The 57,671-nt window shown below is 39.8% G+C and carries 55 protein-coding genes (1 of these 55 running past the window's edge); 32 read left to right on the top strand and 23 right to left on the bottom strand.

All coding sequences use genetic code 11. The features are described from left to right. Positions 1-3: the 5' end (the start) of a DinB family protein gene (locus LU635_RS16395; RefSeq protein ID WP_240100634.1), read on the bottom strand. Its footprint begins 477 nt before the window's first position; 3 of the gene's 480 nt are visible here — the first part of the coding sequence; it begins with the start codon at positions 1-3; the stop codon falls past the left edge of the window. 12 nt (positions 4-15) lie between these two features. Next, complete coding sequence (locus LU635_RS16390) at positions 16-195, bottom strand: CAL67264 family membrane protein (protein ID WP_240100632.1); 180 nt, start codon at positions 193-195, stop codon at positions 16-18. A 189-nt stretch (positions 196-384) separates the two neighbouring features. Here LU635_RS16390 and LU635_RS16385 point away from each other — a divergent pair, with 189 nt between their 5' ends. The 4 genes from LU635_RS16385 to LU635_RS16370 all read left to right on the top strand — a co-directional run bounded on the left by LU635_RS16385 (position 385) and on the right by LU635_RS16370 (position 5,959). After that, entirely contained in the window at positions 385-2,013 is a 1,629-nt protein-coding gene (locus LU635_RS16385) for an acyl-CoA carboxylase subunit beta (RefSeq protein WP_240100630.1), read from the top strand. A gap of 8 nt (positions 2,014-2,021) precedes the next feature. Beyond that, entirely contained in the window at positions 2,022-3,662 is a 1,641-nt protein-coding gene (locus LU635_RS16380; protein WP_240100629.1) for a M1 family metallopeptidase, read from the top strand. 59 nt (positions 3,663-3,721) lie between these two features. Continuing rightward, the gene (locus LU635_RS16375) at positions 3,722-5,470 is read left to right on the top strand and encodes a glycoside hydrolase family 13 protein (protein WP_240100628.1); all 1,749 of its coding nucleotides are present in this window, start codon (positions 3,722-3,724) and stop codon (positions 5,468-5,470) included. A 66-nt stretch (positions 5,471-5,536) separates the two neighbouring features. Next, on the top strand, positions 5,537-5,959 hold the full coding sequence (locus LU635_RS16370) for a DoxX family protein (protein ID WP_240100626.1): 423 nt from the start codon (positions 5,537-5,539) through the stop codon (positions 5,957-5,959). A gap of 22 nt (positions 5,960-5,981) precedes the next feature. On the opposite strand, the gene LU635_RS16365 is transcribed toward LU635_RS16370, so the two are convergent. The 8 genes from LU635_RS16365 to holA form a co-directional block, all read right to left on the bottom strand. After that, positions 5,982-7,307: a M24 family metallopeptidase gene (locus LU635_RS16365; RefSeq protein WP_240100624.1), complete on the bottom strand. Its 1,326-nt coding sequence runs from the start codon at positions 7,305-7,307 to the stop codon at positions 5,982-5,984. A 16-nt stretch (positions 7,308-7,323) separates the two neighbouring features. Beyond that, on the bottom strand, positions 7,324-8,421 hold the full coding sequence (locus LU635_RS16360) for an AMP-binding protein (protein ID WP_240100622.1): 1,098 nt from the start codon (positions 8,419-8,421) through the stop codon (positions 7,324-7,326). 60 nt (positions 8,422-8,481) lie between these two features. After that, the gene (locus tag LU635_RS16355) at positions 8,482-9,423 is read right to left on the bottom strand and encodes a CPBP family intramembrane glutamic endopeptidase (RefSeq protein WP_240100620.1); all 942 of its coding nucleotides are present in this window, start codon (positions 9,421-9,423) and stop codon (positions 8,482-8,484) included. A gap of 5 nt (positions 9,424-9,428) precedes the next feature. After that, on the bottom strand, positions 9,429-10,463 hold the full coding sequence (locus LU635_RS16350; protein ID WP_240100619.1) for an o-succinylbenzoate synthase: 1,035 nt from the start codon (positions 10,461-10,463) through the stop codon (positions 9,429-9,431). A gap of 218 nt (positions 10,464-10,681) precedes the next feature. Then, positions 10,682-10,906, bottom strand: a complete 225-nt coding sequence (locus LU635_RS16345) for a four helix bundle protein (protein ID WP_240100618.1) — start codon at positions 10,904-10,906, stop codon at positions 10,682-10,684. Between the two features lie 20 nt (positions 10,907-10,926). Then, positions 10,927-11,607, bottom strand: a complete 681-nt coding sequence (locus LU635_RS16340; protein ID WP_240100617.1) for a metal-dependent hydrolase — start codon at positions 11,605-11,607, stop codon at positions 10,927-10,929. Between the two features lie 91 nt (positions 11,608-11,698). Then, a complete protein-coding gene (menA, locus tag LU635_RS16335) occupies positions 11,699-12,601 on the bottom strand; it encodes a 1,4-dihydroxy-2-naphthoate octaprenyltransferase (protein WP_240100615.1) in 903 nt (300 codons plus the stop codon). A 3-nt stretch (positions 12,602-12,604) separates the two neighbouring features. After that, complete coding sequence (gene holA, locus LU635_RS16330) at positions 12,605-13,609, bottom strand: DNA polymerase III subunit delta (RefSeq protein WP_240100614.1); 1,005 nt, start codon at positions 13,607-13,609, stop codon at positions 12,605-12,607. Positions 13,610-13,693: 84 nt separating this feature from the next. Between holA and LU635_RS16325 the strand changes: the two genes are divergently transcribed. The 4 genes from LU635_RS16325 to LU635_RS16310 all read left to right on the top strand — a co-directional run bounded on the left by LU635_RS16325 (position 13,694) and on the right by LU635_RS16310 (position 17,301). After that, on the top strand, positions 13,694-14,140 hold the full coding sequence (locus LU635_RS16325; RefSeq protein WP_240100612.1) for a type I restriction enzyme HsdR N-terminal domain-containing protein: 447 nt from the start codon (positions 13,694-13,696) through the stop codon (positions 14,138-14,140). Continuing rightward, complete coding sequence (locus LU635_RS16320; RefSeq protein ID WP_240100611.1) at positions 14,141-15,133, top strand: glycosyltransferase family 2 protein; 993 nt, start codon at positions 14,141-14,143, stop codon at positions 15,131-15,133. Between the two features lie 98 nt (positions 15,134-15,231). After that, complete coding sequence (locus LU635_RS16315) at positions 15,232-16,077, top strand: OmpA/MotB family protein (RefSeq protein WP_240100610.1); 846 nt, start codon at positions 15,232-15,234, stop codon at positions 16,075-16,077. A gap of 135 nt (positions 16,078-16,212) precedes the next feature. Then, the gene (locus tag LU635_RS16310) at positions 16,213-17,301 is read left to right on the top strand and encodes a neutral zinc metallopeptidase (protein WP_240100609.1); all 1,089 of its coding nucleotides are present in this window, start codon (positions 16,213-16,215) and stop codon (positions 17,299-17,301) included. 1 nt (position 17,302) lies between these two features. Here the strand turns inward: LU635_RS16310 and LU635_RS16305 are convergent, their stop codons facing one another. From LU635_RS16305 to LU635_RS16295, 3 genes are all read right to left on the bottom strand, one after another. Continuing rightward, positions 17,303-17,926: an L-threonylcarbamoyladenylate synthase gene (locus LU635_RS16305; protein WP_240100608.1), complete on the bottom strand. Its 624-nt coding sequence runs from the start codon at positions 17,924-17,926 to the stop codon at positions 17,303-17,305. Between the two features lie 36 nt (positions 17,927-17,962). After that, on the bottom strand, positions 17,963-18,124 hold the full coding sequence (locus tag LU635_RS16300; RefSeq protein WP_240100607.1) for a hypothetical protein: 162 nt from the start codon (positions 18,122-18,124) through the stop codon (positions 17,963-17,965). A gap of 152 nt (positions 18,125-18,276) precedes the next feature. After that, positions 18,277-20,598 carry an ATP-dependent helicase gene (locus LU635_RS16295; protein WP_240100606.1) on the bottom strand — a complete coding sequence of 774 codons (2,322 nt, stop codon included), beginning with the start codon at positions 20,596-20,598 and terminating at the stop codon, positions 18,277-18,279. Positions 20,599-20,737: 139 nt separating this feature from the next. Here LU635_RS16295 and LU635_RS16290 point away from each other — a divergent pair, with 139 nt between their 5' ends. From LU635_RS16290 to LU635_RS16275, 4 genes are read left to right on the top strand one after another with little or no spacing between them, the layout of a single operon-like run. Beyond that, positions 20,738-21,274: a DsrE family protein gene (locus tag LU635_RS16290; protein ID WP_240100605.1), complete on the top strand. Its 537-nt coding sequence runs from the start codon at positions 20,738-20,740 to the stop codon at positions 21,272-21,274. A 3-nt stretch (positions 21,275-21,277) separates the two neighbouring features. Then, on the top strand, positions 21,278-22,549 hold the full coding sequence (locus LU635_RS16285; RefSeq protein WP_240100604.1) for an amidohydrolase: 1,272 nt from the start codon (positions 21,278-21,280) through the stop codon (positions 22,547-22,549). Between the two features lie 4 nt (positions 22,550-22,553). Continuing rightward, positions 22,554-23,837 (top strand): amidohydrolase, encoded by a 1,284-nt coding sequence (locus tag LU635_RS16280; protein WP_255749921.1) that lies wholly within the window; start codon positions 22,554-22,556, stop codon positions 23,835-23,837. A 44-nt stretch (positions 23,838-23,881) separates the two neighbouring features. Beyond that, a complete protein-coding gene (locus tag LU635_RS16275) occupies positions 23,882-24,403 on the top strand; it encodes a DUF7935 family protein (RefSeq protein WP_240100602.1) in 522 nt (173 codons plus the stop codon). On the opposite strand, the gene LU635_RS16270 is transcribed toward LU635_RS16275, so the two are convergent. The 3 genes from LU635_RS16270 to LU635_RS16260 are packed head-to-tail and all read right to left on the bottom strand — an operon-like array spanning position 24,387 to position 28,328. Further along, the gene (locus tag LU635_RS16270) at positions 24,387-25,310 is read right to left on the bottom strand and encodes a patatin-like phospholipase family protein (protein WP_240100601.1); all 924 of its coding nucleotides are present in this window, start codon (positions 25,308-25,310) and stop codon (positions 24,387-24,389) included. The genes LU635_RS16275 and LU635_RS16270 overlap by 17 nt on opposite strands. Next, complete coding sequence (locus LU635_RS16265) at positions 25,310-26,212, bottom strand: patatin-like phospholipase family protein (protein WP_240100600.1); 903 nt, start codon at positions 26,210-26,212, stop codon at positions 25,310-25,312. The genes LU635_RS16270 and LU635_RS16265 overlap by 1 nt, the downstream gene beginning before the upstream one ends. Position 26,213: 1 nt before the next feature. After that, on the bottom strand, positions 26,214-28,328 hold the full coding sequence (locus LU635_RS16260; RefSeq protein ID WP_240100599.1) for a M1 family metallopeptidase: 2,115 nt from the start codon (positions 28,326-28,328) through the stop codon (positions 26,214-26,216). 126 nt (positions 28,329-28,454) lie between these two features. Between LU635_RS16260 and recG the strand changes: the two genes are divergently transcribed. The 4 genes from recG (at position 28,455) to pheT (ending at position 35,109) form a co-directional block, all read left to right on the top strand. Continuing rightward, positions 28,455-30,554: an ATP-dependent DNA helicase RecG gene (gene recG, locus LU635_RS16255; RefSeq protein ID WP_240100598.1), complete on the top strand. Its 2,100-nt coding sequence runs from the start codon at positions 28,455-28,457 to the stop codon at positions 30,552-30,554. A 138-nt stretch (positions 30,555-30,692) separates the two neighbouring features. After that, positions 30,693-31,430: a hypothetical protein gene (locus LU635_RS16250; protein ID WP_240100596.1), complete on the top strand. Its 738-nt coding sequence runs from the start codon at positions 30,693-30,695 to the stop codon at positions 31,428-31,430. A gap of 215 nt (positions 31,431-31,645) precedes the next feature. Then, a complete protein-coding gene (locus LU635_RS16245) occupies positions 31,646-32,551 on the top strand; it encodes a tetratricopeptide repeat protein (RefSeq protein WP_240100595.1) in 906 nt (301 codons plus the stop codon). 131 nt (positions 32,552-32,682) lie between these two features. Continuing rightward, positions 32,683-35,109 (top strand): phenylalanine--tRNA ligase subunit beta, encoded by a 2,427-nt coding sequence (gene pheT / locus LU635_RS16240; protein ID WP_240100594.1) that lies wholly within the window; start codon positions 32,683-32,685, stop codon positions 35,107-35,109. Between the two features lie 55 nt (positions 35,110-35,164). Here pheT and LU635_RS16235 read toward each other — a convergent pair whose 3' ends face one another. Next, complete coding sequence (locus LU635_RS16235; protein WP_240100592.1) at positions 35,165-35,746, bottom strand: DUF4136 domain-containing protein; 582 nt, start codon at positions 35,744-35,746, stop codon at positions 35,165-35,167. A gap of 123 nt (positions 35,747-35,869) precedes the next feature. After that, positions 35,870-36,148: a fasciclin domain-containing protein gene (locus tag LU635_RS16230; protein WP_240100591.1), complete on the bottom strand. Its 279-nt coding sequence runs from the start codon at positions 36,146-36,148 to the stop codon at positions 35,870-35,872. A gap of 235 nt (positions 36,149-36,383) precedes the next feature. Between LU635_RS16230 and LU635_RS16225 the strand changes: the two genes are divergently transcribed. The 3 genes from LU635_RS16225 (at position 36,384) to LU635_RS16215 (ending at position 37,630) form a co-directional block, all read left to right on the top strand. Beyond that, complete coding sequence (locus tag LU635_RS16225) at positions 36,384-37,109, top strand: hypothetical protein (RefSeq protein ID WP_240100590.1); 726 nt, start codon at positions 36,384-36,386, stop codon at positions 37,107-37,109. Between the two features lie 73 nt (positions 37,110-37,182). After that, entirely contained in the window at positions 37,183-37,428 is a 246-nt protein-coding gene (locus tag LU635_RS16220; protein ID WP_240100589.1) for a DUF2007 domain-containing protein, read from the top strand. Next, positions 37,421-37,630, top strand: a complete 210-nt coding sequence (locus tag LU635_RS16215) for a hypothetical protein (protein ID WP_240100588.1) — start codon at positions 37,421-37,423, stop codon at positions 37,628-37,630. Before LU635_RS16220 ends, LU635_RS16215 begins: the two co-directional genes overlap by 8 nt. Positions 37,631-37,657: 27 nt before the next feature. On the opposite strand, the gene LU635_RS16210 is transcribed toward LU635_RS16215, so the two are convergent. Then, a complete protein-coding gene (locus tag LU635_RS16210) occupies positions 37,658-38,668 on the bottom strand; it encodes a 3-oxoacyl-ACP synthase III family protein (protein WP_240100587.1) in 1,011 nt (336 codons plus the stop codon). Between the two features lie 135 nt (positions 38,669-38,803). Between LU635_RS16210 and LU635_RS16205 the strand changes: the two genes are divergently transcribed. Next, positions 38,804-41,263, top strand: a complete 2,460-nt coding sequence (locus LU635_RS16205; protein ID WP_240100585.1) for a S9 family peptidase — start codon at positions 38,804-38,806, stop codon at positions 41,261-41,263. Positions 41,264-41,381: 118 nt separating this feature from the next. On the opposite strand, the gene LU635_RS16200 is transcribed toward LU635_RS16205, so the two are convergent. After that, a complete protein-coding gene (locus LU635_RS16200) occupies positions 41,382-42,689 on the bottom strand; it encodes an ABC1 kinase family protein (protein WP_240100584.1) in 1,308 nt (435 codons plus the stop codon). Between the two features lie 13 nt (positions 42,690-42,702). After that, positions 42,703-43,374, bottom strand: a complete 672-nt coding sequence (locus tag LU635_RS16195; RefSeq protein ID WP_240100583.1) for a TetR family transcriptional regulator C-terminal domain-containing protein — start codon at positions 43,372-43,374, stop codon at positions 42,703-42,705. A gap of 214 nt (positions 43,375-43,588) precedes the next feature. Here LU635_RS16195 and htpG point away from each other — a divergent pair, with 214 nt between their 5' ends. Continuing rightward, complete coding sequence (gene htpG, locus LU635_RS16190) at positions 43,589-45,475, top strand: molecular chaperone HtpG (protein ID WP_240100582.1); 1,887 nt, start codon at positions 43,589-43,591, stop codon at positions 45,473-45,475. 96 nt (positions 45,476-45,571) lie between these two features. Further along, positions 45,572-46,387 carry a DUF6503 family protein gene (locus tag LU635_RS16185; protein WP_240100581.1) on the top strand — a complete coding sequence of 272 codons (816 nt, stop codon included), beginning with the start codon at positions 45,572-45,574 and terminating at the stop codon, positions 46,385-46,387. A 3-nt stretch (positions 46,388-46,390) separates the two neighbouring features. On the opposite strand, the gene LU635_RS16180 is transcribed toward LU635_RS16185, so the two are convergent. Beyond that, complete coding sequence (locus LU635_RS16180; protein ID WP_240100579.1) at positions 46,391-48,520, bottom strand: tetratricopeptide repeat-containing hybrid sensor histidine kinase/response regulator; 2,130 nt, start codon at positions 48,518-48,520, stop codon at positions 46,391-46,393. A 252-nt stretch (positions 48,521-48,772) separates the two neighbouring features. Between LU635_RS16180 and LU635_RS16175 the strand changes: the two genes are divergently transcribed. Then, positions 48,773-49,132 (top strand): DoxX family protein, encoded by a 360-nt coding sequence (locus LU635_RS16175; protein ID WP_240100578.1) that lies wholly within the window; start codon positions 48,773-48,775, stop codon positions 49,130-49,132. A 3-nt stretch (positions 49,133-49,135) separates the two neighbouring features. Beyond that, positions 49,136-49,720 carry an alpha-ketoglutarate-dependent dioxygenase AlkB family protein gene (locus tag LU635_RS16170; protein WP_240100576.1) on the top strand — a complete coding sequence of 195 codons (585 nt, stop codon included), beginning with the start codon at positions 49,136-49,138 and terminating at the stop codon, positions 49,718-49,720. Here LU635_RS16170 and LU635_RS16165 read toward each other — a convergent pair. Continuing rightward, on the bottom strand, positions 49,717-50,499 hold the full coding sequence (locus LU635_RS16165; RefSeq protein ID WP_240100574.1) for a S1/P1 nuclease: 783 nt from the start codon (positions 50,497-50,499) through the stop codon (positions 49,717-49,719). The two genes, LU635_RS16170 and LU635_RS16165, sit on opposite strands and share 4 nt — an antisense overlap. A gap of 122 nt (positions 50,500-50,621) precedes the next feature. Here LU635_RS16165 and LU635_RS16160 point away from each other — a divergent pair, with 122 nt between their 5' ends. The 8 genes from LU635_RS16160 (at position 50,622) to LU635_RS16125 (ending at position 57,474) form a co-directional block, all read left to right on the top strand. Further along, positions 50,622-51,482, top strand: a complete 861-nt coding sequence (locus LU635_RS16160; protein WP_240100573.1) for an SPFH domain-containing protein — start codon at positions 50,622-50,624, stop codon at positions 51,480-51,482. 2 nt (positions 51,483-51,484) lie between these two features. Continuing rightward, positions 51,485-51,967, top strand: coding sequence for a hypothetical protein (locus LU635_RS16155; RefSeq protein ID WP_240100572.1), 483 nt, complete (start codon positions 51,485-51,487; stop codon positions 51,965-51,967). Next, the gene (locus tag LU635_RS16150; RefSeq protein ID WP_240100570.1) at positions 51,964-52,902 is read left to right on the top strand and encodes an alpha/beta hydrolase family protein; all 939 of its coding nucleotides are present in this window, start codon (positions 51,964-51,966) and stop codon (positions 52,900-52,902) included. The genes LU635_RS16155 and LU635_RS16150 overlap by 4 nt, the downstream gene beginning before the upstream one ends. 3 nt (positions 52,903-52,905) lie before the next feature. Then, positions 52,906-53,076, top strand: coding sequence for a type II toxin-antitoxin system antitoxin (locus tag LU635_RS16145; RefSeq protein WP_240100569.1), 171 nt, complete (start codon positions 52,906-52,908; stop codon positions 53,074-53,076). Beyond that, positions 53,076-53,882, top strand: a complete 807-nt coding sequence (locus LU635_RS16140) for an HAD family hydrolase (RefSeq protein WP_240100568.1) — start codon at positions 53,076-53,078, stop codon at positions 53,880-53,882. Before LU635_RS16145 ends, LU635_RS16140 begins: the two co-directional genes overlap by 1 nt. 67 nt (positions 53,883-53,949) lie before the next feature. Then, complete coding sequence (locus LU635_RS16135; protein ID WP_240100567.1) at positions 53,950-55,215, top strand: DUF819 family protein; 1,266 nt, start codon at positions 53,950-53,952, stop codon at positions 55,213-55,215. A 53-nt stretch (positions 55,216-55,268) separates the two neighbouring features. After that, positions 55,269-56,021: a DUF4369 domain-containing protein gene (locus LU635_RS16130; RefSeq protein ID WP_240100565.1), complete on the top strand. Its 753-nt coding sequence runs from the start codon at positions 55,269-55,271 to the stop codon at positions 56,019-56,021. 172 nt (positions 56,022-56,193) lie between these two features. Then, on the top strand, positions 56,194-57,474 hold the full coding sequence (locus tag LU635_RS16125; protein ID WP_240100563.1) for an L-lactate MFS transporter: 1,281 nt from the start codon (positions 56,194-56,196) through the stop codon (positions 57,472-57,474). Positions 57,475-57,671: the final 197 nt, after the last annotated feature.

Genomic DNA, 57,671 nt, shown 5'->3' with positions numbered 1-57,671 from the left:
CATTGTCAATAAATTTTAAACTCTTCCTTTAAGAGCATTGAATACCCAGGAAATAAAAAAGAATCCAATACCTGCGGTTGAAAAACCAATAGCATAATCAATGTATTTCAAAACCCCTAAAAGCACAAGGGCTGTTCCCACAAGAAAGGTTAAAAAAGATGCCCAGCCAAAAATGGTATTTTTATTCATTTTCATTAGATATAGTTTAATAGCAAATATCGGGTATTTTTAATGATCAGTTTAATTAAGAAAGAGTTCTTGTGTTTTTGTATTTTAGCCGAAAGCCTTTTCTGAATTAAGATCCATAAAAATTCTTCAGAAAACAGCTTAATTTAAAATATATCACATTAAAATATTCAATTTAATGTAAAAAACTCAAAAATAATGGATATCAACTTCAATAAAAATGAAGACCATAATAAGCTTTTAGCCTCTTCCATGAGACAAAGGCTCGCAAAAATAAAATTAGGAGGCGGGGAAAAAAGAATAGAAAAACATCACTCTAAAGGTAAGATGACTGCCCGGGAAAGAATAGATTTCCTGCTGGACGATTCAGAAAAATCGATTGAGATAGGTGCCTTTGCCGGAGATGGAATGTACAAAGAGCATGGAGGCTGCCCAAGCGGTGGTGTGGTTGTGAAGATCGGCTATATTTCAGGAAAACAATGCATTGTGGTTGCGAACGATGCTACCGTAAAAGCCGGTGCCTGGTTTCCTATCACAGGAAAAAAGAATCTGCGAGCACAGGAAATCGCAATAGAAAACAGGTTACCCATAATTTATCTGGTAGACAGTGCCGGAGTATATTTACCTATGCAGGATGAGATATTTCCTGATAAGGAACATTTTGGAAGGATCTTTAGAAATAATGCTGTGATGAGCAGCATGGGGATCACCCAGATTGCCGCGGTAATGGGAAGCTGTGTTGCCGGAGGTGCTTACCTCCCAATAATGAGTGATGAAGCTCTCATCGTAGAAAAGACCGGAAGTATCTTTTTAGCTGGAAGCTATCTTGTAAAAGCTGCTATTGGCGAATCTATCGACAATGAAACTCTTGGAGGTGCCACTACTCATAGTGAGATTAGCGGAGTAACTGATTATAAAGCCAAAGACGATAAGGATGCACTTACCCGTATTAAAAACATCATGGATAAGATCGGTGAGTTTGATAAGGCAGGCTTTAATCATTCAAAACCCAGAGAGCCGAAGCAAAAACAGGAAGATATCTATGGTATTCTCCCTAAAAAGCGCAGTGACCAGTATGATATGCATGAAATCATATATCGCCTGGTAGATGGCTCGGAATTTGAAGAATATAAAGAAGGATATGGCCAGACCATAATTACGGGATATGCGAGAATTGACGGCTGGGCAGTTGGAATTGTGGCGAATCAACGTAAGATCGTAAAAACCAAAAAAGGAGAAATGCAGTTTGGCGGAGTGATCTATTCAGATTCAGCAGATAAAGCCACGAGGTTTATTGCCAATTGCAACCAGAAGAAGATCCCTCTGGTTTTCCTTCAGGATGTTACCGGTTTTATGGTAGGTAGCAAAAGTGAACATGGAGGAATTATTAAGGATGGTGCCAAGATGGTGAGTGCCGTAAGTAACTCCGTAGTTCCTAAATTTACCATAATCATTGGTAATTCCTATGGTGCCGGGAACTATGCTATGTGCGGAAAGGCTTATGATCCAAGACTTATCGTTGCCTGGCCAAGTGCAGAACTGGCGGTTATGGGAGGAACCCAGGCAGCCAAGGTACTTGCACAAATAGAAACTGCTGCCATGGAGAAAAAAGGCGAAAAAGTAGACAAGGAAAAGGAAAAAGAAGTATTTGATAAATTAAAGGCCCGCTATGATGAACAAACTTCTGCATATTATGCTGCAGCAAGGTTATGGACAGATGCCATCATCGATCCTATGGATACGAGAAAATGGATCTCCATGGGAATTGAAGCGGCCAACCATGCACCAATTGAAAAAGATTTCAACCTGGGTGTAATCCAAACCTGAAAATTTAAATGAAGAAGATATTTTTAAGTCTGGCGGCATTGATGATCGCCACTGCAATGAGCGCCCAGATTGTAGGCTCCAATCATACAGAATATACTGAAGCTGATACCCTGAGAGGTTCGCTACGACCTGAAAGGACAAATTTTGACGTTCAAAAATATCATCTGAAACTTAAGATAGAACCCAACAAAAAATTTATTTCAGGGTCCAATATCATCACTTTCAAAGTGAAGAATGAATTACCTGTGATGCAAATTGATCTCTTTGAGAATATGGAGATCGACTCTATCGTTCATCAGGGGAGAAATCTGGAATATAAAAGAAAGTTCAACGCTGTTTTTATAGAATTCCAGGAAGCGCTTAAAAAAGGGACTAAAGATTCAATTCAGTTCTTTTATCATGGAAAACCAATTGTTGCGGAAAATGCTCCCTGGGATGGTGGATTCGTATGGACAGAGGACAAAGATGGAAATCCATGGATCACTCTGGCAGTGCAGGGAACCGGAGCCAGCCTGTGGTATCCAAACAAAGACCATCAAAGTGATGAGCCTGAAGAAGCCAGGATGGATATCGCTGTTCCCAACGGACTGATGAATGTATCCAATGGCCGTTTTGTAGGTAAAACCGATCTGGGAGATGGATATACCGAGTGGAGCTGGAAAGTTGTGAATCCAATCAACAATTACAACATTATGATCAATGTGGCAAACTATGTCCATTTTTCTGATAAGTATAAGAATCTTGATCTGGATTACTATGTTCTGCCTTACAACCTTGAAAAGGCCAAAAAACAATTTGAGCAGGTAAAAGGGATGATGGAATGCTTTTATGAAAAAATGGGCCCCTACCCTTTCGAGGAAGATGGCTTCAAACTGGTGGAAACACCCTACCTGGGAATGGAACATCAAAGCGCCGTAGCTTATGGAAACAAATATGGAAATGGATACTTAGGTAGTGACCTTTCAGGCACAGGTTATGGTCTGAAATGGGATTATATCATCATACACGAGTCAGGTCACGAGTGGTATGGAAACAGCATCACGGCCGCCGACATCGCTGATATGTGGATACAGGAAGGCTTTACAAGTTATACTGAAGCTATTTATGTGGAATGCAATTGGGGAAAGGAAGCAGCTCTGGAATATCTTAAAGGAACCCGCAGGGGTGTTAGCAATTACAGTACGATCATTGGAGATTATGGCGTGAATGCAGAAGGTTCGCCAGATATGTATTTCAAAGGAGCCAATCTTCTGAACACTATCAGAAGCATCTACAATAATGATGAGTTATGGTGGAAAACTTTCAGGGATTATACAGAAACATTTAAACATCAAACCATTTCAACCAGGGATACTGAAGCCTTTTTTGACCAGGCTATCGATGTTGACCTTTCGACAGTATTTGATCAGTATCTAAGGAATTCATCCTTACCAGTACTTCAGTTAAAAGAAGAGGATGATATAATTTATTACCGGTGGAAAGCAGATGTGGAGGATTTCAAAATGCCGGTAGATATTATTATTGATGAGGAAGAAACAAGACTCAATGCAACTTCACAATGGCAGATCCTGAATAGGGAGGAGGCTGAGCTTGATGAGATCGAAGTAAATGACCTTGAATTCTATATAGATACGGAGATCCTGGATTAGGAGTATTTGATTATATTAATTTCAGTATTTTGCGCTGTAAATCAATATCCTAAATATCCATGAAACGTATATTACTTCTCCTTGCCCTTCTAATTCTCACCCTTTCCTGTGAAAATGAAAAGAAAAAATCCACTGAAAATGAGGAACTGAACGATGAAGTTCAGCGAACCTGGTGGAAGGAGGCGGTTATTTATCAGATCTATCCACGAAGTTTCAAGGATTCTAATGGTGATGGGATTGGAGACCTTAAAGGCATCATAGAAAAGCTTGACTATATCGAAAGCCTCGGGGTAAACATGGTCTGGCTCAACCCAATTTATAGTTCCCCTAATGCCGATAACGGTTATGATATCAGTAATTATCGGGAGATAATGGATGAATTCGGTACCATGGAAGATTTTGACCTGATGCTCCGGGAAATGCATAAAAGGGATATAAAATTCGTCATGGATGTTGTGGTGAATCACAGTAGTGATGAGCACAGATGGTTCCAGGAATCGAGAAAATCCCGGGACAATCCTTACCGCGATTATTATCACTGGTGGCCAGCCGAAAAAGGAAAACCTAATTACCGCTACAGCCTTTTCGATCCCAAAGGAGAAGCCTGGAAATATGATTCCATTACAGATGCTTACTATCTCCATTATTTCTCCCGAAAACAACCGGATCTTAACTGGGAGAATCCAAAAGTACGCCAGGAAGTATATGATATCATGAAATTCTGGGCAGAGAAAGGCGTGGACGGATTTCGTTTAGATGCTTTTCAGTTCGTTTCTAAAGACACCAGTTTCCCTCCCCTTCCCGAAGGTTACGAAAAAGAGGTGATCAAATACTACGGAATGGGGCCCAACCTTCATAAATACCTGAAGGAACTCAACAAAGAAGTTCTAAGCCAGTATGATGTTTTTGCAGTTTCAGAAGGTGCCGGGAGCACTTTTGAAGATGCACATTCGTTAGTGGATGCTGATCGGAATGAACTGCAAATGGCCTATCATTTCGAGGGCATGGATGTAGGCAATAGCCTGGATGGCTACAAGTTATCTGAATTCAAAGAGGTTTATACCAGGTGGGACAGTGCATTTGCTGAAAAGGGGTGGCTGTCAATTTTCCTCGCCAATCACGATGTTCCAAGAATGGTGTCTAAGTTTGGGAATGACAGTCCTGAATACCGAAAAGCTTCCTCGAAGATGCTGAACACATTTATCCTTAGCATGAGAGGAACGCCCTATTGCTATTATGGCGATGAACTTGGGATGACCAATATTGGTTTTGAAAACATTGAACAGTATCAGGACATTGTCGCTAAAAATGGTTATCAGAAAACCCTGAACGAAGGTGGGGATATTTCAGAATATATGGCCCGGTTAAAATTCCTTTCCCGTGACAACGGCCGAACGCCAATGCAATGGAACGATACTGAACATGCCGGATTCACAGATGGCACTCCCTGGTTACCTGTTAACGATAATTATAAGGCTGTGAATGTTGAGGCAGAAGAAAAAGACCCGAACAGCTGCCTCAATTACTTCAGAAAAATGGTGGAGCTTCGAATGAAAAATCCCGTGCTGGTCTATGGAGATTATAAACTTCTCTTTCCTGATCATGAACAGGTCTACGCTTATAGCAGAGAACTGGAAGGGCAAAAGATGCTGGTACTGCTTAATTTTTCAAAGCATTCTGCAAATATTGAACTCCCTGAGAATTTTTCCTTAAACAATTTACTAATAAACAACCTGGAAGAGCTGGATCGGGAAGGTTCACAAATTAAGCTTAAGGCATATCAGGCAGTGATCTTTGATCTTAAGTAATACAAAAAGCAGAGAAAAATATTCTTATAAGACTGTTTTTTAGTAACTTAAGGTAAATTTTCCATTATGTTAAGTATTAAATCACTTAATAAGTGGGCCAATGCGCACACTTACTACTGGTTAGACATTCTGAGAATCGCCCTGGGTGTTTTCTTCTTTATTAAGGGAATCCAGTTTATTTCCCAAACCGAAAAACTCGTTGAACTCATCGAGCCTCTCAGAGGTTTTGGCGGAATAATGCTGGTTGTTCATTATGTTGCACCCGCACATCTTGTGGGCGGACTGTTAATTGCTTTCGGCTTACTTACGCGGTGGGCTTTGATCGCCCAGTTACCAATTTTAGTGGGGGCTATCCTAATCAATTTCGTAGGTGTCATGAACCCCGGCGGTTTGATAGAGGCCGCAGTAGTACTTGTGTTTACCATTTTCTTCATTTTCTACGGATCCGGAAAACATTCGGCCGATTATAAGATGAAAATGGGTTATTAAGACTGGCCCTTTCTCAGCTTTTTTAATCTTGTTCCGAAGGAATAAGAATAAGTTCGTTTTGCCTTTTGTTTACATACCTAAAACCTTCCTCACCCCAGAAACCTGCTTCCTCAAGCATAATTCTGATTCTTTTTTCCCATTCAGGGATCTCTACTTCGGTATTTAATTCAATAGCATAAACCGTATTTTCATATAATGGATAATCACCAGTGCCCGGAACTCCACCCTGCTGATCCCACATGCCTATAGTGGGGCCTGCTGAATGTCCATAAAGACCTAATGGATGAGTATAAATAGAAGCCTTTAAGCCTTGTTCTTTAGCTTCCTGAAGACTTTCTTTCAGGATCTCATTTCCTGTATCGCCGGTTTCAAAATTTGAAGTGAGGATATCCTGCAACTGATTTCCTTTATTGAATGCCTCCTGAAGAAATTCGGGTGCATTTTCCTCTCCTTCTTTTAATACATATGCCATTTGCTGACAGTCTGTATTCAACCGAAGATAAGTAATACCAAAATCACAATGCAAAAGATCACCAGGAAGGATCAGCATACTCCCGTTCTCATCTGAAAAAGCAGTGATGTGATCTACAAGTCTCTCTTTGCTTCGCTGAACATCAACCGTTGGATGAAACCAGGTCTCCAGTCCCATTTCCGTCACTTTCTGCCTCATCCACCATACCACATCATCGGTGGTGGTTATGCCGGGCTGAATAACATTCGTACTGAAAGCCTCCGCAATTATATCATGAGTAATCTCTACAAGACTGCTGTAAAGCACCATCTCCCTGAGGGTTCTTGTCTCTATCCAGCCCACCGCAAGATCTTCAGCAGAAACGATCCTCTCTCTATATGTTTCAGGTAAGGCCTCCGTGAATTCATCGAAATCGGTTTTTACAAGTCCGTCGGCTATCCCAAAATTTTCAGAAATATTTAGTCCAATCTTTTCCGGGTCTCTTTTCTCAATTATGTCCACCAACGCCTGCCATTGATCTGGCTGTTCTTCCTTATTCCAGGCCGATTCAATATTATCTCCAATATTGTAGCGTGCGATTGCCAAATTTTCGATAGTATCATTTTCTTTATCCCTGAAAAAAACCATTATAGTCCTTCTACGGGCATTCAGCCAGGTAGCGGGAAGCATAGTTTTTAAAACAGGATCTTCGTTATACTCGCGGGATATGATCACCCACATATCAATTTCTGCCCGGTCCATTAGTTCCGGCAGTACCTTATTAAACCTTTCTCCCAGGATCTGGTCTACAACTTTCGACCTTTCTCTTTCTGCCAGAATCTGGCTTTGAGCAATAAAATTTAATAGCAGTGCACTTAGCAGCAGTAATTTTTTCATAAATAGATTGGGATTATTAACTCACCTTGCTTTTAACGGTATTCTCGCGGTGAATTTTGCCATTTGGTGTTTCTTCGAACTTTTCAATAAGATAGATCTTTTTTGGCTTTTCATATTTGCTTAGGGATTTCATCTCTCTAACTGTCTTTTCCAGTTCAGCCAGGGTTTCTTCGGAAAAATCATCTTCCACAAAGAGAACAAGCTTTTCTCCGAGTGAATCATCTGGCATGGAAGTAACAAAAAACCTATGATCGATTTCCTCATTCAATTTTCTTTCTATCTCTTCGGGATATAGTTTTATCCCTCCCGAATTTATTACATTATCATACCTGCCTTTCCACAGGAACTTTTTATAGGTAATAATATCCACCACATCATTTGTGACTATCTCTTCATCCAGGATATTTGGAGCCTTAATTACCAGGCAACCTCTTTCATCCTGTGAAATACTAATATTCGGAAGTAATTTAAAAGGTCTTGGAGACTTTTTCTTTTTTCGTGGATTCAATCGTTTTGCGGCAATATGACTACAGGTTTCGGTCATTCCATAAGTCTCATATATCTTGGCGTCTATATCAACCAACATTTTCTTTATTCGTGGAGATACAACACCTCCTCCAATGATAAGTTTCCTTACCAAATGAAGCCTTGCGATTGAATTATCAAGCTGAAAAGGAGTCATTGCCGTAAAATCATAGACCTTGAAAACCTGATCCAAAGGATTGGATGATGGAGGTACAGTATCAAGTTGCCATCCCAGATACATAGCTCTTACAAGCATCATCTTCCCGGCGATATATTCAGCGGGAAGACATAATAATGCGGTGGTGCCTGCAGGGAGATCAAAGAACTTTGAGGTGGCTATGGCCGAATTGATCATGTGTTGTTTCTTCAGCCGTAGTTTTTTTGGTTTGCCGGTGGAACCGGAGGTGTGAACTTCTACGTATTCCATAGGTTTCAGCCAGTCCAGAATGAAAGCACCTATTTTTTCTTCATAGGGCTCGCCTTCTTTAATAAAACTATAAGCCACCTGCCGAAGTTCAGAGTTGGTGAAATGTTGTTTATTAAGTCTGAACTCAGGATGAGTTTCAGGGATTTTATACTTATTTGCCATATTTTAAGCTAAGTTGGAAAAACGCTTATTACTTAAAGTTAACAAATTGCTGTGAAACTCTTAATTATCTTCAGAAACATTTAATAATTGAGGCTTATGCACTTTCCCAAACAATTTTTCCTTCCAATTGCTCCATTTATATTTTCTAGCCATGATATACAGAAAAGCAGGATATATTATAAGAACAGGAATTAGTATATCCCATCCAACAGAAGGATCTGAAATATCCTTAAAAATTGAATTGGTCTGGAACGCTGTCCAGTCTGCAGTGACGATAAGTGCTGTTAAAAGATTGTTTGCGGCATGGAAACCAAGTGCCAGCTCAATACCTTCATCCATAAGAGTCATGATTCCCAGCAAGAAACCTGTTGCTATATAATGAATCATAATAATATTACCCAGTTTGGTCACTTCAGGATTAAAGAAGTGTAATCCGCCGAATACCACAGAGGTGATTATTAGCGGGACCCATCGGTTTCTTACAAAAACCCCTATCCCCTGCATAAGGTAGGCCCTGAAGAAATATTCCTCGAAACTGGTTTGCAGCGGAACAAATATGACCGCTATAACCAGCAAAATCAAAAAGGGCATTAGTTGAAAGTTCAACACATAATCATCAGGATTGGTAAAATAGTCACCAATAGTACTGATCAGGATAAAAATGGAGACTAGTCCGAAAGCAAACCAGAAACGACTCCAGTCGATCTTAGATCTCGAGGTTGTCAAGGTTTTCAAGGGTTGTTCATGCAATCTCTTAACTATAAAAAGTAAAAATAACAGCGCAACAGCATACGTGAGTAACATTAAGAAAAGAAAATAATTGGAATCTAATGCCGTCATCATTTCCGATTCTGCCATACCCATAATTTCGTAGCCTTTTTCTGCAACTAGCGCGATCAGCAGGGGGATTTGCCCTACAATGATTCCAGTTACCACGACCACAACTCCAATTATATATCTCCAAAAATCATGTTTGTACTTAAAAACCTGGTTTATAAACATTTGCTTCAATAATTAATTTCCCACTCTTTTTCAGGGTTATAATGAATATTTCCGTTTTTAACTTCCAGCGGACTCGCAAAATTATTGGTATACAAACTTCCCGTCCCCAGTCCCTGAGGCAAGTCTGGTTCTAATGTATATGTCCACTGTGCAATTGCATTAAGACCGATATTACTTTCCAACGCACTTGTAATCCACCAGTCTACCTGATTGGTTTCACAGGTATCCTTCCATTCAGTGGTGCCTTTAAAACCTCCTATCAAACTGGGTTTAAAGATCGCAAATTGCGGCCTTATTGTTTGTATAAGCTTTCTCTTTTCTGTTGCATCGGTCACCCCAATCAGTTCTTCATCCAGTGCGATTGGAAGGGGAGTTTTTTCACAAAGTCCGGCCATTGCCTGTATCTGGCCCTGCCTGATTGGTTGCTCGATACTGTGAAGGTCGTATTTTGATAACTTCTGAAGTTTTTCAAGCGCAGTCTCAGGTGAAAATGCGCCATTGGCATCCACCCTGAGTTCGATTTCATTAGCCGAAAAGTTCTCTCTAATGGATTTTAATAGGTCTAGCTCGGTCTCAAAATCAATAGCTCCTATCTTCAGTTTTATACAATTGAAACCTGCTTCGATCTTTTCAGAGATCTGTTTCTTCATAAAATCCTTATCCCCCATCCAGATAAGACCATTAATAGGAATAGATTTTTCACCCCTGGTGAATTCTGAAGGAAAAAGCAGAAAGGGATCTTCAGCCCGTAAACTTCTGAAAGCCATTTCAACTCCAAATTGAATGCTGGGGAAATCCCTGAGCTCTTCCCAGAGCTTTTCTTCTCCCAGTTGAATGTTCTCGCAAACCCATTTTAATTTGTCTTCATAGTCAGGCCGGTCGTCATAACTCAGACTTCTTAAAATACCACATTCGCCAATTCCATATCTGTTACCATCAGAGATCTTTAAAAACCAGGTCTCTTTTTCAGTAAGAACGCCCCGCGAAGTTCCGCTGGGGCGTTTGAAATTGAGTATGTACTTTCTATAACTGGCGATCATTGCTAATGGATTGTTGGATTGTTGGATTGTTGGATTGTTGGATTGTTCGAATTAAGATAAAATTAGAGCTTCAGGTTAGTTCAATTATGGCTGTTTTTAAGAGTTGATCTGAATTTGGAAATCATTTTGATGATTGATATTGGTTTCAATTGTAAAACATTGAGTTTTTCATCATTTAGAAATCCCAGGTCATTAGAAATTAATAACTGTGTCTCCATTTAATAGCAGGAACCTATAGCTATTTCAAGAAATCTGTCAAAATCCCTAGAAGATTTTCTTGAGGCACCTTCGGCAATATATGAAGGTAATGAAACACTACTTCTTCTAAGTTGATTTATCAGACCAAACTTTTCAGCATCAGGAAAGTAAACAGTCACTTCATAAACATCTTTACACAATTGTCTACTCAATTTCCATATCTCTAATTCCTTAAATCTGTGCATCTAAAAATCCAAAAATCTAATTATAGTTCAATTGATTCTCCAATCTCAAGCAGCATAAGATCCTTACCTTTTTCGTAGAACTTTCTTTTTGCTTCCTCATGGTCTATTTCAATATAACCAAAGGTATCATAATGGCATCCGAGGATCTTATCACATTGAATAAAATCGCTTGCTACAATGGCATCATTCACACCCATGGTAAAATTATCACCTATAGGTAAGACAGCCAGGTCCAGCTTGGTTTGCATTGGAATAAGTTTCATGTCCATCGTCAGTGCCGTATCTCCGGCTATATAAACGTTCTTATGCTCCCCTTCTATCACAAAACCTCCTGGTTGTCCACCATAACTTCCGTCGGGAAAAGAACTGGTATGTATGGCGTTCACATATTTGACATTTCCGAATTCGAAATCCCAGCTTCCCCCATGATTCATAGGATGGACCTCAAAGCCTTTAGCCTCATAATGGTTTACGATCTCAAAATTACTCACGATAATAGCACCGGTATTTTTTGCGATCGCTTCAGCATCCAGGGTATGATCCTGATGCGCATGAGTTAAAAGGATATAATCTGCCTTTAAGTCATTTATATCTACCTTATCTTTTGCCAGATCATTGCCAGTAATAAAAGGATCCACAAGTACATTGATTTCGCCTATTTTCAATGCCAGGGTGTTCTGGCCGTAAAAAGTGATTTTCATAATTCCAGTTTTTCGGTTTTTATAAAAATAGAAATTAGTCTAAAAACCATGATGACACACAGCATATAATTTTGTTAAAGCCACAATGAATCTACCAGATAAGCCCTAAAGCGAACAGAAAGGATATCCCGAAAGTTGAAAGTGCCACAATTTTTAATTCCGGATCCAGCAGCGTAGGGTCTTCATTATTAACCACCCTCTGAAGATGAAAAATAAGTGGAATAAACGCAAAAAGATAAATAAAATCATTGAGGTCCCGGGAGGTGATCACAGAATAAATGACCAGACAAAACAAAGCTCCTATTATCAAGGCATAATGATAATCCTTGGCTCTGTTCTCACCTAGTTTAACCACCATAGTAATCTTTCCCGCTTTTTTATCGGAAATACGGTCTCTTAAATTATTCAAGTTAAGTACGGCTACGCTGAGTAGTCCTATGGAGATAGCCGGAAACAGACTAACAAGATTATGATCATGGCTATAAAGGTAATAGGAGCCGTAAACAGCTACCAGCCCAAAGAAAATAAAGACAAAAAGATCTCCGAAACCCCGGTAACCATAGGCAGAATCCCCCATGGTATATTTTATGGCAGCAATAATAGCCCCCACACCCAGGATGAAAAAAATAAGCGAGGTAAGTATCATCTGGCTTCCGAATGCCGCATAAATTAAAAGAACTGCCAATAATAAAGTAGTAACCGCGGTAATAATAATGGCCAGCACCATATCCTTTTGGGTGATAAGTCCACTCTGTATGGCCCTCATCGGACCTATTCTTTCCTCGTTATCTGTCCCCTTAATTCCATCACCATAATCATTAGCAAAATTGGACAATATCTGTAAACCTAAGGTAGTTCCAAGAGCAAGACTAAAAATGGCGATATCAAAATCACCCTCATAGCCTGCAATACTACTCCCAACTATGATACCCGAAATTGATAATGGCAAAGTTCTAAGCCGTGCGGCACCAATCCAGGATGATAATTTCCCCATTCTTTAATTCATTATTTTTACCAGTAGTTCCTTTAAAAGATCTCCATGCGAAACATTCGCCGCGCCTACCCCTTTACTTTTCACATCAGTTTCCTGAAGCAGGCTGATCGCCCTGCTTACCTTTTTCATCGGATAATTCCGTGCAGCAACAACATAATCATTTACAAAATAGGGATTTACACCCAACTGTTTTGCCACACTGCCTTTTGATTTATCAGCAAGTCCGTGATACTGCAGAATCTGGGAAAAAAAGGAAAAAAGAAGTGAAATCGTTACTACCAAAGGATTATCCTTAGGATTCTGGGCAAAGTAATTCACTATGCGATGAGCTTTCAGGGAGTCCCGTACTCCTATTGCATTGCGTAATTCAAAATTATTGAAATCCTTGCTTATTCCTATATTCTCTTCAATGATCTCCGGGCTAATACTGGTCCCTGCCTCACAGATTAATTGCAGTTTCTGAAGTTCATTATCTATCTTCCCAAGATCGGTCCCAAGAAATTCAACAAGCATCTGGGCAGCTTTTGGAGAAATACCATATCCCCTGCTCTTCATGGTCTTTATGATCCAGTTTCCTACCTGGTTCTCATAAAGTCTTTTTCCTTCAAAAACAAGCCCGTTTTTCGCTATGGCTTTATACAGTTTTTTTCGTTTATCTATCTTTTTATATTTATAGCAAACCACCAAAACTGTAGTAGGCTGGGGGTTTTCAGCATAATCTGCGAGCTTTTCTATGGTCCTTGACAGATCCTGAGCTTCTTTCACGATCACCACCTGTCTTTCAGCCATCATGGGATAGCGTTTGGCGTTGCTCACAATATCATCAATACTAGTATCCCTGCCGTAGATCAGCATCTGGTTAAACCCCCGTTCTTCCTCGGTCAGGATCGATTCTTCGATAAAATCGGATATCCTGTCTATATAATAAGGCTCCTCGCCCATCAGGAAATAAAGAGGCTTTATATTTCCCTTTTGAATATCATTTACAATTTGTCTTGCTTCATCCATACGGAATCACTGCGCGGTTTTGATTATAAGGGAAACTTAAAAAGTAAATTGCAGGCCTGTAATATTCTTTCTTACTTTTGAAACATGCAAAAATTGAATTTCCCCCAATATTCGTTTCGGTTCAAAAATAATCAAAATAAAATAGCCGTTTTTGACGATCTGAGGAAAAAATTTGTGATTCTTACTCCGGAGGAATGGGTAAGACAACATTGTGTGAAATTTTTGCAGGATGAAAAGAATTACCCTTTAAGTCTAATAAACGTAGAAAAGCAGCTGAAAATCGCCGGTCTTACCAAAAGATATGATATAGTTGTCTTTGAACCTGATGGAAATATTCAGATTATTGTGGAATGCAAGGCACCTTCTGTTAAGATAACCCAGGCAACATTTGATCAGGTAGCCCGGTATAATCTTAGTTTAAAAGCTAATTTCTTAATGGTGACCAATGGGCTACAGCATTATTTCTGTCGAATGGATTATGAAAATGAAAATTATATTTTTTTGGAGGCTCTGCCAGAATACAAAAGATAAATGAAAGTAGCAGTTGTTATACTTAACTGGAATGGTAAAGACCTGCTTGAGCAATTTTTACCATCGGTACTTAAAAACTCCCCCGGGGCTAATATCTATGTGGCCGACAATGCTTCCACAGATGATTCTGTTGAATATGTTAAGCTCAATTTCCCTCAGGTAAGGATCATTCAAAACAACCTAAATGCCGGTTATGCAGGAGGATATAACCTTGCTCTGAAATCGGTGGAAGAAGAGATACAGGTCCTTTTGAACAGCGATGTGGAGGTTACGCCTAACTGGCTGGATCCAATCCTTCATGTCTTTGAAGAGGAACCTGAAACTGCGGCAATACAACCTAAGATACTGGACTATAAAAGCAGAGATCATTTTGAGTATGCAGGAGCTGCAGGAGGGTATATCGATAAATATGGTTACCCGTTCTGCCGAGGAAGGATCTTCCAGCACCTGGAAGAAGACCATGGGCAGTACAACAATGACCAGTATATCTTCTGGGCAAGCGGAGCCTGTCTGGCGGTAAGAAGATCTACATATAACGAGCTTGGAGGTCTAGATGAAGATTTCTTTGCCCACCAGGAAGAAATAGATCTATGCTGGAGGCTTCAGAATAAGGGATATAAAATCAAATATGTTAGTAATTCCCGTATCTATCATGTTGGAGGGGCTACTTTGCAGAACATGAACCCTAAAAAAACCTTTTTCAACTTCAGAAACAGCCTTTTTCTTCTTCTTAAGAATGTGGAGGCGCCCAAAGTCTATTATATTTTATTGATCAGGATGATCCTTGACGGGCTGGCCGGAATAAAGTTCTTATTTGAAGGAAGGTTCAATCATTTTTTTGCCATTCTTCAGGCACATGGTAGTTTTTACAGTCATTTTAGAAGGATCTGGAATAAGCGACCCAAAGATTTCATTTTCAAGAAATATTATGTGATTCACTCCGTTGTATACTCCCATTATGTGCTGAAAAAAAATAAATTCAGTCAATTTTAAAAATAAATAAAAAAGGAAATGTTAAAATAGCTTTTCGGCTTGCTATTTTTTTGATATTTTTGGGCATTCTAACAATTTAAATTTATAAGAAACGAATTATGAAAAAAATCATGCTTTTGTCGGCAACAGCTGCCATTTTGCTATCTTCATGTGTTTCCCAGAAAAAATACAATGAACTAGAGGCAAAGCAAAGAGAAACTCAGGATCAGTTAAATACTGCTACAGTCAAACTGAACTCCTGTCTTGATGAAAAAGACAGAATGAATCAGGAGATTACCAGACTTAATAATACTAATGCTGCGTTACTTAACAACGTAGGAGATCTGGCTACTCTTTCTAAGAAAGAAGCAGAGAACCTTGAACGTTCTCTAGAGAGTATCAAGGAAAAAGATCTTGCTATTCGTTCCATGCAGGATGCTCTGAACAAAAAAGATTCTGTAACTCTTGCGCTTGTAACCAGCCTTAAAGGTGCATTAGGTAACATGAGCGACGAGGATATCGAGATCAATGTAGAAAAAGGTGTGGTTTACGTTTCTATTTCCGATAAGCTTCTTTTTGACAGTGGACGTTACAACATTACTCCACGTGCTAAAGAAGTCCTTGGAAAAGTTGCTACCGTTGTTAAGAGCAAACCAAATATTGAGTTTATGGTTGAAGGTCATACCGACAATAAGCCTATCAAAACTTCTATGTTCGAAGACAACTGGGATCTTAGTGTGAAACGTGCTACTTCTGTAGTAAGAGTACTTCAGGATGATTTTGGTGTTGAGCCATCAAGAATGACTGCCGCTGGTAGAAGTTACTACATTCCTGTTGCAACCAACGAAACTGCAGAAGGACGTGCTAAGAACAGAAGAACAAGAATCGTAGTTCTTCCAAAACTTGATCAGTTCTACAGCATGATTGAAGAAGGAATGGAAAAAGCCACTTCCGGAGAGGAATAAGAAGAGAAATCTTTCAAATACTTAAAAAAAGCCCCATACAGTTGTGTGGGGCTTTTTAATTTTTATGCTATAATTATCTAATAGAGAGCAATTTATGTGTAAATTTATGTGGTCTGATCACCAAAATTTCACGCTATGAAAAGGAAGTTCTACATCTGGTGTATTGGTTTACTTTTATACTCACTATTTCAGGCCTGCTCTAAAGAAGAGTTCAACCTGAAAGAGCCTGTATTTCACCCCTATGTTCTTCAATCAGAACTTCAGCAAAAAAAAGTAACTACAACAAAAGCAGGGATACGTCCATGCTTTTCTGAATACAGATATTTTGAGGAGGACCCTGGACTTTCTTCCTGCCAGCTAACCGATTTTGGCAGTGTTCTGCTTGGGTATTTTGACGATTTCGCCACAGATCCGTATTTTGATATCAACCTGGCAAATTATTATACAGAACTTCATAAAAAATATGTTACCCATTACAGAGGGGAAAACTATTATGGAGCTAATGGTGAATATGATCAGCTGGCTAAAAAAAGGATAAGAGAACTCACTGAGTTTTGGAATCTTAACCATAACATTACTCTGAATGGCCAGCATACAGTTTCTTTGAATGACCGGGAAACGCTCACCGATATGATCGAGAGCTTTGACAGAAGCGTTCGTAACCGAAATGAAGCTTATCATAAAGCTGATTTACTTCTTGATGTAAATGCACTGTCATCAACCCTGCCCGAAAGCCCATATTTTGCTATGGACGCTTTCACCCTGGCTAACGGTCTCCTGGTTATAGGCGATGGACTCATAGAAACTCTTGTTGAAGCCGGAATTGATGGAAAAATTGCATTTTCAGCCATTCTCGCTCATGAATGGTGGCATCAGGCTCAGTACAAAAACAGCAACTCATGGTCCACCGATTATAACTTCACTGAAGCCTGGGAACTTTCAAGATTCATAGAACTGGAGGCTGATTTTGCAGCCGCCTATTTTCTAACCCATAAACGGGGAGCTACCTACAACTGGAAAAGGATAGAAGAATATTTTCAGCTATCCTTTAACGTGGGCGACTGTCTGGTAGAAAGTAATACACATCACGGCACTCCCACTCAAAGAATGAATGCTGCTAAACTGGGATATGAACTGGCTAAAGCACATACGAAAAAAGGAACGATCCTTTCTCCAGATGTGGTACATGTTTATTTTATCGAAAACCTGGATAAAATCTTCTAAATCATAATATATCAACGCTTCCTTTTCCTTCCCTGATCACCTGGGGTTCTTCAGTGGTAAGGTCAATCACCGTGGATGGAATGTTATCTCCGTAACCACCATCGATCACAATATCTACGAGATTATTCCATTTTTCCCTGATAAGTTCAGGATCGGTTCCATATTCAAGGACCTCGTCATCATCCCGAATTGAAGTAGAAACTATGGGATTGCCCAGGCCATTTACTATTGCCCGGCAAATATTGTTATCCGGCACACGAATCCCGACAGTTTTCCTTTTCTTGAATACATTTGGAAGATTGTTCCCACCAGGCAGGATAAAAGTATATGGCCCCGGCAGACAGCGCTTCAATATCTTAAAAGTAGCAGTATCTATTTGTTTAACGTAATCTGAAAGATTGCTAAGATCTTCACATACAAACGAAAAGTTTGACTTTTCCAGTTTTACATTCTTGATCTGGGCTATTTTCTCCAGAGCCGAAACATTGGTAATATCACATCCTAACCCATAGATAGTGTCAGTAGGATAAATAACAAGTCCTCCTTTTTTGAGGACTTCTACAACTTTACTTATATGTTTGGGAGCAGGGTTTTCATCATAAATCCTTATTAATTCAGCAGCCATAATAATATTTTTTTAAACTCATTAAAATTTACAATTTTAAAATGTAACCACCTGAGAATCCGGAAAAACCTCATCGGATTTCTCAACCTCAATATTCAGTTTCAGAATCTTACTTCCATCCTTCTGCCTGGTATATAAGGTCCTATTTCTTTTTTCTTCGTTCCTGGTAATCTCATTTCCATCGATGGTCCTTGTCACTTTCTATTTAGAAGTGGCCATCACTTCTCCTCTTGTGGTACCCTTACCCCAATTCCATTTTACTCTGCTTCCTTTTCGTATCCTTTTATAATTTCAAGGTAAAAATAAAGCCGCTTTTCGCGGCTTTCTATAACAGAAGTTTAACGGCAATATCATGACAGAACTTTAAGCTTTGCAAAACGAAGCAATAGTTTTTTGATCCCGCCTTCTTCAAAATGGATCTCAGCCTTTTTATCCTGTCCCACGCCTTCCAGCTTCAACACCTTTCCCCTTCCAAAACGCATATGTTCTACCTCGTTCCCCTCAGCAAGTTCAATGTTATTTCTGGCTTTGGCTGGTTCATTAGCCGCAGGTTTCAGTTTTCGAAGTTTTCTTAACTGTTCTTCGGAAGGTTTATGGGATGGCGGTGGAGTTCCATTTTTTGGCTTCGTCTGCCTGAGCTTGGTTTTGTCTACATCGTCCCCAAAAATATCGGTATCTACCAGTGGTTTATATTTGTAATCGTCCTGGGGCACCATCATATCGAGATATTGATCGTCTATTTCTTCTATAAAACGACTAGGTTCAGCATCCACCAGCTTTCCCCAGCGATAGCGCGATAAGGTATAGGTGAGATAAGCCTGTTTTTCAGCCCTCGTTAACGCCACATAAAACAGTCGCCTTTCTTCTTCCAGTTCACTCCGGGTATTCATGCTCATAGCCGAAGGAAACAGGTCTTCTTCCATCCCTACAATATAAACATAGGGAAACTCCAGTCCCTTGGCTAGGTGAATGGTCATAAGCGCCACCCGGTCCTCATCCCCGGTATCCTTATCCATATCTGTTGCTAGCGCAACATCTTCAAGAAATTCGGCTAAAGAACCAGAAGCATCAGCAAGTTCTATTTGGCCCTCCACGAAATCGCGAATCCCATTTAACAATTCTTCTATATTTTCGATTCTCGCTATTCCTTCAGGTGTGCCATCCTTTTTGAGTTCCTGGACCAGACCGGTTTTACGGGTAACTGTTTCCGCAAGTTGAAAAGCATCGGCATTCTCATTCATGATCCTGAAACTCTTGATCATGTTCACAAAATTCTCAAGTTTCGTCTGAGTTCCACGGTTTATTTTAAGGTCGAGTTTATCAAGGTTTTCAATTACTTCAAAGATCGATCGGTTATGCTGGTTCGCGGCAACTGCCAGACGATCCATGGTAGTCTGCCCTATTCCCCTGGAAGGATAATTGATTACCCTTTTAAGGGCTTCCTCGTCTTTAGGATTAAGTGTAAGTCTCAAATAAGCCAGAACATCCTTAATCTCCTTTCTCTGGTAGAAAGAAAGCCCTCCATAGATACGGTATGGAATATCCTTTTTTCTTAAAGCATCTTCCATAGCCCTACTCTGAGCATTGGTCCGGTATAGTATAGCAAAATCACTGTTATTAAGCTGGTTTTGCATTTTATTCTCAAAAATGGAGCTTGCCACATATCGGCCTTCCTCTCCATCGGTAAGCAGACGGTTTACGATGATCTTAGGACCATCGTCATTGGCCGTCCATACTATCTTTTCCAGTTTCGTCTTGTTCTTATCGATTATGGAGTTAGCCGCATTTACAATATTCTTGGTAGACCGGTAATTCTGCTCCAGTCTGTACATCTGCACATCATCATAATCTTTCTGAAAATTCAGGATATTATTAATATTGGCCCCGCGAAAAGCGTAGATACTCTGGGCATCATCACCTACCACGCAAATATTCTGAAATTTGTCTGAAAGAGCCCTTACGATCAGATATTGCGAATGATTGGTATCCTGATACTCATCCACAAGTATATATTTGAACCGGCTCTGGTATTTATGAAGCACATCGGGAAACCTGTTAAGAAGTTCGTTGGTTTTCAGCAGAAGGTCATCAAAATCCATTGCTCCTGCCTTAAAGCACCGGTCTACATATTCCTTATATATTTCCCCAAGCCTGGGTTTTTTAGACATGGCGTCGGCCTCCTGGAGTTCAGGATTCTGAAAATATGCCTTGACAGTAATCAGGCTGTTCTTATATGACGAGATCCGGTTATAAACCTGCTTGTATTTATAGACATCCTTATCCAGCCTCATATCCTTGATAATGGCCCTGATAACGCTCTGTGAGTCCTGGGTATCATAGATAGTAAAATTTGACGGATAGCCCAGTTTATCAGCCTCAAACCTCAATATTTTGGCAAAGACAGAATGGAAAGTACCCATCCATAAATTCTTGGCCTCACTGTTACCCACTATTCTGGCAATACGCTGTTTCATTTCACGCGCAGCCTTATTCGTAAATGTAAGCGACAGAATACTGAACGCATCAACCCCCTGGCTCATCAAATAGGCTATCCTGTAGGTAAGCACCCTGGTTTTACCCGATCCAGCACCGGCAATTACAATCATTGGCCCATCTTTTTGTAGCACCGGGGCCCTTTGTGCGTCATTCAATTCAGCTAAATAAGCTTCCAATTTTCCTCCGTTTTTAAAAGCTGAAAGGTAACCAAAATGCCCAAAAAAGTAAACCCGAATTCATTCCTTTTTAAACAATCCATTTTAGCAGCCAACAATGAAGTATAATTTAATATCTTTAAAACCCTAAATTCGAACTATGAAAAAAAGGCTTTGGGTTCTAACCCTGTGTATAGCTTCTATCGGTTTCTCTCAGGACTATGTCTCTGGTGATGTGATCCCGGAATATGGCAAAACCTTTACTGTTGAATCTCCCGAATTCAAAACCAACACTTCAAATATGCTCAGTGCAGTGATAGATGTATACAGAGGTTTTGATCCAACCCAGCCAAATAAACTTATTGAAACAGCTGCCAGATATCTTAATATGCATGAAAAGGCAGGCGTTTCTCCTAAAAATATGAAAGTAGCACTGGTAATTCATGGAAATGCTGTCTTTGATTTACTACAGGACCAATTTTATACTGAAAAATATCCTGAAGCAAGTAAAAATCCTAACCTCCCCCTTATTCAGGCACTTGCTAATAATGGAGTCCAGGTGATAATTTGCGGGCAAAGTGCAGCTCACCACAAAGTGACAAGAGAGAAAGCCGATGAAAATGCCCAATTTGCACTTTCGGCAATGACGGCTTTGGTCCAGCTTCAAAATGACAATTACAGACTTATTAAATTTTAAATAATGAAAAAAATTTTACTGACAGCCTCAATTTTATTCAGTGGATTACTTTCGGCTCAAACCTGGATCCCCACAGATGATTTTGAGAACATTGAAGATAAAGTGATAGAATGGCGAAGGGATATTCATGAAAACCCGGAACTTTCGAACCGTGAGTTCAAGACGGCAGAGAAGATCGCGGCTCACTTAGAATCGCTGGGTATCGAAACCCAGACAGGAATAGCCAAAACGGGAGTGGTGGGGATTCTTAAAGGCACAAACCCAGGGAAAACGGTAGCGCTAAGGGCAGATATAGATGCACTGCCTGTAACAGAAAATAATGATCTTCCTTTTAAATCTGAAGTTACTACTGAATTTCTAGGTGCTAAAACCGGGGTTATGCACGCTTGCGGACATGATACTCACACAGCAATTCTGATGGGAGTGGCCGAAATACTTTCGGAACACAAGGATAAAATCAACGGAACGGTAAAATTTATTTTTCAGCCTGCTGAAGAAGGTCCGCCTCCGGGTGAAAAAGGGGGAGCCTCACTAATGATCGAGGAAGGTGTACTTAAAAATCCTGATGTGGATGCGATCTTTGGCTTGCACATTAACGCAGCGACACCTGTAGGAACCATAAAATACAAACCTGAAGGCACCATGGCTGCCGTTGAAAGATTCGTCATCAATGTAAAAGGAAAACAAGCCCATGGCTCTGCTCCCTGGAGTGGCGTTGATCCTATTCTGATATCTGCTAAAATCATTGACGGACTTCAGACCATAGTAAGCAGGAATGCTGAACTAACCGAATCGGCTTCTGTGATCACTGTTGGAAAAATCACCAGCGGGGTAAGATTCAACATAATTCCGGAATCTGCAGAAATGATCGGGACGGTAAGAACCCTGGACCCGGAAAGCAAGAAACTTATCTTACAGAGAATGCGGGAACTTGTACCAGCCATTGCTGAAGCCTACGGTGGCGAAGCTACTATTGAAATTCAGAATAATACGGCTATAACCTTCAACGATCCGGAATTAACTGAAAAGATGGTTCCCACGCTCAAAAAAGTTGCCGGGGAAGAGAACGTGAAACTTATGAAAGCTACTACCGGAGGGGAAGACTTCTCCTTCTTTCAGGAAGAGGTTCCCGGTCTGTACTTTTTCCTGGGCGGAATGCCTGTAAACGGAGAACCTACAAGGCACCATACACCTGACTTCTATATAGATGAAAGCGGACTTTTACTTGGTGTAAAAACCATGACCCAGTTAGCTCTTGATTACTTAAATAATTAATTTTATGCACATAAAAAAAATCTTATTCTTAGGATTAATCCTTCTGGCTTCAGGTTTCGTTAAGGCTCAGTCATCTTTAAACGAAGAAATTAAGGAAATTGAACCCAGAGTAATTGAATGGCGACGTGATTTTCATCAACATCCCGAATTAGGGAACCGTGAATTTGAAACTGCAGAAAAAATCGCATCCCACCTTAAATCTTTAGGAATAAAAGTTCAAACAGGCGTCGCAAAGACCGGTGTCATCGGTATCCTTGAAGGTAACCGGCCGGGTAAAGTAGTTGGACTTAGAGCAGATATTGATGGGCTTCCGGTAAAGGAACGGACTGATGTTCCATTTAAATCTGAAGCTACCAGCGAATTTCGAGGTGAAGAAGTACCTGTTATGCATGCTTGCGGGCATGATACCCATATTGCCATTTTAATGGGAGTTGCCGAAATCCTGGCTAAAAACAATGACTTTCCAGGAACTGTAAAATTCATTTTTCAACCCGCCGAAGAAGGAGCTCCTCCTGGAGAGGAAGGGGGCGCTGAATTAATGGTAAAAGAAAATGTGCTTAAAAATCCTGATGTTGATGCAATTTTTGGATTGCATATTTCTGCAGATCAAGACATAAACACTATTGCTTATAAGCCTGAAGGCATCATGGCTGCTTCTCAAAGTTTTGAGATCAAGATAAAAGGAAAGCAAAGTCATGGGTCTACACCCTGGACCGGGATAGACCCTATCATGGCAGCGGTGAAAATCATTGATGGTTTACAGACGATCATCTCCAGAGAATCCAAACTTACTGAAGAAGCTGCAGTTCTTTCCATCGGGAAAATAGAAAGCGGAGTGAGAAGCAATATAATTCCTGAAGAAGCTACTATCATTGGTACTCTAAGGACCCTGAATGTAGATATGCAAAAAATGATAAACCGGAGAATGAAGGAGATGGTTCCGGCACTTGCAGCCGTATATCGCGCAGAAGCAGAGATCAGTATTGCTGAAGGTTATCCAATTACCTATAATGATCCTGAGTTAACAGCTCAAATGCTTCCTACGTTTGAAAAAGTTGCAGGGAAAGAAAATGTAAAGTTAATTAAAGCAGTTACAGGAGCAGAAGATTTTTCCTTTTTCGCTAAAGAAGTTCCAGGACTCTATTTCTTTCTTGGAGGTAAAACACCCGGGGTAGAAAATCCTGCCCCACACCATACACCAGATTTCTTTATCGATGAGAGGGGACTTTTACTTGGTGTAAAAACCATGACCCAGTTAACCCTTGATTATTTAAACGAGGATTCTTAATTAACTTGAAATCTTTTAAATAGATAGCGTCAAAGTATTCATTTATGAACGAGACAGATATTCTAAATTTTTTATATGCCATTTTGCCTTCAATTGTTGTAGGATTGGTGGCTTTCTACTTTTTCCACACCTATTCCAAGAATGAAGAGAATCGCAGAAGATTCCTGATGCTTAGGGAGAACAGGAAAACATCCTTGCCCATCAGGCTGCAGGCATATGAACGTCTTGCCCTTTTTCTGGAAAGAATTTCTCCGGGTAAGATCCTTTTCAGGGTCAAGGCTAATTCTGAAGATCCTCATTTGTATGCAAGCCTGCTAATAGGAACCATAGAGCAGGAATTTGAACATAACCTCGCACAGCAAATCTATGTAAGCAATGAATGCTGGGATTATGTAAAGACTTCAAAAAATGCAACCATTTCTTTAATTAGAAAGGCATCTTCCAGGGAGAATATCAGCAGTCCGGATCAATTACGGGAAGTGATCTTAAAAAGCCTGATGGACAAGCAGGCACCGACTGATGCTGGCCTTTCTTACATTAAAAAGGAAGTTAGAAGCCTAATCTAAACCAAGAAGACTTTTCAGCCTTTCTTTCCAGCTCCCTCTTTTCAGCATACTCATAGCCCTGCTGCCACCACTGCGTCATGGCTTTTTTATCAAAGACAAGGGAGTTCTCGGTAAGTCTGGTAGGCGTATAATAAATATTAAGCTTAACTTTTTTGTTCATCGCCGCAAGCTTTCCTTCAACAATATCATGATATTCCACTTGGTCCAGTAAAAAACCAAAAAGATTGACCATCAATGAAAAAGGGTTCTTTCCAAGGATCTTATTATACTCCATATTTTCGGCCTCCAGGATAATCGCATCTACTTCGGTTGCACCTCTTTTTATAGCTTCCCTTATTGGAACTACGCAGCCCAGGCCACCATCAGCATACTCAAACCCATCCTTTTGAGCAAGGCTCATAAACGGGATATAATTACAGCTTATCCAGATCCAGTCACAGAAATCGTCATACTCAAATTCGTGAATAGATTTGTATTCGACCCTGTTCTTTGAAAGATTTGAGACCGTTACCACAACGTCTGTCACCTTGTTTCGAAGTTCTGTAAAATCCTTATGAGAAAAATTCTTCCTGATATTACGCCTCAGAGCTTTACTTTCCCCAAAGGTGCGTCGCTGCCTTAGGAACTGCCAGATCGTGTTCAGGTAATTGATGGTAACATATTCCCGTCCCTCTTTTTTCTTTACAATGAATGGATTGATGCTGAAAATCTTACGTTGGGTAACATTTGTATAGATATCATAAATCTTCTGAATATTCCCTGCGGCAAGATGCGGAATTAGGAGACTCCCTGTAGAAGTTCCCAGAAACAGATCATAATCTCTCTTTTTTTCCTGGATTAGATACTGAGCCACGCCCCCGGCAAATGCTCCTTTACTACCTCCTCCAGATATTACCAGTGCTCGCATTAGGGTTCTATTTGGTCTAACTCTTTATTCTTATGCTTTGCAAATTCGAAGCCACTCTCCCACCATAGCTTCATTTTCTCTTCATCAAAAATAAGTGAATTGGTAGTCAATACAGTAGGCGTATAATAGAAATTAAGTATCGCGTTGTGATGGGTAGCGGAGAATTTTCCTATTTCAATGTTCTGCCGTTCAATGCGATCCAGCATAAAAGCGAAGAGATTGGTGATTAATGAAAAAACATTTTTAGAAGGAAGCCTGTTAAAATAAGTAACTTCCGTTTTCAAAATGATCGCATCCACCTCGGTGGCTCCTCTTTTTATAGCCTCTTCAATAGGCACCATCGAACCCAGACCTCCATCTGCATACTCACAACCATTCTTTTTTACCAGGCTCATAAACGGGGTATAATTACAGGATATCCATATCCACTCGATAAAATCTTCATAATCGTAATCTTTTATCGATTTATATTCCACATCATTTAGAGAAAGATTTGAAACTGTAACAACTATATCTTTAGGGCTGGCTTTAAGCTCTTCGAATTCCTGCCTTGTCAATGTCCTCTTCAACAGTTTTTTTAGATTAAAACTATCGCCAAAGGTCTTTCGGCCCTTTAGGAAATTGAACAGCACATTAAAGTGATTTATAGTTATATTCTCATGACCGTGCTTTTTGGTAATTAGAAATGGCCGACTGCTGAAAATGCTGGACTGATCTACTGAGGTGAATACCTTTTTCACTTTTTCAGCTTTATGCAAAGCCATATGAGAGATCAAAAGACTCCCTGTAGAGGTTCCGATAAAAAGATCGTAATCCCTTTTCAGTACCTCCGTAAGATATTGGGCAACTCCGCCGGCAAATGCCCCTTTGCTGCCCCCACCAGAAATGACCAGCGCACGCATATTATCCGTTAATTTTTGATCTCAGAAATACCGTTTCCTTTTCAGACATAGCCTGTGAAAGCTCGGTTAGTTCCTTCCTGTATTGTTCATTTGCCAGCAACTCCGTAAGTAATTGCCTGCAGAAATTTCTAAAGCTATAGGTGTGGTGATGAGTTCCTTTTATAAGGCTTTCAAGACTTTCCCGGTTAAAAGCTCCAATTTGATATAAGTAACCGAAAGCATTTTCCCTAACCTGGAACGGTCTCCAGGGCGTTGTATACCCGACAAGTTCATCAAAATACGAATTCGTTTTTTCAGGCTCAAACTCAGGGGTCACAAGATTCAATGTAAGCCAGAGCATCCTGATATTCTTGTCATAAAAACCAATTAGTTTACTTGTTTGCTCCAAATAATCTGCTCTTTCCTGCGGAAATTGCTCCCATAGTTTATATAAAGCCCCTTCTTTGGTGAGATACGAATCGTCCTTCAAAAGAGATTCAAAATCGTTCTTTAGTCCCTGTGGAATCCTTTCCATGCTCATAGCTATGGCCTGCCTTACAAAAACATTGTTGGTCTCAAAGGCCTTTTTATATAGCTGATTTGCGAGATCCGTTTCCAAACCCGCGAGCTGAAGCACCACTTCCTGGCCAATATAATCGTTCACTGGAAACTGAAGAGCCTGCTCCAGCATCTCATATTTCTGATCGAGTGGGGTCTCCCTTAAGGCTGCAACGGAAAGATAATCTATAATGAAATCTGATTTTTTCAGTGACTCAAGCGCTTCTGTAGCTTTAAAGGCTGATTGCTCCAGCCAGTCCTTAACGAATTCATTCAGGTCCATTCCTGATGCCAGTTCCATTTCAGCAATGAAGTTACTGGTCTCAACATTTTTAAAACTGTAAAGTTCCAGATATTTTTTCATTCCTTTCCGGAATGCGTCATCGCCAATTTTATCCCTAAGTATATGCAGCACCCAGGCTCCTTTCTGATAAAAAGTAAGGGAAGTTGCCTTTGGATTGAGAAGTGCCTCCCCTTTTCCCGAATCACTAAGTTCTTTGAGTTTTTCGGCAGTTTCAAATAGTTTCCAATAGTAATAATCTTCCCCAAAGATCTCCTTTTCGGCCAGTAGGGCATAATAAGTAGCAAAGCCTTCATGCAGCCAGTGATGTTTCCCATTCTTTTCTGTAATCAGATTACCAAACCACTGGTGTGCCAGTTCATGAGCATTCACATTCACATAATTCCTGTCTTTATAACCCGTGGAATCGGTCATAAGAGACCGTGAAAAAATCGTGGTTCCGGTATTTTCCATCCCGGCATAAAGAAAATCCAAAACCGGCACCTGTTTGTAATTCTTCCATGGATAGGGAACACCAATCTCTTTTTCAAGGAAATCAAAGATCTTCACAGAATGCCTGTAGGTAGGTTCAAACAGTAAGGAATCTTTAGGCCTGTAAAAAAGCTGAATCTTATCACCCGTTTCGGCAACCAGATCGTTAGAAGTATATTTTCCCGCAGCCATGCCCACCAGATAACTACTCATAGGTTGATCCATATCATACTCCCACAGGGTTAATGAGTCGTTCAGAGGTACGGTATTTTTCAGAACCCCGTTGGAAATTAGTTCATAGCCGGAAGGAAATTCAAAGCTTAGATCGAATTCCGCTTTCTCCTCCATATCGTCAAAACTTGGCAACCACGTGGAAGTATATTTTCCCTGGCCCTGTGTCCAGACCTGTTTTTCGGTTTCCTCTATATCAGGAAACTCCCAGTTTATGAAGTACATTCCCGATTGAGGATTGGTCTCGTACTTTAATTCAAGCTGATTATTTTTAGAGGGAAGAAAATCTGCAACCACATAAAGCCCCCCGGTATCGCTAAAGAATTCAACCGGTTCACTATTAAGCATAAGCTCTCTAAACTGCATCTTTCTTCCGTCTATAAAAAGCGTATCGGTCTGTCTTAAAATCTCAAAACTATAGATAACTTTACCTTTCACTTCTTTTGTAAGAGGCAGTATTCTCACATTAGCTTCAACTTTGATAAAATCGAAATATTTGGTTTGGGAAATCTGTTTTTCCTGAGCAATCAGAACACCTGAGTAGAAAATGATCAGAAAAGTTATAATTTTTCGCATGTAATCCTGAAGATAACTTCTGCAAAATACAAAAAGGACACTTCAATCCATAAATTTTACGTTTTAAAACAGCTATTCTCAAAATGGAAGCTTAAGAAATAAATCGGTTTTAATATCTTCGTTTTTATGATGCAAAATCTGTTGCAAACCCCTATTGAGTATTTGAAAGGAGTTGGTCCTAACAGGGCTGAGTTGCTCAAGAAGGAGTTAAATATTGCAACTTACAGAGACCTTGTTAATTTCTTTCCCAACCGTTATATAGACAAAACCGGGTTTTACAAGATCTCTCAACTCCAGAGAAATTCATCGGAAGTTCAGGTAGTCGGCAAGATTGTACATATCAAAATGGTGGAGCAGAAACGAGGAAAACGTCTTGTAGCCGATTTTGTAGATGATACAGGCAGAATGGAACTAGTCTGGTTTCGTGGACACAAATGGATTCGCGAAAACCTCAAACTTAACACTGCCTATGTGATCTTCGGGAAGACCAATTGGTTCAATGGAATGTTCAGCATGCCTCATCCCGAAATGGAGCTGGTAGCCGACTATAAAAAGAACCTTCGAACTGCCATGCAACCTATTTACCCGTCTACTGAAATGCTGGCTAAAAAAGGAATTACCAACCGTGTGATCATGAAGCTGATGCAGGAATTGCTCCGGCAAACAGGATTAAAATTTATTGAAAGCCTTAATAACGACCTGATCACTGAACTTAAACTGATCCCGAAATCTGAAGCCCTTTTCAATATTCATTTTCCTAAAAGCCAGGAATTGCTGGCCAGGGCACAGTTCAGACTGAAATTTGAGGAACTCTTCTTCATTCAGCTTCAGTTGTTGAGAAGGAATATGCTTCATAAGCAAAAGATAAAAGGTTTCAATTTTGACAAGATAGGAGCCAACTTTAATAATTTTTACCAGGAGCACCTGCCTTTCGATCTTACCGAAGCTCAAAAGAGAGTGATAAAGGAGATAAGGAGTGATATGGGCAGCGGTGCACAAATGAATCGACTGCTTCAGGGAGATGTGGGCTCCGGGAAGACCATCGTTGCGCTAATGTCCATGTTCATCGCCCTGGACAACAGTTTTCAGGCCTGTCTTATGGCGCCAACCGAGATACTTTCCGTTCAGCATTATAACGGACTAAAAGAGCTTTGCCAGGGATTGGGTGTTAACATCCGCCTATTAACCGGTTCTACAAAAAATGCGGAAAGAAAGGATATCCATGAACAACTGGAAAATGCTGAGATCGATATTTTAATCGGGACTCACGCCTTACTCGAAGATAAGGTGAAATTTAAAAACCTGGGGCTGGCGATTATTGACGAGCAACATAGATTTGGAGTCGCTCAGCGGGCAAAGTTGTGGAAGAAAAACGAGATGCCGCCCCACGTCCTTGTAATGACAGCCACTCCAATCCCAAGAACCCTTGCCATGAGCCTGTATGGAGACCTGGATATTTCGGTAATAGATGAACTTCCTCCGGGAAGAAAACCGGTTAAAACCGTTCACAGGTTTGACAGCAACCGGTTAAAGGTCTTCAGATTTATCAGGGAAGAAATTCAAAAAGGCAGACAGGTCTATATAGTATACCCTCTTATTCAGGAATCTGAAAAAATGGATTATAAAGATCTGATGGATGGATATGAAAGTATCGCGCGGGAATTTCCCGATTTTCAGATCTCCATTGTACACGGACAAATGAAACCGGCAGACAAGGACTATGAAATGGACAGGTTTGTAAGGGCAGAGACGCAGATCATGGTAGCCACAACCGTTATAGAAGTAGGTGTCAATGTTCCAAACGCCAGCGTAATGATAATTGAAAGTGCTGAAAGATTCGGACTATCGCAGTTACACCAGTTAAGAGGTAGAGTTGGTCGTGGTGCCGACCAGAGTTATTGTATCCTTATGACCAGCCATAAACTTTCTTCAGATAGCAAAACTAGGCTGGAAACCATGACCTCTACGAATGACGGTTTTGAGATCGCGGAAGTAGATCTTAAATTAAGAGGTCCCGGTGATCTGATGGGCACACAGCAAAGTGGTGTTCTTAATCTCAAGATCGCAGATATAGTGAAAGATAATTCCATCCTTAAATCAGCAAGATTTTACGCTTCAAAGATCCTCAAAGAGGATCCTAACTTATCTCTGGAAAAGAATCTAATGATCAAAAATGCCTATTCCCGTCTTGTAAAGAACAAGACTATCTGGAATTACATCAGCTAGATAACCAACTAAAGAACAGTAATCTAAGTCCTACAGCGATTATTTTAATTCTTACATCGAAAAGATAGTACAAAAAATACGGGATATCCCCCATTTCTGTACATTCATAGTCCTTAATTTTTTAATTACTAACCGATTATGAAAAAAATAATTTACCTGATGGTCCTAATTTTAGGATTTTCAGGATGTAGTGTAGAATCATATGATTCAAATGAAGATCTAGTAACTGCCGATGCGCGGGGAGGAAACGCTCTTGCTGCTGATGCCAATGAATTTGAATATCCAGGTGAAGATGTGTGTGTAGGCGAAGAAGCAACATTCACCTTTAATGTTCCCGTAGGTACTAATATTCAAATCCAGGAACTAAAAGATGGTGAATGGGAACAGGTTGAGCAGGAAAGTGCTACTACCTCCAATCCACAAGTTTATACCATGAACTGGGATACCCCCGGTGTTCATTTTTTTAGGTATAAAGCGGGACCAGGTGGACATACCCAAATTGCTCCTATAACAGTTGTAAACTGTTCAGACTGCGAAGAAAGCTTTAGCTATGTAGATAACAATAATGGAAGTTACACATTTACATATGTGCCTGCCAATGATATGGAAAACGCCGAAATAATATTCACTTTTGCTCAATCTGTAGTTAATGAGTGGGGTGAAAGCAGTGTGACTACTGAATGGACTACAGCTGGCCAGACAGAACATGCTTTTTTAGATTTAGAAGCCTGCCAACAATATTGGTGGGTCGTTAGTCTGAAAAAAGATTGTAATGGTAATACTCCAAACAACAACGTATGGACAGATTTCAAAGTAAATAATGTTTCTAAGAAGAATGACCAAACACCCAATATTACCCAAAGTTGCGAGAATTGAACAATTCATAAATTATTCAACAAAAAAGGGCCGGAGCCCTTTTTTGTTTTCTGCACCAAGACTTTAAAACATTTTTCACTATCTTTAAAACACTGAAAATCAAAATATTTTAAAGTTTTCAGATAACTCCCCCTACTCTCCCTCACCACTTTTGCTTTTCCAAGCCCCCGGATTTTTAATTTGAATTATTTTTTTAAACCATAAAAATCAGGATTATGAAATTGAAAAGTATCACCAGAGTATTATTTAGTATTATGCTTATTTTTAGCATTAGCTTTGCCGTTGCACAGGAAACAACTGAAAACCTTACTGAGAAACTTTACAAGGAATACAAACAGAACGGAATAGATAAAACCCTTAAAGTCTATGAAAAGAGTCCGGTAAAAGGAAATCAGTACACCTTCCTTTCAGAACCTCTGAATGTTCTGGGCTACCGGTTAATGAGTGAGGGAGATCTGAAAGCCGCAGAAAAGGTGTTTTTGGCACAAATCGATGAATATCCAAATGAGGCCAATCCTTATGACTCATATGCAGATCTCTTGATGGAAAAAGGAGACGAGGAGAAAGCAAAAAAGCACTATAAAAAAGCGATAGACCTTTCGGCTACAATGGAAGACCTGGAACAAAAGGCACGAATGCTGGAAGCTTCAAAGACCAAACTTGCCAAACTGGAAGGTGCCGGTGCTGAACTTCAATTCCTTAAAGGAAACTGGACTACCGAAAATTTTGGATTCCAGGATGGAGAAAAGGTTTTACGAAATGAAGGGAATGTAGAGTTCACAACCGATAAAGAAAATACATTATTAACCGGAACAGTTCATAATAAATCTGGCCAATACATTGGAACCAGGCTCATAACTTATGACGCGGTAGACGAGGAATATGACATGATTTGGATTGGGAATTCCCTCACCGGAGTAGAACCATCAACAATAAAGATTGAAAAATCTACTCCCAATGAGATTGTGATGATCGAGAAGTATGAAGAAGACGGTGAAAAAAGAAAGGCTAAACACGTGCTTAAAAAGAAATCTGGAGAAATAGCCTGGGACATTCACGATCTTAGCAATTCCGATGCGAAAAATCCCGTTGCTCATATGAGTTTTAAGAAAAAGGACTGATATTTATCCAACAAAAAATAGAAAGGGAAGTGCACACTTCCCTTTTTTAATAAATAAGCTTTTCAAAGTTGGCCGATAATTATGCTAAAAAAATTGGTAATACTATCTTTGCAGCCTGAAAAAGAATATCCATGAAGATTTCATATAACTGGTTGAAACAGTTTATCAAATTACCGGAAAACGCTGAAAAAACCGGCGAGTTGCTAACAGACCTTGGTCTTGAGGTAGAAGGGATCACTAACTTCCAAAGTATAAAAGGCGGTCTTAAAGGTGTTGTGGTGGGTCACGTACTGACTTGCGACAAGCATCCTAATGCCGACAAACTGCAACTTACCAGAGTAAATATTGGCAATGGCGAAGAGGTACAAATAGTATGTGGTGCACCAAATATCGGGGCCGGACAAAAAGTTCCGGTTGCGACCATAGGCACTTTACTTTATGATGAAAGCGGCGAATCCTGGGAAATCAAAAAAGGAAAGATACGCGGAGAAGCCAGCTATGGAATGATCTGTTCAGAAAAAGAACTGGGGCTTGGACAAAGCCATGAAGGTATCATGGTAATGGATAATGAACTTGTTCCGGGTACTCCCGTAGCTGAAATATTTGAAGTAGAGAACGATGAAGTTTTTGAGATAGGACTTACCCCTAATCGCGCCGATGCCATGAGCCACTGGGGAGTAGCCAGAGACCTAAAAGCTGGTTATCTGCAAACAGGTCAGCAAATGGAACTCATCACACCTTCGGTTAGCAGCTTTCACGTAGACAGTCGCAGCCTAAAGATTCAGATAAAAGTAGAAGATTCAAACCTTGCGCCCCGTTATTGCGGAGTCACCTTATCTGATATTAAAGTCACCGATTCACCTAAATGGCTTCAGAACCGATTGAAGGCTATTGGCATTACTCCTAAAAATAATGTGGTTGATGTGACCAATTATGTAATGCACGAATTAGGGCAACCGCTTCATGCTTTTGATGCCGGGAAGATTGCAGGGAACGAAATAAATGTTAAGACCCTTCCATCAGGTACCAAATTCACAACCCTGGACGAAGTAGAAAGAGAACTGCATGAAGAAGACCTGATGATCTGTGATGCTGAAAAGCCATTGTGTATTGCTGGAGTCTTTGGAGGGATAAGCAGCGGAGTTACTGAAAGTACAACCCAGGTATTCCTCGAAAGTGCTTACTTCAATCCTGTTAGCATTAGAAAAACAGCTAAAAGACATGGACTTAGTACAGATGCGTCTTTCAGGTTTGAAAGAGGAATAGACCCAAATTCTGTGGAATACGCTCTTAAGCGGGCTGCATTGTTGATCAAAGAAATTTCAGGCGGAGAGATCACCAGTGATATAGATGATCTTTATTTCAAGAAACTTGAAGACTTTCAGGTTTTTCTCACTTTTGAAAAGGTAAATAAGCTTATAGGTGAAAACCTGGCAAAGGAAACCATTAAATCTATCCTGGCTTCTCTTGAAATCAGGGTGAATAATGTGACTGAAACAGGAATGGGACTTACTATACCTTCCTATCGTGTGGATGTGCAACGAGAATCAGACGTGATCGAGGAGATCCTCAGGGTTTATGGTTATAACAATATCAAATTTGGTGATAAGCTAAGCCTTTCTGTTGCTAATTCGTCAAAATTCGAAGATTATAAGATTCAGAACCTAATTGCTACCCAGCTCATCGGTCAGGGTTTCTATGAAACCATGGCAAATTCCCTCACTTCAGCTGAATATAATAAGCTGTGTGAAGAGATGAAGGACGAATACCAGGTTGAGATTTTAAATCCTCTTAGCCAGGATCTGGCAGTGTTGCGCCAGAGTATGTTATTCTCGGGCCTTGAAACTTTGAGCTACAATATCAACCGGAAAAGAAATAATGTAAAGGTTTTTGAATTTGGGAAGACCTATCATTCCTACGTGAGCGGAAGAGAAGAGAACAAACACCTTTCCTTATTCATCACCGGGGAAAGAACGTCAGAAAACTGGAACACTACAGCTGGCTCAGGTAATTTCTTTTACCTGAAAGGAGTGATTAGTTCATTATTCGAGAAACTGGGAATCAATAACCTGAAGTCGAAATCGGCAAAAAGCGATATTTTTTCCGAAGGGCTTCAGCTTAGTTCAAAAAAAGCAAAACTGGTTGAATTCGGGGTAGTGAAAAAATCCATCCTGAAGAAATTCGATATTGAACAGGAAGTGATCTTTGCTGATTTCAACTGGCAGGAAGTACTTGAACTGACCAGGAATCAGAAGACCAGCTTCTCTCCTATTCCGAAATATCCGAGCATGCGAAGAGATTTTGCACTGCTTCTTGATCAGTCCGTTACCTATGAAGAAATAGAACAGATCGCACGTCAAACTGAAAAGAAACTACTTACTGAAGTAAATCTTTTTGATGTATATGAAGGAAAGAATCTTCCGGAAGGCAAGAAAAGTTATGCTGTAAGCTTCGTCTTCCAGGATGAGAACAAAACCCTTACCGATAAACAGGTGGACAAAATGATGAAAAAACTACAGCACAGGTTTGAAAAGGAACTGAAAGCTGAATTGAGATAATAAAAAACCGTGTGGAATCCACACGGTTTTTTTGTTTGGGTTTTTCATTTTCTTTTTAAGGAAAATTCTTAAAGATTTCATCTACATACTCCCTGATCTCACGCTGTATCCGCCGGGTTCCTATGGTTTCATCAGAAGTTCCCCTCCACAGGATCTCGTTGGTTCGACGGTCTATAAAATCGATAACGATAGACCTTTCCCGAAAAGGGATCTGTTCCACGCGCGGCCCGTTTATCCTTTGCACTGTAAAATAATTCTCGTACATATTATTCTCATAATACGGGCCTATATAAAATCCGGGACGGTAATAGGCATAATTGGTATAAACCGGATTCGCGTTAACCTCAACCTTTTCATCAAACATGGGGTGAATATATACCAAAACATCAGGCTGACGTCTATCCAGAGTATAACCCTCTTCTTTCATATTGGCGTTCACCGTTTCTATAATCGTTTCCTGCACTAAATCATTATCATAATCCCTGCTAAGTATAGTATCTTTATTAGGCAAATAGGCATACGAATCATATGATTTGAGCTTCTTTAAATCATCTTTTGCTGTGGGTCCACTGGATCCACATGCTGCAAATAGAATAGAAACTCCAATCAGCACAAGTGTTGTTCTTAAAAATTTCATAGCGAATAAAGTTTTCAGTTTTCCCCAAAATACTGGAATGCCACTAAATAAAAGGACACTTCGTTGATTTTGACTATTATTTAACGGAAAAAGCAGCTTAGATCCGCATTTCTTAAGTTCTGTTTAAAGAAACCTCTTTTGCCGGTAAAAGAAAAAGGTGTCTGCCATATGTATAACTTTAGACCGGTTGACCTTGGGAATAGATAGGATAGCCGCATTTCCTCCAGCACCTTTTAGTTTTACCTCTTCTCCGTCTAACATAGCATAAATTTTCTCTCCATTCACGGTATCAAAACTGGCTTCCATTTTAATGGCATCCAGAATATCACTCGCTTTGTAATCACCGGCAAGCACATGATAGGTAAGAACGGTCTGTAGTTTCTTCTGATTCTCTTCCTTCAAAAGAAGATTCTAAGGTTCCATACTTAAACCGGTGAAAATTATCAGATTTTTCCCAATTGTTGTTTTGATTATTTATCTAAAAATAAATGAGGACGCCATACGAATGGCTTATTAATAGCGCCTGTTTCGGATAGAATTAATAAATGTAAAGCTTCAATTATAAATCAATCTAACTTATTTCAATTGTTATTCTTAGCTTAATTGTCTAATTTAGTGAGGCTAAAGAGAAAGAAAAATGAAGCTGAGAATTCCCCGCACAAATATTGAACACCAACTTCTCAAAGTCCGAAATAAAAACCAAAGCGAAGACCAGCTACTGGAAGAGGTTGCGTTAATATTCCGAAATACCCAAAAGGAGGACGAGAGGGTAATGGAGAAATTAAATAATGGTGGTGAGGTCGATAAGAACAAGTTTAATCCTGAAATCCTTGAGACCGGACGGATCTTCCATCTGGACCAGATATATAGAATTTGTGTGGATTACCGGTTAAGATTTCTGGATTCCAAATATTTTAAAGGAGATATCCCTTATGAAGCGCTTATAAAAATAAAAGAAATCGAAAAGCAACATAAAACAAGCCTGAAAGGCTTTAAAATTGTAGCCCCCTCCCGCTTATTTAAACTTGAGAATGCAGACGATCCGTTGCTTTTTGTTCCGATTGGGAATGATTACTATTATTTGATCCATAAATGGGGAAATGACCTGCATCCTTTAAGAAAACTACTCATGTGGCCATTCAAGACACTTGAGAATTTTATATTGTTACTGCTTGTCATCAGTTTTCTAACTGCATTACTTATTCCCGACGGATTATTCAGCCCGCAACAATCCACTACAGAATTCTTTCTGATCTTCTTTTTCATCTTCAAGTGGTTTGCTGGCCTTTCTATCTTCTACGGCTTTAAAATGGGTAAGAATTTCAATACCGAAATATGGAATAGCAGGTTCTATAATGCCTAGAAAGTTAATTTCGGTTTAAATAAGCCTTATAGCATCGAGCTAATTCGTAATTTAGAATTATAAATTTATCGAAATGAGCGAAGAAGAAAATTATAAACGTGTCTATACCGGACCTGAGACCAATGTCCAGTACCTTCAGGAACTATATGAAAAAGCAGGAATAAATTCCCGAGTTAGAAATGATTTTGATTCTGGTCTGCGAGCCGGATTTGGCGGGGGTGTTCCAAACCAGGCTCAACTTTTCGTAATGCAAAACCATTACGATGAAGCCTTGAAGATCGCAAAATCAACCTTTCCAAAAGATTTTGAAAATGAATAACGAAGAGACAGTTACAGAAGAACAAAAGCCCAAAAGGAATATCTGGAATCTGGTTCTTGGGATTGTTTTTCTTGGCTACGGTAGTTTCCGGCTTTACCAGAAAGCGGGAGTATCAGATTCTGATACCTTCGGGATTCTGCTGGCAATTGCCTTTATTATATTCGGTATTTATGATCTCTATAAATATTTCGCAGGAAAATAAAAAAATCCCCGCTAAGCGGGAATTTTTTTACCATTTTATGATCGCGCTGCCCCACGTAAATCCACTGCCAAAAGCAGCCAGGACAACGATATCTTCATCTTTTATACGTCCCTCTTCCCATGCTTCGGTTAGTGCAATTGGGATAGAAGCCGCTGTTGTATTTCCATAGCGTTGTATATTATTGTATACCTGATCATCATTCAGTCTGAACTTCTGCTGGATAAACTGGGAGATCCTTAGGTTCGCCTGATGAGGGATCAGCATATCTATATCAGATACTTCAAGACCATTGGCCTGAAGACCTTCATTGATCACTTCAGAAAATCTCTGAACGGCATTCTTAAAAACGAACTGTCCGTTCATATATGGGTAATATGGGATATCATCCCCCTGCGGGTTGTCTTTAATGATCTCCGGCACCCAGTAATTCGTACTTGGCCCTTTAAGTGAAAGCTCCAGGGCATGTTTACCTTCCGAATGAAGATGTGAGGAGAGAATTCCCTGGCCATTATGATCGCTTCTTGTAAGAACCGCCGCTCCTGCTCCATCTCCGAAAATTACAGAAACAGAACGTCCTCTGTTTGTAAAATCCAGACCTCCACTGTGATTTTCACTACCAATTACAAGAACATTCTTATACATCCCGGTTTTAATGAACTGATCAGCTACGGAAATTGCATAAACAAACCCACTGCACTGGTTTCGAACATCCAGCGCCGGACAGGTATCTATATCAAGCATTTCCTGAACCTGAACCCCACATCCGGGAAAATAATAGTCGGGACTAAGAGTGGCAAAAACAATAAGGTCTATATCATCTTTAGAGATGCCAGAGCGTTCCAAAGCTATCTTAGCCGCCTTTACACCCATCACAGCAGTGCTATTACCATCCCCTTTTTTGATGTGCCTGCGTTCTTTTATTCCGGTACGTTCGGTGATCCATTCATCATTAGTATCCATCATTTTGGAAAGGTCATCATTGGTGACGACATTTTCCGGCACATATTTTCCTAATCCTGCAATTTTAGTTTGATACATGGACAATTATTGTGATTTTAAAAAAAATTCTTATTAAATTTAAACAAATAGTAAAAATTTGGACCCGCAATATAATAAACATTAACATTCCTTCTGATCTTGGAGTCCATTAAATTTCACCTTAAAGCTTACTATATGAAACGGATTTTTATATGCCTTTCGGGCCTTTTACTTTTTGTGTTCAGCACAATGGCCCAGGAAAATTTAGATTATCAGAAACCTCCCCAGGAAATTCTGGAACTTGTTGATGTGCCTCTTGCCCCTTCCACTATTATAGACAGTGAAGGCGAAATGATGATTTTTCTTTACAGAGATCAGTTCAAAAGCATAGCTGAACTGAGCGAACAGGAAATGCGGCTGGCTGGATTGCGAATCAACCCTGTCACCAATATCAATAGCAGGGCAAGATATTTTAACGATATCAAGGTAAAGGCTGTAGATGAAGAGACTCCAAAGAATGTAACAGGACTGCCTGAAACTCCCCGAATGACGAATTTTAGCTGGTCGCCGGATGAATCAAAAATTGCTTTCACCCATACTACAAATAAAGGAGTTGAACTATGGGTACTCGATATTGAATCGGCATCGGCACGTAAATTAACAGACGCAACCCTGAATGCCAATATGAGAAGTACCGTAAACTGGTTCAGGGACAATTCGGCATTACTTGTATCCATGTTACCGGCAGACCGGAAAGAACTGATAGATACGGAAACCTCCGTTCCTACAGGTCCAACCGTTTCGGTAAGTGATGGAAAGGAGGCCCAGAACAGGACCTATCAGGATCTTTTGAAGAATCCTAATGATGAATACAATTTTGAACAGCTGGCAAGAGCCGAACTGGTGAGGGTAAATCTTGACGGTACCACATCTGAATGGATGGAACCAAAAATGTACAGTGGCATCTCATTTTCTCCAGACGGAAACTACGTAATGGTCACAAATATCAAGAAACCATTTTCCTATCTGGTTCCCTACTACAGATTTCCTTCAGAAACTAATGTTTATGACAGGAATGGAAACCTTATAAGCATGATCAATGATGTGCCTCTAATCGAAGATCTTCCAAAGGGTTTTATGGCCGAACGTGAAGGAAAAAGGGATTTTGAATGGCGTGATGACAAACCTGCCAGCCTGGTATATGTAGAAGCCTTGGATGGTGGAGACCCTGAAGTGGAAGCCGAATATCGCGATGAGTACTTCCAGCTTGATGCTCCCTTCAAAGGGGGAGGAAGACCCTTATTGAAGGTGAAAAATCGAGGAAGTCGAATTATATGGGGTAATAACGATACTGCAATTGCCACAGATTTCTGGTGGAACACCCGAAACACAAAAACCTATATATTTGATCCTTCAGATTCTTCTGAAGAGCCTGAAATAATCTTTGACAGGAATTACCAGGATGTTTACAGTGACCCGGGAAGGTTTGTAACTACCAAAAACGAGTTCGGAAGAGATGTTCTAAGTCTTGATGGAGAAGATGCTTTTTTATTAGGCTCCGGCTTCACCGAGGAAGGGCAGTATCCGTTCGTGGATAAAATTGACCTTGAAGATGGAGATACTGAAAGACTTTACCAGTCGGAATTCGAAGATAAAAAAGAAACCCTGGTTGAAGCTCTGGATATGGAAAACGGGGAGATCCTGGTTAGGATAGAATCTTCTGTTGAATATCCCAATTATTATATCAGGGATATAGATTCAGATAATGAACTTACTCAAATAACCTCTTTCGAGAATCCTTTTAAAAGTCTGGAAAATGTGAGTAAGGAAGTAATCACCTATAAACGTGAAGATGGTCTTGAACTCAATGCTACCTTATATCTGCCTGCGGGTTATGATAAGGAGAATCCTAAAAAGCTACCCATGCTGATGTGGGCTTACCCAAGGGAGTATAAAGATAAAAATTCTGCTTCCCAGAATACTTCAAACGCGAATGATTTCACCTATCCTTACTATGGATCACCAATTTACTGGGTAAACAGGGGTTATGTGGTTCTGGATGACGCTTCTTTCCCTATTGTTGGGGAGGGAGATGAGGAACCCAACGATACTTTCAGGGAACAACTTGTAGCCAATGCGAAGGCCGCTATAGATGCCGTAGACGAAATGGGCTACATAGATAAAAACCGTGTAGCTGTGGGAGGCCACAGTTACGGAGCCTTTATGACCGCCAATCTCCTGTCACATTCCAATCTTTTTGCAGCTGGAATCGCCCGTAGTGGGGCATATAACAGAACCCTGACCCCTTTCGGGTTTCAGAGTGAGGAAAGGAATTACTGGGAGGCTCCGGAAGTCTATTATACCATGTCTCCTTTTATGCATGCCGATAAAATGAAGACCCCGCTATTGCTTATCCACGGTGAAGCCGACAATAATTCAGGGACTTATCCTATGCAAAGTGAGCGATATTTCAATGCTTTAAAAGGTCTCGGTGCAACGGCAAGACTTGTAATGCTGCCAAAGGAAAGCCATGGATATAGCGCAAAGGAATCTGTTTTGCATGTTTTATGGGAGCAGGATCAGTGGTTGGAAAAGTATGTAAAGAATAAAGAGAAGAATTCAGTTGAAGTTCCTGAAGAAGATTTCGGAAATTAACATACAATCCATTTAGAAATTAAAAAAACCGGCAATTGCCGGTTTTTTTAATTAAGGAAGCGCGGCTAATGTAGGGTATCAACCACGCTTCCTAACAACCTAACCAATAAATCAACCATTAGAGATAAACTCTAAACCCATTAATATCGACGTTTGCCTTGAGATCATGTAAAAGATTATAGAGTCCGAAAAAGGTTCGGCTCATATAAAGAAAATGTCTGCTACCTCTGTTCCCATTCATTTTACGCAATTCAGGATCTTTTGAATATTTCTCGCTTAGACGGGTGAGATTATCCCAAAATTTCTGATCAGTGAAATCAAATCTTTCAGATTGAAAAGGTGTAGAGAACATCTCGAACATCTCGTAGAACATATCTGTAAAGAACTGTCTTTCTTTTTGCGTATCCTTCTTATCCAGAATTTCCAGCTCAATGAGTTTTTTATTGAAGAATTCAGGATTATCCAGGTTATCCCTGTTCGTAAGAGAGAAATAGGGGGCATAGAAATCTTCCGGAATTTGTTTGATACATCCAAAGTCTATAGCGATAAGTTCATCATTCCCGCTCACCATAAAATTTCCAGGATGAGGATCGGCATGAACCTGCTTTAAACCATGTATCTGGAACATATAAAAATCCCAAAGAGCCTGGCCAATCTTATCGGCCAGTTCCTGGTTTTCATTCTGCTTCGCAAAATCACTCAGATGAATCCCTTCCATCCAATCCATCGTAATGATCCGTTCACTGGAAAGCTGTTCATAATATTTCGGAAACCTAAGGTTTGGAATGTGGGAACAGGCTTCTGAAATTTCCCGACTCTGTTTTACTTCCAGGATATAGTCGGTCTCCTCCAGCAACTTACCTTCCACTTCCTGAAAATACTTTTCAGAATCTTTCGCCTGAAGATTGAACATTTTCAGGGCTATGGGTTTTACCATTGCAAGATCTGAACTGATACTATCTGCAACCCCCGGATACTGGATTTTCACAGCAAGTTTTTTCCCATTTTTTGTAGCCTTGTGCACCTGACCGATGCTGGCTGCATTTACCGACTGGGTTGCAAACGTATCATATAAATTTTCAGGATAATCTCCCTGATATTTTTTAAAAGTCTTCCTAACTAAAGGAGCTGACAAAGGCGGTACACTGAATTGTGCCAGACTAAACTTTTCCACATAAGCCCCTGGCAACAAATTCTTTTCCATTGAAAGCATCTGTGCAACTTTCAGGGCACTACCCTTCAGACTTTTAAGCCCGTCATAAATATCGCTGGCGTTATCCTCATCCAGCTCGGTACGGGTGAGTTCTTTATTAAAAGCCTTTTTACCATAATATTTAAGGTAATTTCCGCCAATTTTCACCCCGGTCTGAACCAGCTTCCTGGTTCTTCCGATCTTTCCTGTAGGTATCTTGTCTATGGTCTTCATTTGCTATCCCGGCTTATGCCATTCTCTCCTTCCACAAAAATTTTCCGAAATCCACAATTCTCTCAAGTGGTGTATTGTCAAATACGTCGAACACCGTATTTACCGATTTCTCTATTGCTACATCGGTACTTTCGAATGCGGCAGAATTATCATCCATCCAGAATTTCAGTAGAAACAGAAACTGTATCCAGACGCCCTCGGAAAAGATCATCTCACTTTGCTGGAATAACTTCAGCGATTTTTCCTTATTCCTCTCTTCTATAAGCGTCTTAGCATAATTCTTAATCCTTTTCCTTAAGGTCTTTAACTGATCCAGATTCTTAAGAGGTTGCTCATGTTCAGTAAGCGTATAAAGAACATAACTTCTGTTAGCGGTTAAAACCTCAAAAAATGTATAGTAGAAAGTGAGCAATTTTTCACGGTTGGTGAATGAAGCATATTCCTTTGATTTCTCCATCACCTCTATACTATTTTCAAAGAACTTTTCCCAAATCGCCTTTCGTAAACCTTCAAAACTTCCAAAATGCTTGTAAAAGTCCTGCTCAGTCATATCATTGTCTTTCGCAAACTTATAGACACTTTTCGGGGTCTTTTCCTGCTCCAGCACATAATCCATATAAATGGCAATGAGATTATCTGCGTTCGGCTTCTTTTTCACTTTACTATTTCCTGTCGTCTTTGCCATGATTATCTTATCTATTCAAAAATACAATTTTTGTTTAACTTTTATACTATTTAATTAAACAAAACTTTGTTAAATCTTTTATCTCATTTTTATACTTCAGATTTTTAGACGCTGCCAGGTGCTTTTAATTACAAACTGTGCCAGTTTGGCAGCGATTCACCAATGGTACCTTTTTTGAAAAAAGGTGGTTGAATCAAAACTTAAATTTTAAAATATGGCAACCGGAAAAATAAATGTATCTGTAGAAAACATTTTTCCGCTCATCAAAAAGTTTTTATACAGTGATCATGAAATCTTTTTGAGGGAGCTTATATCAAATGCAACCGATGCGACCCTGAAGCTGAAACATCTTAGCCGCCTTGGAGAGGCCAATGTAGAATACGGGAACCCCGTAATAGAGGTTAAGGTGAATAAAGAGAACAAGACCCTTCACGTAATAGATCAAGGGATTGGAATGACCAAAGAGGAGGTTGAAAAGTATATCAACGAAGTAGCCTTCTCAGGAGCCGAAGAATTCCTTGCCAAGTATAAGGATTCTACTAAAGACAGCGGTATAATCGGTCATTTCGGACTTGGTTTCTATTCGGCCTTTATGGTGGCAAACAAGGTTGAGATCCTTACCAAATCCCACAAAGATGAACCAGCGGCACACTGGGTTTGTGAAGGAACAACCGAATTTACCCTTGAAGAAGGTGAGAAAAAAGAGCACGGTACTGAGATCATTCTTCATATAAACGAAGATGACAAAGAATTTCTTGAAGAGAACCGCATCCAGGAATTGCTTGTGAAATACAACAAGTTTATGCCGATCCCTATCAAATTCGGAACCAAGGAAGAAACTCTTCCACTCCCGGAAGACGCAAAGGAAGATGCTAAACCTGAAACAAAGACGGTAGACAACATCATCAACAACCCTGAACCGGCCTGGACCAAGCAACCTACCGATCTTGAGGAAAAAGATTATAATGACTTCTATCGTGAGCTGTACCCTATGCAGTTCGAAGAGCCATTATTCCATATACACCTGAACGTAGATTATCCATTCAACCTTACCGGTATACTTTATTTCCCCAGAATGACTCAGGATATGAACATTCAAAAGGATAAGATCCAGCTATATCAAAACCAGGTTTTCGTTACTGATAATGTTGAAGGCATCGTACCGGAATTCCTTACAATGCTTCGGGGGGTTATCGATTCTCCGGATATTCCATTGAACGTTTCAAGGTCATATCTTCAGGCAGATGGTGCCGTTAAAAAGATCTCAAGTTACATCACAAGGAAAGTAGCAGATAAACTGAAAAGTCTTTTCAACAATAATCGTGAGGATTTTGAGAAGAAATGGAACGATATTAAGATCGTAATTGAATACGGTATGCTTACGGAGGATAAGTTCTTTGAAAAGGCAGATAAGTTTGCACTTTATCCTACTACTGAAGATGAATATTTCACTTTTGAAGAGTTAGAAGAGAAAATAAAGGACAACCAGACCGATAAGGATGGTAATCTTGTTGTTCTGTATGCTTCAAATGAAAATGAACAGCACAGTTATATTGAAGCAGCTAATGAAAAAGGTTATAAAGTACTTTTACTGGATTCACCTATTGTTTCACACCTGCTTCAGAAACTGGAAAGTTCTAAGGAAAAGATCTCTTTTGTAAGAGTAGATTCTGATCATGTAGACAACCTCATTAAAAAAGATGATGAAAAGATATCTAAACTTTCAGATGAAGAAAAAGAGAAACTGAAAGCTGATTTTGAAAAAGTGATCCCTTCTGAAAAATATACTATCCAGATGGAAGCGATGGACAGCAATGCTGCTCCCATGATCATTACCCAGCCGGAATTCATGCGTAGAATGAAGGAAATGCAACAGACAGGTGGCGGCGGAATGTTCGGAATGGGCAATATGCCGGAAATGTACAATCTGGTGGTAAACACCAATCACGATCTGATTCATACAATTCTGAATACGAAGACCGAGAAAAAGCAGCAAAGACTGATCAAGCAGTCCCTTGATCTTGCCAGACTATCTCAAAATCTTCTAAAAGGTGAAGAGCTTACGGCATTCATCAGGAGAAGTTTTGACATGGTAAAATAGGCTGAACAAATATCATAAAAAAACCCGCTTTCCGAGAGAAGCGGGTTTTTTATTCCATATTGCCAGGGCTTTTGTACATTTATTAAAATTACCACCATGAAAAAGCTCTTCTTGTTATTCATTTTATTCTCTTTTGTAAGCTGCAATCAAAACACTTCAGAAGAAAAAATCCCGGTAGAACCCGGTAATGGCATCGGTGATGGAGCGAGCCCTCCCCCTGCTCTTTCCTTTTCTGAAAATATTGAAGAGGCCCATAATAAGACCGCTTTCATGAATCATGAGGCAGTTTCTTTCGATCTGGCATTAACATTTGGAGGTTCTGAAAGATTGAATGCAAAAATAAGTATGACCACTAACTCCACCCGGGTGAGAGTGGATAAGGCCAATGGCACTTCACTAATTTATGATGGCAATAGAACAGTTATCACTCCCGATACTTCGAAAACAGATGGGGCAAGATTTGACATCTTTACATGGCAATATTTTTTTGCTATGCCATTCAAGCTAACCGATTCGGGTACGGTCTGGGACAAAGAAGCAAAACGCACACTTGACAGTCTTGAGTATGATACTGCAAAACTGAGTTTTATATCTGGAACCGGTGATTCACCAGATGACTGGTATATTATTTATCAGGACCCGGAAACTAAAAGATTAAAAGCAGCTGCTTATATTGTAACCTTTAGTAAGGATCCGGCAAAGGCAGAAGAAAACCCGCACGTGATTGTCTATTCAGACTACAGAATGGTAGAAGATATAGCATTTGCCACAAAATGGAGCTTCCATAACTGGAATGAAAAAGATGGACTGGGGAAAAAACTCGGAGAGGCACAATTAAGTAATATCAGGTTCTTTGAACCGAAAGAAGAGTATTTTAAAGTTCCTCAGAATTCGAACCCTATAAATAAATAGTATTTATACATTTTCGGGAAGTCTTTTAAGACTTAAATGTTTATAGATTACCTGATAGAATTGTTGAACATCATAAGGTTTGACTATAATATCACTCATCCCGGCGGTAAGTATTTCTTCTCTTATTTCCTCAACTTCCACAGCGGTCAGTGCCAGAATAGGTATTTCCTTATTGAATTTCCTGATCTCTCTGGAAGCCTCAAGTCCTGATATACCAGGCATATTTACGTCCATGAGAATAAGATCAAAATGATTTGTTTTTGCAAGTTCAATAGCTTTCTCTCCATCACCGGCCACAGTACATTGAAAATCCTTCTTACTTAGCACTCTCTTTGTCACAACCTGATTAATACGGTTATCATCCACCACCAGAATAGTTCTGGTGGAGTTAAAACTTTCAACCACATCCTCTTTAATTTGAGGAAGTTCCTTCTTAGAGTTATCAATTTTAAATTTAATGGAAAAACTAAAAGTAGCGCCCTCACCTTCTTTACTATCCAGTCTTATTTTTGAATCAAACAGTCTTAGAAGTCTTTTTACTATAGGTAAACCAAGGCCGGTACCCTGATAACTATAATTAGAATTATCCAGTTGGGAGAATTCTTCAAAGATCACTTTTTTCTTACTTTCAGGAATCCCGGGACCATTGTCCTCTACTTCAAAATAAATTTTTGAATACTCCCCATCACATTCAATTTGGCGGGCAACTATACAAATCTTCCCCCTTTCGGTAAATTTCATCGCGTTACCTACAAGGTTCATCAACACCTGAGAAAGTCTCACGGAATCACCAATTAGAAAAGCCGGTATATTCTCATCTATCTCAATTTGGATCTCATTTTTATTTTGCAGGCGGGTAAACTCAAAACTATTTACAATACTGTTAAGAAGGTCTTTAAGCTTAAATGACACATTTTCCAGCTTAACTTCGTTAGATTCCATTTTATTCATCTGCAACACATCATTAATGAGTGCCAGTAAATAATCTGCAGAGAATTTTAATGACCTTAGGTCTCCCTTATGCTTCTTGAGGCTCTCATCCTCAAGGAGCAATGAGGTTAACCCTATCACACCATACAACGGAGTTCGTATCTCATGACTTACAGTGCTAAAAAACCGGGTCTTGAGAAGGGAAAGCCTTTCTGCTTCATCCTTAGCTTTCTTATACTGCCTGTTCTTGTCCTTTAATTTCCCAATAAGATTCTGTCTATCCCGGTTAACTTTATACAGAAATACAAGTATGAAAATCAAACCTAAAGTTGAAAGGATCATTACAACTACCTTTTCTTTAGACTTGTTGATGATCTCTTCCTGATATTCCTTTTCTTTTTCAGCTAGCTCAAGATTCCTTCGATATCCATTAAGATTAAAACGCGCATTAGCGATTTCCATTTGCCTTAGCTTTTCACTTTCGAAAACCATGGAATTATATTCGGTATATTTCTCCTGAGCTCTGTAGGCTTTTTCAAAATCTCCTTTCTGTTCAAGCATTTCTGCATACTCATAATATGCTTCGGCTACAGGTAGAATAAGGCTATCTTCCTCGGCCAGTCGTATGGAATTCTCAAAAAAGTAAGTGGCCGTATCATATTCCTTTTTATGTGAATAATAACGGCCATGAAGCATATAAAGTTGAGAATATAAATAATCAAGTCTTTCCTTCTTAGTATAGTAGTCTTTTGTTGAATCAATCGTATTTAGGGATTCGTTTATATATGGATAGGCCTTTTCAAACTGACCATTATCCATGTAGGTCCAGCCGATATTTGCTCTTGGAACTATCGATTCAACAGGATCATTGATTTTCTCTGCAAGTGCAATTCCCTTATTATAATAATCTATCCCTTTATCTATACTTTCTGGAATTTCTGAATATATATTACCCAGATAATTATAAGAATGCATTAAAAGTGTATCATTATTACATTTCCGGGCATATTCAAGACCAAGAGTATAATTTTTCCGGGCACGCGCACTATCATCCAGATTCAAATAAACATGGCCCAATTTATTATAAGCTCTGGATACAAAATACTGATCATCGGCATCTTTAGCCAGGCTTATCAGGGAATGAGAGTCTTCAATGGCTTTTTCATAATTGTACTCCTTGATGGATGCTTCTATACGCTCCAAAAGAGCACTTAGAGTATCTCGACTAATTGTGTCAGAATTCTGGGCCAGACTGATATTCCACAGTAAAAAAAATACAGGTAAGAAAAAAAAGTAGTTTTTTATCAAAAGCAGGCTAGGTTATCAATTAGATTTCGGCGGTTGAAAATTACTCTATTTAAAGGACTTACACAATATTTATTTATGATAGGAATCAATTTTAACCAAATTTATTTAGCCGGAAAATTATAGTATATTAAAACAAATTATTTTTCAATGATTTACCCATGGCATCTTTATTTAATGGCCTTTATGTATATAGTAGCCGGAATTTTCCATTTTTTAAAACCTAAAATATACATGAGAATTATGCCCAGGTATCTTCCCAATCACAGGCTGTTGGTACATTTAAGTGGCGAAGCAGAAATCCTTCTGGGAATACTCATCTGTATTCCCGCTACCAAGGACCTGGGGATCTATGGGATTATACTAATGTTGCTGGTATTCCTACTTGTTCACTTCTACATGTTGTCTTCAGAAAAAGCAGGAGTAGGACTACCTAAATGGTTATTAATTGTAAGAATTCCCTTACAATTTCTTCTTATGTACTGGGCATGGTATTATTTAAGATACTAGAATATGAAGAAAGAATCCATAGATCTAAAGGATGGATCTTTAATATATTATCCGGGTTTTTTCAGGAGAGAGCAAAGTGATTATTTTTACCAAAAACTGCAATATTCTCTTCACTGGAGGCAGGATAAAATAAAACTCTTCGGTAAGGAAATGCTGCAACCCAGGTTAACCTCATTCTATGGGGAAAAAGGAAAGAGCTATACATATTCCGGTCTCGAAATGGAGCCACAGGCGTTTCCAGCGGAATTGATCCAGATAAAAGAAAAATGTGAAGAATATACCGGCACTGACTTCAATGCATGTCTCGCAAATCTATACCGGAATGGTAATGACAGTATGGGCTGGCATGCCGATGACGAAAAAGAACTGGGGGCTCAGCCGGTGATCGCTTCGGTGAGCTTTGGAGCCGAAAGACTTTTTCATCTAAAACATAAAACCGATAATACGGCCAGATATAAAATAAGGCTGCAACATGGCAGCCTTTTAATTATGAAGGGAACTACTCAGCAATTCTGGAAGCATCAACTGCCCAAGACAAAAAAAAGAGTCGATCCACGAATAAATTTAACCTTTAGAAAGATCTACTAAGAATATATCTCGTTAAGAATTTTTGCCAAGCGCAGCCCCCCTTTTTGTAACTGGGCTAAAACCGTGGGCATATGATGATACATATAGCTATATCCTAATTTATCCCCGCTATTTACTCCTGCATAAAGTTTTTCAGCCATTTCCCTCGACTCATACACCCAATCCAGAAGCTTCCCGTTCTGTAACGACTTTATCTGATCTTTAGAAAGATCTTTGGTATTAATTGCTAACTCGGTATAGCTCATCTGATAAAAATCTATCATATCACTGTCCCAAACACGGTGTATGTTAGAACCTTCATTGAACCACCTCACCTGGATATCGTTCCCACCTTTGTCAGACGCATGCCCTACATGAAATGGCTGATGAAGGTCTCCCACAAAATGAACCAGCATCTTTAAATGGAACTGCTTTTCAGCCCTTGAGGCATTTTCATCAAGAAGTACTGCCTTACATTTTCTAATGGCCTGCACAAGATCACCCCCTTCACTTGCCTCCTCCACAACATATTTTTCAGATTCCGGATGAATATTTACATAGTGCCAGGGCCCATACCTCCTGTATTCGGGATCACTTTTGATATCATCGGCATAATTAGCCACAAAAGCAAGACCATATCCATTCAGAATTTCGTCAATAGCCTTCCTGGCTTTTTTAGTCAGATGTTTTTCAGCAATTTCGGCCGTAGCACGGTGTCCCGTTTTTCCCCACTCGGCATCTGCAGCAAAACCAGATAATACAGACGCTATAAAAAGCAGAACAAATAAATATTTCCTCATTTTCTCCAAGTTTTCGGCAAATATAAAGATGCTCAGAAAAATTTAATGTTAAGACTTAAGTTTATTAAATTTTAATATCATATATTTATGATATCATTTTAATATCAAACACTATTTCCATCATGACACATGAAAAAACTATTAAAGCCTCTAACGGCTATTTAATGCTCTTCCTTTTCCTTATATTTTTTATAGGAAGTATCATAGCCGTCGCCACTACGGGTAATCCTCTCTGGGTGCTCATTACTGTTCTTGCCATAATTATACTCTTTGGCCTCATCCTTGTAAATCCCAACGAATCACGCGTTTTACTTCTATTTGGAGATTACAAGGGAACGGTAAAAGAAAACGGACTTTTCTGGGTAAATCCCTTTTACACCAAAAAGAAAATCTCATTAAGAGCACGCAATTTTGACAGCGAAAGATTAAAGGTTAATGACAAACTAGGGAATCCGGTAATGATCAGTACTATTCTTGTCTGGCGTGTTATGGATACTTTTAAGGCATCATTTGATGTCGATCATTTTGAAAATTTTGTGGTGGTACAAACCGATGCCGCCGTAAGGAAGCTTGCAAGTCTTTATCCTTATGATAATTTTGCAGATGAAGGTCTGGACGAGGATATCACCCTAAGGTCAAGTGTAAATGAAGTAAGCGAAGCACTTGAAAAGGAACTTGAAGAAAGGCTGAATATAGCAGGGATTGAAGTCCTGGAAGCCAGAATTGGCTATCTCGCGTATGCCAACGAAATTGCCAGTGCAATGCTTAAAAGGCAGCAGGCAACAGCAATAGTGGCAGCCAGACATAAAATAGTGGAAGGTGCAGTAAGCATGGTAGAAATGGCCCTTAATGAATTAAGCAGAAAAGAAGTTGTTGACCTGGATGCGGAAAGCAGAGCTGCAATGGTAAGCAATCTAATGGTAGTACTTTGTGGAGACAGGGATGCTACACCAGTGGTGAATGCGGGAACCTTAAACCATTAAAAATGCGAATTTTTGAAGAAAAGCAGGCATTCAGACAATGGTGGTTAGTCCTCATCCTAAGCGGAATCCTGGTTGTAACAGGTCTGTCATTTTTCATTGGTTTCACCGGTTTTCAAACTGAAAACCTCAAATACCTGGGATATATCGCAGTCCTTTTTATCATTACAATGTTCTGGATTATCCGGCTGCATACCAGGATAGATAATTCCGGAATAAGAACAAGTTTTGAACCTTTCGGAATTTTTAAAAAATCATTTAAATGGAACGATATTAGTAAATGCTATGTTCGAAAATATTCTCCTATTAGAGAATATGGAGGCTGGGGAATAAAAGGTTTCAATAATCCTAAAGCTTTTAACGTATCAGGAAATATAGGGATCCAGATAATAACAAAAGATGATAAAAGGTTTCTGATAGGAACTAATAAACCGAAGGAAGCCCAACGGGTAATTAAACGTTATCAGGAAAAAAATAAATTAAAATGAAGAATTATTTTGTCGCTGGATTGCTGCTGATCTTTTTTCAGTCATCTATTGCACAGGAATTAAAATATGCTGAGGAAGACCTGAAAATTAGTCAGGCCATTGAAGGTACACTTACCACTCCAGTTTCGAAAGAAGCTGAAAGCCTTGTCATCTTTATTCAAGGTTCCGGCCCCACTGACAGAAATGGGAATCAGCCGATGATGAAGAATGACGGAATGAGAAAGATCGCTTATCAGCTTGCTGAAAACGGGATCGCGTCTTTTCGGTTTGACAAACGAATTTTCAAAATGGATGAACTCAAAATAAAGGAGAAAGATTTAAGGTTTGATGATTTCGTGCTTGACGTAAAGGATATCCTGAAATACTTTGAGGAAAAAGATAAGTTTGACAATCTCATTCTTGCGGGACACAGTCAGGGCTCCCTCGTGGGTATACTTGCTTCCCAAGAGATGGCTGACGGATTTATCTCCCTTGCCGGTGCCGGACAGCCTATAGATAATATCATTGTAGAACAGGTTCATAAAATGGCACCACCTCTGGCTGAAAATGCCCGAACCGCCTTTAATGAAATAAGGGAAACCGGACAGACAACCACTTACAGTCCGATGCTGGAATCGATGTTCAAACCTTCCATTCAGCCTTTCATGCATAGCTGGATGAAGTACAATCCGGCCGAAGAAATCGCTAAACTTGATATTCCAGTACTAATAATCAATGGATCAGAAGATATCCAGGTGGAAACAAAAGAGGCTGAATTTCTGAAAAATGCCAGTGACGATGCTCAGCTTGTTATTATCGAGAACATGAACCATATCTTTCGAAAAATCGAAAGCAAGGATAGACTAGTAAATACCAAGTCATACAATGAACCTAACCAGCCATTACACCCGGATCTGATCCCGGTGATAACTGAATTTGTCAAAGAACTTGAATAAATTATGGGCCAAAAGAAAGCATTCGCCTTAAGAGTCGACGAAGACATGCTCAAAGCCATTGAGAAATGGGCTGCTGATGAATTCAGGAGTACCAATGGACAAATTGAGTGGATGCTGAACAAAAGTTTAAAAGAAGCCAAAAGACACCCTAAATCAAAAAACCAAGACGAATAATGTTTAAGATCATTTTTTCAGATATAGACGGTACCTTACTAAATGCCGAGAGAGATCTTTCAGAGTTTACCATAGACACCGTAAAAAAATTAAACGGCGAAATACCATTTATTCTTATCTCCTCAAGAATGCCCGCTGCCATGCGGCACCTCCAGAATAAAATGGACATTGCCCACCTCCCGCTCATCAGCTATAATGGCGGACTCATTCTCGTAGATGACGAACCCGTAAGCTCTACCGAGATACCAATCCATATTTTGCAGGAATTACATGGCTTTAACCAGGAACTTGAGGTACACCTGAGCCTTTTCCATAATGACGAATGGTACGTTCCCAGAAATGATTTCTGGACTCAGAGAGAAATAAACAATACCAAGGTGCAACCTGAAATTAAAAGCAATGCCAAGGTGATAAGTAAATGGCAGCAAGAAGACAAGGGAGCTCATAAGATAATGGCCATGGGTAAGGAAGAAGAAATTGATGCTATAAGAGATTTTCTTCAGGATAATTTCCCCAACGAACTTCACCTTTATCGCTCTAAGCCTTCCTACCTTGAAATTGCGCCAAGGTCCATTTCAAAACTCACCGCGATTGAACATCTTTTAGAGAATCATTTCAAACTTCCGCTTTCCCAGAGCATGGCCTTTGGGGATAACTATAATGATATTGAGATGCTGAAAGGGGTGGGAATGGGAATTGCCGTGGGAAATGCCAAGCCTGAAGTTCTGGAAATAGCACATGTGGTGACCACTCCCGGAAAAGAAGACGGAGTAGCCAAAAGCATTACCGAAATTTTAAAGATCTAAGAAAATAATCTTCCTATAGCCAAATTCAATAAAAATTGTATTTTGCCGGCCAACTAGTCTGAATTATATGGAAAATACAACCCTGTTCACCAACGATGCTATCGTATTTGGTTTACTGATGTTTGCCCTTGGCTTTGTTTTTTACACCTCTGCACAGAAAGGGGGATTCTGGAAAAAATTCTATTCGGTAGTTCCGGCCCTTTTAATGTGTTATATGATTCCGGCTATTTTTAATTCCCTGGGCTGGATAGATGATGAAACTTCTCAGCTCTATTTTGTTGCGAGCCGATACCTGTTGCCTGCAGCTCTTGTCCTGATGACATTAAGTATAGACCTGAAGGCCATTTTTAATCTTGGCCCGAAAGCACTGATCATGTTCTTTGCGGGAACTATTGGAATCATCTTTGGTGGCCCCATCGCTATCCTGATAATGTCGGTTATTTATCCCGAAGCATTGGGTGGTGTTGGACCCGATGCGATCTGGAGAGGTCTATCCACGATCGCAGGAAGCTGGATTGGTGGTGGTGCCAACCAGGCAGCCATGCTGGAGATTTATGAATATAATCCCGATCTTTACGGTGGAATGGTACTGGTAGACATTGTGGTGGCCAATCTTTGGATGGCGATCATTTTAATGGGCATAGGTAAAAATGATTCTATTGATAACTGGATGAAAGCAGATAATTCTGCCATTCATGAGCTAAAAGAAAAGGTTAGTCATTATGCTGAAAGTGTTGCCCGAATTCCAAGCCTGCCAGACTTTATGATCCTTTTGGCCCTGGCATTTGGCGCTGTGGGAATTGCCCATTGGGGGGCAGAAAATATTTCAGCCTTGCTTTTAAGCAGTTTTGAAGTATTCAGTGACACTAAAAGTGCTTTATCTTCATTCTCTTCAGAATTCTTCTGGATGATCACGATTGCAACAGCAATTGGAATTTTCCTTTCGTTTACCAAATTTAAAACCTACGAGGGAGCCGGAGCCAGTAAAATAGGAAGCATCTTCATTTACATTCTTGTAGCCACCATTGGAATGAAAATGGATCTCACTACAATCTTCGACAATCCCGGACTAATAGGCATTGGATTAATCTGGATACTTATCCACGTTATCGTATTATTACTTACCGCAAAACTTATTAAGGCGCCATACTTCTTCCTTGCTGTAGGAAGCCAGGCCAATGTTGGAGGTGCTGCCTCTGCCCCGGTCGTTGCGGCAGCTTTTCACCCATCCTTAGCAACGGTTGGCGTACTACTTGCAGTGTTTGGTTATGTAGTAGGAACCTATGGAGCAATACTATGTACAATTTTGATGCAAATCGCTGCCGGCAGTTAGTATTAAACCGAAAAATATAAGATATTTGCGCTCCTAAAAATCTGAATTCAAAAATGAAAAAATTAGCTCTTCTTTTAGTGGTTTTGATCAGCATAACTAGCTGTTCGGAAAAAGAAAGCAACCTTATTGTTAGCGGTAAAGTAAAAGGCCTTAAGAAAGGAACTTTATACCTTCAAAAGATCGAGGATACCATTATGGTAAACCTGGATTCAATGGAAGTTGATGGTGACCCCACTTTTAGCCTCGAGGCTTATATTGAAAGTCCGCAGATGATGTTTTTGTATCTTGAAAAAGTTGATAATAACCGTTTTGATGATCGGATAGATTTCTTTGCTGATAAAGGTGAAGTTACCATAAATACAAGTCTGGAAAAATTTGAAACCGATGCCAAAATAATTGGTTCTGCAAACCAGGAAAAACTTGTGGAATTCCGCAAGATGATGAGCAGGTTCAACAATCAGAATCTGGATCTTATCAAGGAAAGTTTTGAAGCCGAAAAAGCTGAAGATGAAGAGAAACTGATGGAGATTGACAAGAAGTACGACCAACTGCTTAGGCGAAAGTATCTTTACACGGTGAATTTTGCCATTAACAATAAGGATCTGGAAATCGCCCCATACCTGGCGCTTTCAGAAGTATTTGACGCTAACATCAAGTACCTGGATACCATTTATAATTCCTTAAATAAGAAAGTAAAAAAGTCCAAATACGGAGAAGATTTGAAGGATTTTCTTGAGAAAAGAAGAAAGGAAGAAAAGGCTCTGGAAGAGATCAAAGAAAATTCAGAAGAAACGGAGAATTTATAGAAAATAAATAAAATTTCTAGGAAAAAGGGAGGCCCGAAATATAATATATTCGGGCTTTTTTATTATATAGTTTCAATAAGAATTATCTATCAGTTTAAATTTCTGTAAATAAAGCCCTATACTTGTTAATTTCTATAAAAAATAAACAAAATTTATTATAAAACCATAATTAATGAATTCAGTAAATAAAAACCGATGGCTGATTGCCGCATCAGCTATAGCCATTCACATTTCTATTGGAGCAGCTTATGCCTACAGTGTTTATATTCAGCCCCTGGTTGAAACTAAAGGATGGTCTGTCGCTTCGGTAACTACTGCTTTTACTATTATGATGGTTTTGGGAGGTGGTTCTGCAGCACTTTTTGGTAAATTCGTCGAAAGGAGTGGCCCCAGAAAATCTGCTATACTGGCTGCAATATTATTTAGTTTGGGACAAGCCGGTTCGGGCTTTGCTATTTCCCTGGACTCCCTTCCACTTTTTCTCCTTTCCTATGGTGTTTTAAGTGGTCTCGGGCTGGGAATAGGTTACATTTCACCGGTTTCAACCCTTGTAAAATGGTTTCCTGATAAAAGAGGCCTGGCTACAGGAATGGCCGTTCTTGGTTTTGGAACGGGTGCCCTGATCACCGCTCCGGTAGCGGCAAGTTTGATTGAATCTATAGGAATAAGTTCAACCTTTTATATACTGGGAATCTCCTATTTTATAATGATGATGCTTGGAGCGTCTTATATTGTCCCACCTCCAAATGGTTGGATGCCGGAAGGAATGAAAGCTGCCGTCAAGGATGGATCAAGAAAGATTAAAAAAGATTTAAGACAGGCCACTGCCTCTGAAGCAGTAAAGACTAAACATTTCTGGATGTTATGGCTTATGATGCTTATTAACACCAGCGCAGGAATTATGATGATTTCCGTAGCCTCACCAATGGCGCAAAACATCGTAGGTCTTTCTGCCGGAGCCGCTGCTACCATGGTGGGATTAATGGGTGTCTTTAATGGAGGAGGAAGGCTGGGCTGGGCGGCAGCGTCAGATTATCTATCCCGACCGGTAGTCTTTATCATTTTCTTTATCATACAGTTACTGGCATTTATTACCCTTCCGGTAATCGCAAGTGCTTTTATATTTCAAATCCTGATATTCCTGGTAGTAAGCTGCTACGGAGGAGGGTTTTCTAATCTTCCTGCCTTTATCGGGGATCTTTTCGGGACCAAACAACTCGGGGCTATTCACGGATACCTCCTGACTACCTGGTCTCTTGGTGGATTAATAGGTCCCACATTGGTTTCCCAGCTTTACACCCGAACAGGAAGCTACATCCCTGTATTTTATGTGTTCACAGGATTAATTATTATTGCTTTAACTCTAAGTTTACTGCTCTACAGAAGTATTAATAAAGCAAAGAAAACTCAAGAAAAGCCATTAGAATATAAAGTAAGCTCAGCAGAATTATAAGCTTCTCTTTTTTCCAGTTTGACTAATATCTAACTGGAAGTTTTAATATTTGAGCTGATGGAGGGACTCTCTTCGATTTCGCTCAGGACAATATATCGAACAAAAAAGCCCCTCCTTGCGGAGAGGCTTTCAATAAGAGCCGATGGAGGGACTCGAACCCACGACCTGCTGATTACAAATCAGCTGCTCTAGCCAGC

It is taken from the genome of Christiangramia crocea, from assembly GCF_022410465.1.
Taxonomy (GTDB): Bacteria; Bacteroidota; Bacteroidia; order Flavobacteriales; family Flavobacteriaceae; genus Christiangramia; species Christiangramia crocea.
The sequence above is the reverse complement of the archived record's forward strand: the minus strand, read 5'-3'. Positions and strand labels throughout refer to the sequence as shown.

Bases quoted from the DNA above. Each gene is read 5' to 3' on its own strand.
- LU635_RS16390 (WP_240100632.1), bottom strand. From the start codon at position 195: ATGAAAATGAATAAAAATACCATTTTTGGCTGGGCATCTTTTTTAACC.
- LU635_RS16385 (WP_240100630.1), top strand. From the start codon at position 385: ATGGATATCAACTTCAATAAAAATGAAGACCATAATAAGCTTTTAGCC.
- LU635_RS16380 (WP_240100629.1), top strand. From the start codon at position 2,022: ATGAAGAAGATATTTTTAAGTCTGGCGGCATTGATGATCGCCACTGCA.
- LU635_RS16375 (WP_240100628.1), top strand. From the start codon at position 3,722: ATGAAACGTATATTACTTCTCCTTGCCCTTCTAATTCTCACCCTTTCC.
- LU635_RS16370 (WP_240100626.1), top strand. From the start codon at position 5,537: ATGTTAAGTATTAAATCACTTAATAAGTGGGCCAATGCGCACACTTAC.
- LU635_RS16365 (WP_240100624.1), bottom strand. From the start codon at position 7,307: ATGAAAAAATTACTGCTGCTAAGTGCACTGCTATTAAATTTTATTGCT.
- LU635_RS16360 (WP_240100622.1), bottom strand. From the start codon at position 8,421: ATGGCAAATAAGTATAAAATCCCTGAAACTCATCCTGAGTTCAGACTT.
- LU635_RS16355 (WP_240100620.1), bottom strand. From the start codon at position 9,423: ATGTTTATAAACCAGGTTTTTAAGTACAAACATGATTTTTGGAGATAT.
- LU635_RS16350 (WP_240100619.1), bottom strand. From the start codon at position 10,463: ATGATCGCCAGTTATAGAAAGTACATACTCAATTTCAAACGCCCCAGC.
- LU635_RS16345 (WP_240100618.1), bottom strand. From the start codon at position 10,906: ATGCACAGATTTAAGGAATTAGAGATATGGAAATTGAGTAGACAATTG.
- LU635_RS16340 (WP_240100617.1), bottom strand. From the start codon at position 11,607: ATGAAAATCACTTTTTACGGCCAGAACACCCTGGCATTGAAAATAGGC.
- menA (WP_240100615.1), bottom strand. From the start codon at position 12,601: ATGGGGAAATTATCATCCTGGATTGGTGCCGCACGGCTTAGAACTTTG.
- holA (WP_240100614.1), bottom strand. From the start codon at position 13,609: ATGGATGAAGCAAGACAAATTGTAAATGATATTCAAAAGGGAAATATA.
- LU635_RS16325 (WP_240100612.1), top strand. From the start codon at position 13,694: ATGCAAAAATTGAATTTCCCCCAATATTCGTTTCGGTTCAAAAATAAT.
- LU635_RS16320 (WP_240100611.1), top strand. From the start codon at position 14,141: ATGAAAGTAGCAGTTGTTATACTTAACTGGAATGGTAAAGACCTGCTT.
- LU635_RS16315 (WP_240100610.1), top strand. From the start codon at position 15,232: ATGAAAAAAATCATGCTTTTGTCGGCAACAGCTGCCATTTTGCTATCT.
- LU635_RS16310 (WP_240100609.1), top strand. From the start codon at position 16,213: ATGAAAAGGAAGTTCTACATCTGGTGTATTGGTTTACTTTTATACTCA.
- LU635_RS16305 (WP_240100608.1), bottom strand. From the start codon at position 17,926: ATGGCTGCTGAATTAATAAGGATTTATGATGAAAACCCTGCTCCCAAA.
- LU635_RS16290 (WP_240100605.1), top strand. From the start codon at position 20,738: ATGAAAAAAAGGCTTTGGGTTCTAACCCTGTGTATAGCTTCTATCGGT.
- LU635_RS16285 (WP_240100604.1), top strand. From the start codon at position 21,278: ATGAAAAAAATTTTACTGACAGCCTCAATTTTATTCAGTGGATTACTT.
- LU635_RS16280 (WP_255749921.1), top strand. From the start codon at position 22,554: ATGCACATAAAAAAAATCTTATTCTTAGGATTAATCCTTCTGGCTTCA.
- LU635_RS16275 (WP_240100602.1), top strand. From the start codon at position 23,882: ATGAACGAGACAGATATTCTAAATTTTTTATATGCCATTTTGCCTTCA.
- LU635_RS16270 (WP_240100601.1), bottom strand. From the start codon at position 25,310: ATGCGAGCACTGGTAATATCTGGAGGAGGTAGTAAAGGAGCATTTGCC.
- LU635_RS16265 (WP_240100600.1), bottom strand. From the start codon at position 26,212: ATGCGTGCGCTGGTCATTTCTGGTGGGGGCAGCAAAGGGGCATTTGCC.
- LU635_RS16260 (WP_240100599.1), bottom strand. From the start codon at position 28,328: ATGCGAAAAATTATAACTTTTCTGATCATTTTCTACTCAGGTGTTCTG.
- recG (WP_240100598.1), top strand. From the start codon at position 28,455: ATGATGCAAAATCTGTTGCAAACCCCTATTGAGTATTTGAAAGGAGTT.
- LU635_RS16250 (WP_240100596.1), top strand. From the start codon at position 30,693: ATGAAAAAAATAATTTACCTGATGGTCCTAATTTTAGGATTTTCAGGA.
- LU635_RS16245 (WP_240100595.1), top strand. From the start codon at position 31,646: ATGAAATTGAAAAGTATCACCAGAGTATTATTTAGTATTATGCTTATT.
- pheT (WP_240100594.1), top strand. From the start codon at position 32,683: ATGAAGATTTCATATAACTGGTTGAAACAGTTTATCAAATTACCGGAA.
- LU635_RS16235 (WP_240100592.1), bottom strand. From the start codon at position 35,746: ATGAAATTTTTAAGAACAACACTTGTGCTGATTGGAGTTTCTATTCTA.
- LU635_RS16225 (WP_240100590.1), top strand. From the start codon at position 36,384: ATGAAGCTGAGAATTCCCCGCACAAATATTGAACACCAACTTCTCAAA.
- LU635_RS16220 (WP_240100589.1), top strand. From the start codon at position 37,183: ATGAGCGAAGAAGAAAATTATAAACGTGTCTATACCGGACCTGAGACC.
- LU635_RS16215 (WP_240100588.1), top strand. From the start codon at position 37,421: ATGAATAACGAAGAGACAGTTACAGAAGAACAAAAGCCCAAAAGGAAT.
- LU635_RS16210 (WP_240100587.1), bottom strand. From the start codon at position 38,668: ATGTATCAAACTAAAATTGCAGGATTAGGAAAATATGTGCCGGAAAAT.
- LU635_RS16205 (WP_240100585.1), top strand. From the start codon at position 38,804: ATGAAACGGATTTTTATATGCCTTTCGGGCCTTTTACTTTTTGTGTTC.
- LU635_RS16200 (WP_240100584.1), bottom strand. From the start codon at position 42,689: ATGAAGACCATAGACAAGATACCTACAGGAAAGATCGGAAGAACCAGG.
- LU635_RS16195 (WP_240100583.1), bottom strand. From the start codon at position 43,374: ATGGCAAAGACGACAGGAAATAGTAAAGTGAAAAAGAAGCCGAACGCA.
- htpG (WP_240100582.1), top strand. From the start codon at position 43,589: ATGGCAACCGGAAAAATAAATGTATCTGTAGAAAACATTTTTCCGCTC.
- LU635_RS16185 (WP_240100581.1), top strand. From the start codon at position 45,572: ATGAAAAAGCTCTTCTTGTTATTCATTTTATTCTCTTTTGTAAGCTGC.
- LU635_RS16175 (WP_240100578.1), top strand. From the start codon at position 48,773: ATGATTTACCCATGGCATCTTTATTTAATGGCCTTTATGTATATAGTA.
- LU635_RS16170 (WP_240100576.1), top strand. From the start codon at position 49,136: ATGAAGAAAGAATCCATAGATCTAAAGGATGGATCTTTAATATATTAT.
- LU635_RS16165 (WP_240100574.1), bottom strand. From the start codon at position 50,499: ATGAGGAAATATTTATTTGTTCTGCTTTTTATAGCGTCTGTATTATCT.
- LU635_RS16160 (WP_240100573.1), top strand. From the start codon at position 50,622: ATGACACATGAAAAAACTATTAAAGCCTCTAACGGCTATTTAATGCTC.
- LU635_RS16155 (WP_240100572.1), top strand. From the start codon at position 51,485: ATGCGAATTTTTGAAGAAAAGCAGGCATTCAGACAATGGTGGTTAGTC.
- LU635_RS16150 (WP_240100570.1), top strand. From the start codon at position 51,964: ATGAAGAATTATTTTGTCGCTGGATTGCTGCTGATCTTTTTTCAGTCA.
- LU635_RS16145 (WP_240100569.1), top strand. From the start codon at position 52,906: ATGGGCCAAAAGAAAGCATTCGCCTTAAGAGTCGACGAAGACATGCTC.
- LU635_RS16140 (WP_240100568.1), top strand. From the start codon at position 53,076: ATGTTTAAGATCATTTTTTCAGATATAGACGGTACCTTACTAAATGCC.
- LU635_RS16135 (WP_240100567.1), top strand. From the start codon at position 53,950: ATGGAAAATACAACCCTGTTCACCAACGATGCTATCGTATTTGGTTTA.
- LU635_RS16130 (WP_240100565.1), top strand. From the start codon at position 55,269: ATGAAAAAATTAGCTCTTCTTTTAGTGGTTTTGATCAGCATAACTAGC.
- LU635_RS16125 (WP_240100563.1), top strand. From the start codon at position 56,194: ATGAATTCAGTAAATAAAAACCGATGGCTGATTGCCGCATCAGCTATA.